The following is a 47,590-nucleotide window of genomic DNA, read 5'->3' as shown; positions in this document are numbered from 1 at the left end:
GTTCGCCTGTTGAATCAAACAAAAGCCGATTCGGGAATCCGCCGCCGAGTCAGTCTCTCGGAGACTTGGTATCAGCCCTCATCCTGAGGAGCGCCTGAAAGGCGCGTCTAGAAGGACGAGGGCGGTCCAAGGCTTTTTCAGCCGCTCAGGCCCTGCCGGCCTGGGGCCGGCGCGCCTCGATTTCGGCGCCCATGGCGCGCACCAGACAGGCGCGGGCGAAAGCGAGCAGTTCGTCCGGGCAGGTTTCGAGATTTTCGAGGACCTGCATCAGCAGGCGGAATTGCGCGGTGGTGAGGTCCGCGCCTTCGCCGCCGAGATAGTCGATCAGCCAGTGCGCCTGCTCCAGGCTTGGGGTCCGGCCGGCGAAATCCTGGAGATACCAGCCGCCGACTTTTTCCGCGAAGAACCTGCCCCAATCGGGACAGGCGGGCAGGCGCGCGCGCGCCAGCGCGCCGAGCGCGTCGATCTCGCTGTCGGTCAGGGCGCTGTCCAGTTTGGGCAGATTGGAGAGCATGCCGACGTCGTCGGCCAGGATTTGGCCGCGCCGGGAGATGGCCGCACAAATCTGCGGCGCGAGGTCGAGAGCAATGAGCGTGCCGGAGGTCATGGTCTATCCTTCCCATCGATGGAAGGACGTTAGGCGGCGGCGCTGTCCAAAGGATTAACGATGATTATGCTTGAGGACATCTTGGATTTTATGCCTAACAGACAGTAAACCCACACCCACGCCCCAAAAAATGTTTGCGCCCACAATAAAGTAGCCCTCATGGTGAGGAGGAGGCGGAGCCTCCGTCTCGAACCACGAGGGCGGGCCACGGCTTTTTCAGCGCCCCCTTCACACGTGAACCGCCTCGGCGGCTTCGTCCAGCGTGAGATCGACCATCAACTCGCCGGCGATGTCTTCGAGCGCCTGGCACAGGTTGACCAAGCTGAGCCCCTCGGGCAGCAGCAGCCGCGCGCGGGCCTTGAACATGGCTTCGCCCGAAAAGGCGCCGCTCGCCAGCTCGCTCTCCAGTTCGATGATGCTGACATGCGCCTCGGCGAGCACATGGGAGATGTCGCGGATGATGCCGGGCCGGTCGAGGCCGATGGTTTCGAGCCGCACCGTGCGCCCGACCACCGGGGGATGGGCGTCGGAGCGCTGCACGATGATGCGCAACCCCTGGGAATCCAGCGCGCGCAGGGAGGCGATCAGCGCGTCGGCTTTTTCGGCGTCGATGGCGACCAGCACCATGCCGGCGAACTGGCCGGAGAGGCTGGCCATGCGGGTGTCGAGCCAATTGCCGCCGCCGTCGGCGATGGTGTCGGAAACCGCGCGCACCAGGCCGGGACGGTCCGGGCCGATCGCGGTCAGAACGAGGTGAATTTGCATGGGCGCGCTCCTGTTGGGGCGCGAAGATAGCGCGCGACGGCGGTCAGGCCAATTTCATAATTAAAAACAGCGCGCGGCCTTTTGACCGCGCGCCGCCCTTTTGAATTACACCCCCTTGTTTTCCAGCGCCGCCATGATCTCGTCCATGATGGCGGGATCGTCGATGGTGGCGGGCATGGTCCAGGGATCGTGGTCGGCGATCTTCTTCATCGTGCCGCGCAGGATTTTGCCCGAACGCGTCTTCGGCAGGCGGTTCACGGTGATGGCGATCTTGAAGGCGGCGACGGGGCCGATCTTGTCGCGCACCAGTTTTACTATCTCCTGCTCGATGTCCATCGGCGAGCGGGAGACGCCCGATTTCAGCACGATGAAGCCGCAGGGCTGCTCGCCCTTGAGTTCATCCTTGACGCCGATCACCGCGCATTCCGCGACATCCGGATGCGAGGCCAAAACTTCCTCCATGCCGCCGGTCGAGAGGCGGTGGCCGGCGACGTTGATGATGTCGTCGGTGCGGCCCATGATGTAGAGATAGCCCTCCTCGTCAATAAATCCGGCGTCCGCGGTCTTGTAGAAGCCGGGGAAGTCGGTGAGGTAGCTTTCCTTCATCCGCTCGTCCTGCTGCCACAGGGTCGGCAGGTTGCCGGGAGGCAGCGGCAGTTTCACGACAATGGAGCCCATCTTGCCGGCGGGCACGGGATGACAGGCCTCGTCGACGATCTGCACGTCATAGCCGGGCATGGCGACGGTCGGCGAGCCATGCTTGACCGGCAGCGCGCCGAGGCCGATGGGGTTGCCGGCGATGGCCCAGCCGGTTTCGGTCTGCCACCAGTGGTCGATGACGGGAACGCCAAGGATTTGCTCGGCCCAGGCCACCGTATCGGGGTCGGCGCGCTCGCCGGCCAAAAACAGGGTGCGCAGGCTTTTCTTCACATTGTAGCGCTTGAGGTGTTCGGCGTTCGGGTCCTCCTTGCGCACGGCGCGGAAGGCCGTGGGCGCGGTGAACAGCGCGGCGATGTTATATTCCTCGATCATGCGCCAGAACGCGCCGGCGTCGGGCGTGCCGATCGGCTTGCCCTCATAGACGACGGTCGTCGCGCCATAGAGCAGCTGGGCGTAGATGATGTAGGAGTGGCCGACCACCCAACCGACGTCGGAAGCCGCCCAAAAGACCTCGCCCGGCTCGATGCCGTAGAGGTTTTTCATCGTCCACATCATGGCGACGGCGTGACCGCCGTTGTCGCGCACCACGCCCTTGGGAATGCCGGTGGTGCCGGAGGTGTAGAGGATGTAAAGTGGGTCGGTCGCCTTCATTTCCACGGGCGCGACGGTGCGGCGCTCCGCCATGGCGGCGACGACGAGATCGGCCCAGTTGAAATCGCGGCCGGGGATCATATCGGCCACGGCCTGCGGGCGCTGCAGCAACAAAACCTTTTCCGGCTTGACGGCGGCGAGGCTGATGGCCTCGTCGAGCAGCGGCTTGTACTTCACCACCCGGTTCGGCTCGATGCCGCAGGAGGCGGTGAGGATCACCTTGGGTTCGGAATCGTTGATGCGGGTCGCGAGCTCCTTGGCCGCGAAACCGCCGAACACGACCGAGTGAATGGCGCCGATACGGGCGCAGGCGAGCACGCCGATCACCGCTTCGGGGATCATCGGCATATAGGCCAGCACGCGGTCGCCCTTGCCGACGCCGAAATCCTTCAGAACCGCGGCGACCGCGTTCACCTCGGCCAGCAGTTCGGCGTAGGTGTAGGTGCGCTTGATGCCGGTGACGGGGCTGTCATAGATCAGCGCCGCCTGCTCGGCGCGGCCGTTGTTCACATGGCGGTCGATGGCGTTGTAGCAGGTGTTGAGCGTGCCGTCCGGAAACCAGCGGCCGTAAACCCCAGCGTTCGGATCGAACACCGTCTGCGGCGCCTTGATCCAGTCCACCGCCTTGGCGGCTTCGCCCCAGAATTCGAACGGCTTGTCTTTCCAGTGGGCATAGACGTCGTGATATTGGCTCGCCATGGGCTCCCTCCCCGTGTTTTTTGGCCGAACGTGTCGCGCGGAAAGTGCGACGCCGCGCCGCGGAAGTCCAGAACGGCCCCCGCTCAACCTTAGGCTAATGGCGGGCGGGTCGAGAGCCCAGGCCGTCATGCCCGGGCGCTCCGCCGGGACATCGCTTCAACAGGTGAAGGACGGAACGAACGCGGCCCGCAAAGCGAAAAGCCGCCGCACGCGGCGGTGTGCGTCCAAATGAAAATCCCCGCCGGAGAGGCGGGGATTTCAGTTGCCGACAACGGAGTTCAATGGACCGTGGCGTCGACCTTTTCACCTTTTAGGCGGGCTATTTCGTCCTTGAGTTGAAGCTTGCGTCGCTTGAGTTCGTGCAATTTAAGATCGTCCGTTCCGGGGAGCGTCTCTTCCTTCTCGATTTCCCGTTGCAGCGCCTGATGCCGGCGCTCGAGTTCGGCGAGATGGGCTTGCATGGACATGCACAACTCCTGTCGATGTTTTGACGACTGAATCATGACACGCCTGTCACCGACTGCAAGTGGTAATTCGCAGCATGGCTCAAGCTATTGGGATGAGCTTGAGCGCGACGCCAAGGCCGCATCATTGATCTTGCCCTTGACGGCGCATGCGCCCATAATCCGCGCCGCAAGGCGGTGGATGGAACGGGCGGCAGATCGGTCGATGACCAAAGACATGAGTGACGAAGAGCAGGCCGAATTCATTGCCGAACTGGAGCGATTGCGGGAAGAACACCGCGATCTCGACGCCGCCATCGAGGCGTTGACCGCCGTTGGCGCCTACGACAGGTTGCAATTGCAACGTTTGAAAAAGCGCAAGCTGGCCCTTCGCGACCGCATCAGCTTCCTTGAAGACGCGCTGACGCCGGATATTATCGCCTAAAACTCATATTTCGCTTTGCCTTCGCGGCGCGGCGCTATAGGAGGACGGCTTCGCTTTTCCGGAACGATTTCCCGTGTCGAATTCCCAACCCCCCGTCGCCATCATCATGGGCAGCCAGTCCGATTGGTCGACCATGCGTCATGCCGCGGAAACCCTCGAAGAGCTCGGCGTTGCCTCGGACGCGCGCATCGTCTCGGCGCATCGCACGCCCGACCGTCTCGTGGCCTTCGCCAAGGGGGCGCGAGACGCCGGCTTCAAGGTGATCATCGCCGGGGCCGGCGGCGCCGCGCATCTGCCGGGCATGACCGCGGCCATGACCTCCCTGCCCGTTTTGGGCGTCCCCGTCGAATCCAAGGCGCTTTCGGGCAAGGACTCGCTGTTGTCCATCGTGCAGATGCCCGCCGGCATCCCCGTGGGCACGCTGGCGATCGGCAAGGCCGGGGCGATCAACGCCGCCCTGCTCGCCGCCTCCATATTGGCGCTGGCCGACCCGGCGCTGGAAAAACGGCTCGACGCTTTTCGCGAGCGCCAGACGGAAAAGGTTGCGGAGCGGCCGCATGACTGAACGGGCGTCGGCCCCCGCGGAGCGCCTCCAATGACCAAGGACAGGGCGCTTGCGCCCGGCGCGAGGATCGGCATCATCGGCGGCGGCCAGCTCGGCCGGATGCTGGCGCTGGCCGCCGCGCGCCTCGGCCTGTCCTGTCACATTTTTTCGCCCGGCGAGGGCGAGCCGGCGTTTGAAGTCGCCGCCCAATTCACCATCGCGCCCTATGACGACGAGCCCGCACTTGCCCGCTTCGCCGCGAGCGTCGACGTCATCACCTACGAATTCGAAAACATTCCCGCCGCGACGGCGGAATTCCTGCAAAAACTGAAGCCGGTGCGCCCCTCGCCGCGCGTGCTGGCGCTGACCCAGGACCGACTGGTCGAAAAGGATTTTATTTCAAAACTCGGCATCGGCGTCGCGCCCTATGCGCAGGTCGACGACGCCGGCGCGCTCGCCCGCGCCGTCGGCCGCATCGGCCGCCCGTCGATCCTGAAGACGCGCCGCTTCGGCTATGACGGCAAGGGCCAGACCACGATCAAGGAGGGCGCGGACCTCGCCGTCGCCTTCCGCTCGCTCGGCAATCAGCCCTCGATCCTCGAAGGTTTTGTCCCCTTCGCCATGGAAGTCTCGGTGGTGGCGGCGCGCGGTCTCGACGGCGAATTTTTGGCCTGGGACGTCGGCGAAAACGTCCATGACAACCACATCCTCGACACGACGACGGTGCCCGCGCGCATGTCGCCCGACCTGCTCCGCCGCGCGGCGGAAAAAGCGCAAAAAATCGCGGAAGCCCTCGACTACGTCGGCGTCCTCGCGGTCGAGATGTTTCTGGTCGGCCAGACCCTTGTCGTCAACGAAATCGCGCCGCGCGTGCACAATTCCGGCCACTGGACCCTCGACGGTTCGGTGACCTCGCAATTCGAGCAGCACATCCGCGCCGTCTGCGGCTTTCCGCTGGGATCAACGCGCGCCCACGGCCCCGTGGTGATGCGCAACCTGATCGGCGACGACATCAACGATTGGCGGGAATTGCTGCGCCAGCCCGGCGCCTGCCTGCATCTCTACGGCAAGAGCGAAGCGCGCCCCGGCAGAAAAATGGGCCATGTCACCTTCCTGAAAGCCTGACATGGCCAACGCCACTTTTTCCCAGGTCCAAACCTCGATCTTCGAGATCATGTCGACGCTGGCGCGGGAAAAAGGAGCGGAAAACCTCGGTCAGGGTTTTCCGGAAGGGCTGGAGCCCCCCGAACTGATCGAGGCGGCGATCAAGGCCCTGCGCGACGGACCGCACCAATACCCGCCGATGATGGGCTTGCCGGCGCTGCGACAAGCGGTGGCCGACAACGCCTGCCGTTTTTTCGGCCTCGACGCCGAAGCCGAGAACGTGATGATCACCTCCGGCGCGACCGAAGCGCTGTCGGATTGTTTTCTCGCCCTGCTCAATCCCGGCGACGAAGTCATCGTGTTCGAGCCGGTTTACGATTCCTACGCGCCGATTATCCGGCGCGGCGGCGCGGTCCCGGTCGCGGTCAAACTGACCCCGCCCGACTGGCGCCTGCCCTTCGAGCAGGTTTCGAAAGCGATCACACCGCGCACCCGCGCGCTGGTCGTCAACACGCCGATGAACCCCATCGGCAAAGTTTTCGACGATTCAGAACTCCGCTTCCTCGCCGATCTCATGCTCAAGCACGACCTGCTCGCCATTTGCGACGAGGTCTACGAGCATCTGGTTTTTGAAGGCGAACACAAAAGCCTGTTCAGCTTCCCCGACGTGCGCGACCGCGTCGCCCGCATCGGTTCGGCGGGCAAGAGCTTTTCCGTCACCGGCTGGAAAGTCGGCTATGTCATGGCGGACGCCAAACTGCTCGGCCCCATCGCCCGCGCCCACCAGTTCGTCACTTTTACCACCGCCCCGGCCCTGCAAGCAGCGGTGGCGGCGGGGCTGAACATGTCGCAAACCTATTTTGACGGCCTGAAGCAGGCGCTGCGAACACGCCGCGATTTTTTGACCGAAGGCTTGAACCAACTCGGCTTCACCGTCCGCCCCGCGCAAGCCACCTATTTCGCCGTGGCCGATGTCACCGCCTTCGACGAAAACGGCGACGATCTCGCCTTCTGCCGCCGCATGGTGGAGGAAGCCGGGGTGGCCGCCATTCCGCTGTCGGCCTTTTACGAAAACCGCGACCTCAGCGGCCACATCCGTTTCTGTTTCGCCAAGCAGCAGGACACGCTTGCGCGCGCGCTGCAAAAACTCTCGCGCTGGCGCAACGCTCAATAAAAAAGGCGCGCCCAAGCGGACGCGCCTGATTGGCGTTATTCCCCAACTGGGGCGCGCCGCCCCCTCGCCCCGCGAGCGGGGAGAGGGTTGGGGTGAGGGGGACTCGCAGCATTGAACTCAATGGTTCAGCGAGCGTCGCCTGTGATACGCCCCGCCTTACGCCTGCCGCGCGATCATCAAATTCTTGATCTGCGCGATGGCCTTGGCCGGGTTCAACGCCTTCGGGCAGGCGCGAGCGCAGTTCATGATGGTGTGGCAGCGATAGAGCCGGAACGGGTCTTCGAGATCGTCGAGGCGTTCGCCCGTGCCTTCGTCGCGCGAATCGATCAGCCAGCGATAGGCCTGCAACAAAGCGGAGGGCCCGAGATAGCGGTCGCCGTTCCACCAATAGGACGGGCACGACGTCGAGCAGCACGCGCACAAAATGCACTCGTAGAGCCCGTCGAGCTTGGCGCGGTCCTCAGGCGATTGCAGCCATTCCTTTTCCGGCGCCGGCGTCTCGGTTTTCAGCCAGGGCTCGATCGAGGCGTGCTGCGCATAGAAATGCGTGAGGTCCGGCACCAGATCCTTGACCACCGGCATATGCGGCAGCGGGAAAATTTTCACCGGCCACTTCACGTCGTCGATGGCTTTTGTACACGCCAAGGTGTTCTGGCCGTCGATGTTCATGGCGCAGGAGCCGCAAATGCCTTCGCGGCAGGAGCGGCGCAGCGTCAGCGTCGGATCGATCTTGTTCTTGATGTAGAGCAGCGCATCGAGAACCATCGGGCCGCAATCGTCGCGATCGACAAAATAGGTGTCGATTTGCGGATTGAGACCGTCGTCCGGATTCCAGCGGTAGATGCGAAATTCGGTGAGGAATTTCGCGTCGGCCGGCGCGGGCCAGACTTTTCCGGGTCCATAGACCGAGTTTTTCGGCAGGGCGAGTTCGACCATTGTAAATCCTCGATCAGTACACGCGAGCCTTGGGCTCGATATACGAAACCTCGTCGGTCATGGTGTAGCTGTGGACCGGGCGGTAATCGATCGACACTTTTTTCGCGGTGTCGTCGATGGTCGCCAGCGTGTGCTTCATCCAGTTCACGTCGTCGCGTTCCGAAAAATCCTCGCGGGCATGGGCGCCGCGCGATTCCTTGCGGTTTTCCGCGCCGACCATGGTGACCACCGCCTGGACGATGAGATTGTCGAATTCCAAGGTTTCGATCAGGTCGGAGTTCCACACCAGCGAGCGGTCGGTCACCTTCAGATCGTCGCGGCCGCCCCACACCTCGTGGATCAGCTTGACGCCTTCCTGCAAAACCTCGCCGGTGCGGTACACCGCGCAATTGTTCTGCATCACCTTCTGCATGTTCAGGCGCAGGTCGGCGGTGGGCGTGCCGCCCTTGGCGTTGCGGTAATGGTCGAGGCGCGACAGCGCCAGATCGGCCGAATTTTCCGGCAGTTCCGGCTGCTTGGCGCCGGCCTTGACCAGCTCGGCGGCGCGCAGTCCGGCGGCGCGGCCGAACACGACGAGATCGATCAGCGAGTTCGAGCCGAGGCGGTTGGCGCCATGGACGGACACGCAGGCGGCTTCGCCGAGCGCCATCAGGCCGGGCACGACCACATCGGGGTCATCGCCCCGCTTGGTGAGCACTTCGCCGTGATAATTGGTCTGGATGCCGCCCATATTGTAGTGGACGGTCGGCAGCACCGGGATCGGCTCGCGGGTCACATCGACGCCGGCGAAAATTTTCGCGCTTTCCGAAATGCCGGGCAGGCGCTCGTGCAGGATCGCGGGATCGAGGTGATCGAGGTGCAGATAGATATGATCCGCGCCCTTGCCGACGCCCCGGCCCTCGCGGATTTCCATGGTCATGGCGCGCGACACCATGTCGCGCGGCGCGAGATCCTTCACGGACGGCGCATAGCGCTCCATGAAGCGCTCGCCCTTGGCGTTGGTGAGATAGCCGCCCTCGCCGCGCGCGCCCTCGGTGATCAGGCAGCCCGCGCCATAGATGCCGGTCGGGTGGAACTGCACGAATTCCAGATCCTGGATCGGCAGGCCGGCGCGCAGAATCATGCCGCCGCCGTCGCCGGTGCAGGTATGCGCCGAGGTCGCGGAGAAATACGCGCGTCCGTAACCACCGGTCGCCAGAATGACCAGTTGCGAGCGGAAGCGATGGATGGTGCCGTCGTCCATCTTCAAACAGACCACGCCGCGGCACTGGCCCTGCGCGTCCATGATCAGGTCGATCGCAAAATATTCGATGAAGAACTCGGTCTCGTTCTTCAGCGCCTGCCCATAGAGGGTGTGCAGCATCGCATGGCCGGTGCGGTCGGCGGCGGCGCAGGTGCGCTGCGCCGGCGGGCCCCGGCCGTAATCGGTGGTCATGCCGCCGAACGGACGCTGGTAAATCTTGCCTTCCGAGGTGCGCGAGAACGGCACGCCCCAATGCTCCAGCTCATAGACGGCCTGGGGCGCGTTGCGGCACAGATATTCGATGGCGTCCTGGTCTCCGAGCCAGTCGGAGCCCTTGACGGTGTCGTACATGTGCCATTTCCAATTGTCCGGCCCCATATTGGCCAGCGAGGCGGCGACGCCGCCCTGCGCCGCCACCGTATGGGAGCGGGTCGGAAACACTTTTGAAATGCACGCGGTGCGCAAGCCCGCTTGGGAGCAGCCGACAGTGGCGCGCAAGCCGGCGCCGCCGGCGCCGACCACCACCACGTCAAACGTGTGGTCGACGATGGGGTAAGCCTTGCCGCCGAGGGCCGGGTTCGCCGGCGCGTCAGAAGAAGCCATGGTTCAAGCCTTTAAATTCGGAAGCGACAGGCGCGTTACTGGATGAAGCTGAGGCGCAGCACCGAATAGGTGCAGACAAATCCCACGCCGGTCGCGAAGCACAGGTTCGCCATCAGCGCCAGTTCGCGCATGTGCTGGTGGCGGACGTAATCGACGATCACCGAGCGCATGCCCACCGCCATGTGCCAGATGCTGGCGAGGACGAACACGATCATGACCATCGCAGGGATCGGGGCGCCAAGCAGGGCGCGCGCCGCCGCGAGATCGGACTTGGACAGCATCGCCACGATCACGACGAAGCCGACGGTCAGCGGCAGCAGCGCGAACGAGGTGAAGCGGATTTCCCAGAGGTCCCGTGTTCCGGCCCTGGCGGTGCCAAGGTGTTTGACGCGGGCGCGGGGGGTTTGCAGGTTGGGGTCGGCCTTGGGCATGTCAAAACCTCAGAGCAGGTAGGCGCCGGCCCAGGCCAGCGCGGTGAGGACGACGGCGCCGATCAGCGAGCCCCAGGCCAGCAGGTTGCGGCTGACGGGATCGAAACCGCGCGCGGCCTCCCAGACGGCATGGCGCAGGCCGCCGCAGACATGCAGCATCAGCGCGAACGTGTAGCCGAACAGGATGGCCAGGCCGAGCGGCGAGCCGAAGAAGCTGGAGACCTGCGCGAAGGCGACGCCGCCGCTGGCCGCCGTGAACAGATAGACGGTGAGCAGCAGCGTGCCAGCGTAGAGGGCGACGCCGGTCACGCGATGGAGGATCGACATCGCCATGGTCGCCGACCAGCGGTAGATCTGGACGTGCGGCGAAAGCGGACGGCGCTGCTCGATCGGCAGCGGGCTGGTTTTGGCCTCGGCCATGGGACGCCTTTCTGTTGGACCGCGGAGCCGGGTGCGACTTTTGGGCGCGGCGCCGGCCTTGAAGTTGAAGTTTCGATAATGGAAAGCCGCCGCCTGTGCAATGCAATGCAAGTCAGCCCTTAGACTGACAAAAGGCTTGCGAACGCCCGAACGGAACGGCATGGATCATGGCTGATTTTCGGGGTTCGCCATGTTTTCGCCCCGGCGCGACGGCAAACTCGACGCGATTTGGAGATGAGCGCTTGATTTCGACATACCTGTTCCGCGCCGGGCGCGCGGCTACCGCGTTAAGCCTCGCCCTCTTCCTGCTGGACGCGGCGCCGGCGGAAGCCGCGGCGCGGCTCACCCTCTCCTCCGGCGGCGTTTCGCGGGCCGCCGTGATCGTCGAACGCGAGCGCCTGAAATTGCGGCGCCGCCCGCTGATCATCGTGCTGCAGCGCTCCGGCGGCGTGGTCACGCGCGGCCGGCGTCACCACGGCCTCGAACAATTCGCCGGCGCCAAGCCGATCTTCGTCTATCCCGAGGCGCTCGGCGGCCGCTGGCCGGTGGCGGCGGGAGCGGAGGCCGATCGCGAGCTGGCCTTTCTGCGCGCGCTCACCGATCACCTGATCAACCAGGGCCGGGCCGACCCCCGGCGCATCTTCGTCGTTGGAACGGGCTCCGGCGGTCCCCTGGCGTTTCGCGCGGCCTGCGCGGGCGTGGGCCGAAATGTCGCCGGCCTCGCCACCATCGCCTCGGCCATGCCGCAGGACCTCACCGCCTGCGAACCCGCCGCGCCGCTCGCCTATATCGCGGTCAACAGCGCGCAGGACGCCAAAATCCCCTTCGCCGGCGGCAAGGCGACGGCGGGCGACGCGGTTTTCGACGCCCTCGGCGCCGAACAGAGCCTGCAAACGTTTGCACGGATCAACGGCTGCGGCGCCCGGCGCGACGTCAAGGATCCCCGGACGCGCGGCTTGATCGTCACCTTCGCCGGCTGCAAGGCCCCGACGGAATTGATCCGCCTGGACCCGAGCAATCACCACCTGCCCGGTCGCGCGCCGGACAGCGGCGAAACCGCCGCCGACTATTTCGACGCCAACCGCGCCGTCTGGGAATTTTTACAGCACAGCGGCGCGTAACCCTCCTCCTTTAGTACAGGCGCACACGCCTCCTTCTTTAGGAGGAGTTTTGAGCGGCTTTCACGGCGAAACCCGTTTCGCAATGCGCGAGGAACAGGCCGGCGCGCCAAGCACATAGCCCGTTTCAGCGCTTCGCAACCGCGCCGCGCTCCCGCCTTTTCGGCAGGTGAGCGACAGGGCTTGCGCTCGCGGCGCGTTTGATCTAGATCAACGGGCGACTTTGATGCAGATCAAAGGTCGCCGCGAGACTCGAACGCTTGCGCATTCGATTCAGAGGGTTGGCGCGGTTTGTCCACCGCCGCGTCAACCCGGTCGGCACACCAAAAACGAGGATGCCATGACCCTGAACATCGATATCGCCAGCCCCTTCGATTTCGTCGAAGCCCAGACCGTTTCCAAATCCGCCGTCTCGACAGCCGCCGTTGCCACCACCTCCGTCTCCACCCCCGCCGTCGTGTCCGAGCCGGCCAACACCGAGCGCCGCGACGCCGTCCTGTTCTTCATCGGCTTTTTCGCCCTGCTCGGCGTCACGCTGCTCACCGCCGCGACCGTCGGCCTCGCCGGCGTCGGCATGATCGCCATCGGCCAAGCCGCCGCGATGATTGTCATCTGCCTCCTCTTGACTGCCGGCTGACCTCCTCCCCGGCCTAATGAGAAGCCCCGCGGACTCTTGGTCCGCGGGGCTTTTTTGCGTCAGAACGGAGTGAAGCAGAGCGGGACGTTTCAGGACTGCGGGCGCGCTGGTCGGCTCCGGGCCGGTCGCCTGCCGTTCATCAGCCGCTTGGGCGCGCGGCATCCAAAGCCAGGAGAAATGGCGGAAAGCTCTTTCATCGCCAGCACAACATATTTGCGCCCCTCCGCTTTGGCGATCCTTGGATTTCCATGCAAGTCGAGTTCGGAAAGGGCGACGATAAGATTGACCATTGCACGGTCGATGGCGTCGTCTTTCTCATTGGGCATGGTACACCACGAAACAAGAAGGCCCGCCCATACGCGGGGGGCGATGGAGCGGGCCAAGGCTGCGACGGCTGTGACCTGATCGCAACTTCAAATTACAACTCACAACTTTTGGTTGCCACCAACTCGCAGGTTGTGCGCGCGCAGGTCTTCCGGATTTTTTCCACCTCGACGGGCGTTCACCAAACGAGTTCCAGCGTCGCAAACGCGACACGGACGCTGGCGCCGTCCTTGCTCCACACCGGTCAAATGTGGAGTCCCGCGATGATCCAACTGACGCCCAGCGCCGTTTCCGCCGCCAAAACAATCGTCGGAACCGCCAAGACGCCCGCTTCAGGGTTGCGCATCATGGTCGAGGCCGGCGGCTGCTCCGGCTTCATGTACAAGATGGAGCTGGCCTGCGAACAGGAGGGCGACGCGGTCGTCGACGCCGACGGCGTGAAAATATTCATCGACGACATGTCGCAGCCGATGGTGGCGGGCATGGTCGTCGATTACGCCAGTTCGCTCGAACATTCCGGCTTCGTCTTCAACAACCCCAACGCGACGGCGTCCTGCGGCTGCGGCAAGAGTTTTGCCTGATGGCGCCTGCCTATCTCGACAACAACGCGACCACGCGGGTCGCGCCGGACGTGGTGGCGGCCATGCTGCCGTTCTTCACCGAAAATTTTGGCAACGCCTCGTCCACGCACGACTATGGCGCGGCCGTCGCCCCCGCCCTGAAGGCGGCGCGGCAGTCCGTGCAAGCGCTGATCGGCGCCGAATTCGATCATGAGCTGATCTTCACCAGCGGCGGCACCGAATCCGACGCCACCGCGCTGCTGTCGGCTCTGGAAACGCAGGCCCCGCGCAACGAAATCGTCACCAGCGCGGTCGAGCATCCCGCCGTCCTGAACTTTTGCCAGCACCTGGAAAAAACCGGGCGCGCAAAAGTCCACATCATCCCGGTCGACGAGGCCGGCGATCTCGATCTCGACGCCTACAAACAAGCGCTGTCGGACAAGACGGCGGTGGTCTCGATCATGTGGGCCAACAACGAGACCGGCAAAATCTTCCCGGTGCCAAAACTGGCGGCGCTGGCGCATGAAGCGGGCGCGCTGTTCCACAGCGACGCCGTGCAGGCCGCCGGCAAGCTGGCGCTCGACGCCAAGGACACGGCGGTCGACATGCTGTCGCTCTCCGGTCACAAATTGCACGGCCCCAAGGGGATCGGCGCGCTCTATGTGAAAAAGGGGACAAAATTCTCGCCCCTGTTCCGTGGCGGCAAGCAGGAGCGCGGCCGCCGCGCCGGCACCGAGAACGCCCCCGGCATCGTCGGCCTCGGCGTCGCGGCAAAGCTCGCGCAGCAAACCGACCTCGCCCGCATCGCCGCCCTGCGCGACCGTCTCGAACAGGGCCTGCTCGCCGCCATTCCGCAGGCGCGGGTGAACGGCGCCGGCGAGCGCCTGCCCAACACGCTCAACATCGCCTTCGCCTGCGCCGACAGCGAGGCGCTGCTGCACAAGCTCGACAAGGCGGGCGTGGCCGCCTCCTCGGGCTCCGCCTGCGCCTCCGGGACGATGGAGCCGAGCCATGTGCTGCGCGCCATGCGCGTCCCGCCGCTCTCTCTGCAAGGCGCCCTGCGCTTTTCGCTGTCGCACGAAACCACCGAGGCCGAGATCGACCTCGTGTTGCAAAACCTTCCCGAAATCGTCGCCTCGGTGCGCGAGAAATCGCCGCTGTGGGGCGAAATGCTCAAAAAGACCGCGTGAGACTGCCATGCTCAAGACCGGCTCGCACATCCAGATCAACGACACCACGCTTCGCGACGGCGAACAGGCGCCGGGCGTCGTCTTCACCCTCGCCGAAAAGGTCGCCATCGCCCGCGAATTGGCCGGCGCCGGCGTTGACGAAATCGAGGCGGGCACGCCCGCTATGGGCGACGAGGAGGTCGAGGGCATCGCCGCCATCGTCGCGGAACGGCTGACCCCGCGCGTCACCGCCTGGTGCCGGCTGAGCGAAACGGACGTCGACGCCGCGCTTCGTGCGGGCGTCAAGCACGTCAACATTTCCGCGCCGATGTCGCGCTTGCAGATGCGGGTCAAGCTCAAGGCCGAACCGGATGAAGTGGCGGCCCGCGTCACCCGCGTCATCGGCTACGCCCGCGACAAGGGCCTTGAGGTTGCGCTCGGCGGCGAGGATTCCTCCCGCGCCGACCTGCGCGACATCGGCCTGATCGCCGGCGCGGCGGCGAAACTCGGCGTGTTCCGCTTCCGCTTCGCCGACACCCTCGGTTTGCTCGATCCGTTCTCGACCTACGAATACATCAAGCGCCTGCGCGACGAGACGGATTTGCCGATCGAATTCCACGGCCACAACGATCTCGGCCTCGCCACCGCCAACACGCTCGCCGCGATCCGCGCCGGGGCGAGCGCGGCCAGCGTCACGGTTTTGGGCCTGGGCGAGCGCGCCGGCAATGCGCCGCTGGAGGAAATCGCCGTCGCCCTGCCCCGCACCGCCGACGCCCGCACCGGCGTCGACCCGACCAAACTGATGCGCCTCTGCGATCTCGTCGCCAAGGCGTCGCGGGACTCGATCCCCCGCGCCAAGCCGATCGTCGGCGCCGACATTTTTACGCATGAATCCGGCATCCACGTCGCCGGCCTCCTCACCGACGTGCGCACCTACCAGGGCCTCGACCCCGCGCTGCTCGGGCGCCGCCACAAGGTGGTGATCGGCAAGCATTCGGGCCTCGCCGCCGTGCGCTCGGTCTGCGCCGCCGTCGGCCTCGACCTCGACGGCCCCGTCGCCGCCCGCGTTCTGGCGCGCGTGAAAGCCATCGCCAAGACCACCAAAACCCTTGTGCCCGACGCTCGGGTGCGGCAGGTCGCACGCCAGGAACTCGACGGGGCCGAGCCCCGGGACATGGCCCCCGCCCGAGCGGAACTAAGGCTGCATCCATGAGCGGTTTTTTTGTCGACTGGAACGGGGACTTGCGTACGACCGACGATCCCGGCGGCGGTTACAGTTGCGAGGTGGATTTGCCGGTGCGCTATGTCGCGGTGAAAAACAAGAACGGCGTCACCATCCACGAAGCCACCCTCTACCGGAACCAGGCCGACCTCGACAAAGCCAGGATCAAGGCCGTACTGGTTCCCGGCTCAAAATCCTGGGGCAGCCCCAAGGAAGGCTTTTAGTTTAGGAGGTCCGCTTGGTTCCGATCACCGTTCTCGTCGATGAAAAACCGAAATGCGTGGTCCGTCCCAACGATCTGAAACATTTGCAGCGTTTCTTGCGCACGGGAAAACCGTGGCTGCTGGCGGGCGCGCCGGAGGGAAAACTCACCCATCGCGAAGCTGATGAAGCCGAGCGCGCGGTCTTTGAAAACGCGCGCGGCCTGCATTGCATCGCCGGCGGCGAAGACGAGGATTTTTTCGGCGCGCCGCTGTAACCGGATCATACGGTTTCCGCAAGATCGCTTCGCGATCCGCGAAAACGAAATCGCGCGGAAATCCTCCAAGCGAAGGGCGGATTTCCGCGCGAGCGGAATACGATTTCCGAACTGATCGTTCGGAAATCGTATCAGGGGGCGACACGGAAGAAGAAACGTCCCTGGGTCTCGTCGCCATCGTCGGCCTTCGCCCACCAGCGCACGGTATAGTCCCCCGCCCCCAGCCGCCTGACTTTGAGCAGCGCGCGCGAAGACTCCTTTTCGACCTTCAACCCGCCGACATCGACGCGCGCGCCCGCGGCGTCGCGGACTTCGCCGGAGGCGCCCTCGGGCGCCTCGGAAAAATTCAGCACGACGCTGTCAGGCGCGGCGGCGACGGTGGAGCCGACGCGCGGCTCGGCGCGGTCGAGTTCAACGGCGGCCGAGGCCGACGCCGGGAGAAAAGCCAGCGCCGCCAACAATCTTGCGGCGCTCATCGCGCGCCTCCAGACCCGATCATGGGCGGCCCCCCGGCGAACAGCGGCCGCGACAGCTCTGGCGGCAGGATTTCGTCGAGCGCGAGATGCAGTTGCGCGCGCACGCCGACATCCCGGCCGCTCAAGCGGTTGATCGGAATCATCGCCTCGACGCCGAATTGCCAGGCTGTGTCGGTATAGATCACGCCGGGGTTCACGGTCCCGACCGTGGCGCGGCCCGAGGTGAAGGTGTTGGCGACCGGCGTCTCGAGCGCCAGTTCGACCAGGGGAACCAGCCTGTTCACGAATCTGGGCAGGTCGAGGTCGACGACGTGCTGGCGCAGATAGGGCATCGAATATTGAAGGGACAGGCCGGTGCTCAGAACCTGAGGATTGCGTTCGACCTCGAACGCGGGCCCCATCGTGCTGGCGCGCGCGGGGATGGAATAGCCGATGTCGCCGGTCAGGGCGAAGGGACGCAGCAGGTTGAGCGAGAACGGCAGATCGCCAAAACCTTTGCCGAACGCCAGACCCGCCGTGTAGATGTGATAGGTGGGCGCGCCAAGGGCCAAAGCGCCGGTGTTTCCCCATTCGACGGAAAACATGGCCGACGCCATGAACTCCTGCTCGGGCAGGGTGACGAACTGGTATTTGACGCCGGTTTCGATCGCGCCGGGACCGAAGGTGGCGCCCTGAGGCGTCCCCAGCCAGCCCCAATGGCGACCGACCTCGATCGCCAGATTTTCGAACACGCGCTTGGAGTAATGGCCTCCGATGTCGAATCCCTGGTCGGCCGGGAGATCGCCTGTGCTGGAGGCGGCGAAATCCGGCAAAGCCAAGGCTTCGTGAACGCAGGGCTCCTCAACGGCGAGCGTGGCCGGAAAGGAGCGTGCGCCAGCGAGACAATGGGCTTCGGCAAGCGCCGGGGCGAAGGCGCAAAGCGCGAAAGTTACGGTGACGGCGCAAGGATATCGCATCGGGCCTCCGGATGAACTGCTATGTTATAACATAACAGCCCTTGCGCCTGTCAACGGCCAAGCCGGCTATTTGGTGTTGCGCATCATGTCGGCGAGCGACCTGATCTTCGCGTGCAATTGTTCGCGGTCGTCGGCGTCGGCGACATGCTCCGTCAGCGCCAGATCCATGCATTCCATCCAGACGTCGGCGGCGTAATTGTCGATGGGAAACGCCTGGTGGCGCTTGAGCATCGGCGGGTGGCCCTTTTCCGACGAATAGAGATCGGGTCCGCCGGTCTGTTCCGTCAGATATTTCTTCAGCACGCTCTTCATGGCGATGAGGCCGTCGCCATGCATCGCGCGAATGGTCTGCGCCTGCGGCAACAGGCTCATCTGCCGATAAAAGCTATCGACCACTTTATTGATCGTCTCGGCGCCGCCGATGCGCTCAAACATGTTGCCCGCAGCCGACTCACTCATGACATCCAAACTCCATCAAGGCCGGATCTTCGTCCGGCAAAAAGGTTTCGGCGCGACGCAGGCGCCCTTTCCAATCGTAGACGCGCGTCAGCGCGATGTCACCATGAACCCTCTCGACGAACCCTCTCGACGCGCGACGGCAGCCCGTTCACTCCGTATTGCGCATCCAGTCGGCGAGCTTTTTCATGTTGTCGCGCAAGCTTTCGCGCGCTTCCGCATCGGTGATGTGCTCCGCCAAAGCCTGGTCCATGCAGGCCATCCAGGCGTCGCGGGCGGCGTTGTCGATGGCGAAGCCCAGGTGACGCTGGCGCATGCGCGGGGGGCCCTTGACCGGCGAATAGAGCGCGGGGCCGCCGGTCCATTCGCTCAGATAGCGTTTCAACACCACTTTCACGCCGACGAGATTGTCGGCGTGCATGGCGCGAATCGTCCGCGCCTGCGGCAATTCGTCCATGGCGCGGTAAAAACTCTCGACCACGCGGTCGATCGTCACCGCGCCGCCAATGCGCTCATAAATGCTCATGCCGGGAAATCCAGCACCATCGGGTCCTCGTCGGGCAGCGCGATCTCGGCGCGGCTCAGCGCGCCCTCCGCGTCATAGGTGTAAACGTGGGTCAGCTCGATGTCGCCATAGACAAGCTTTTCGAACCGCAGCAACCGGCCGTCTCCATCGTAATCGGCGCGGATGTAGGTGTTGCGGTTGGAGAGCGCCTCCGGCTCGATCTCATTGACCATGCGCAGCGGCAATTTGATGCCGCTGGTGGACAGAAAATAGCGTGTCGTCATGCTCAACCCGGCGGAACCGTAATGTCCATGGTGTCGTCGTCGTCCCAGGCGCGGTCGTCCTCCACCAGCGTGACGCCATGGATGCAAACGTCGCCGGTGACCACGGCCACGCCGATTTTTTGCAGGTGCGCGCCCTCGCAGGGGCCGGAAACGCAGGTTCCGTTTTCCAGGTCGAACCGCGAACCGTGCCGGCCGCAACGCAGCGCGCCGGTTTCGTCGAAAAATGTTCCCGAACCGACGTTCAGCCACACGCCCTGGTGCGGGCAGGCGTTGCGATAGGCGAAATGGTCGCCCCTGGCGTTGCGGGCGATGACGATGCGAAACGGCTTTTGGCCCTCGCCGTCGGGTTCGGCGAGGTCGAAGGCGCGCGCGCCGCCGCGCGGAATCTCCTCGACCTCGCAAATGGCGAAATATTCGCGCGGGCTTTCCGCACTGACGCTCATGACGGTCTCATCTGATTGTTAACCGCACGAAATCAATTCGTGTGGCGCACGAATTTTGCAAGAACCACGCCAGTGTCGCTTGGGAAGGGTCAACAAAGGGCTTGTCGGACATGCGACAAAGGGCGAAATAGAGGTCGAAAGGTTTGGGCATGACACTCGACGAAATCATCGAAAGCTTTGAGTTCCTGGACGACTGGGACGACCGCTACCGCTATCTGATCGAGCTCGGCCGCAGCCTCGACCCGCTGCCGGAGGAGGCCCACACCGACGAGAACAAGGTGCGGGGCTGCGCCAGCCAGGTCTGGTTGCAGACCAGCGTCGCGCGCAACGCCGACGGCGTTCCGGTCCTGAACTTTTTGGGGGACAGCGACGCCCATATCGTGCGCGGCCTGGTGGCGCTGACGCTGGCGTTCTTCTCGGGACATACGGCGAAGGAAATCATCGACGCCGACGCGCCGGCTTTGTTCAAGCGATTAGGTTTTGAGCAGCACCTGACGCCGCAGCGCTCCAACGGCCTGCGCTCCATGGTCGAGCGCATCAAGCGCGACGCGGCGGCGGCGCTCGCGGCGGCGTAGAAGGCTTATCAATGCAGTTCCCACCGCTCGCACCATAGAGTGACCGCCGACAGACAAACGACCGACGTTTCGCCTGGACAAGACCCATCAGTGAGACGGCGGTCGGCATGTGGCAGCCACATAAAAATATTGCTTTGGAAACAAAAAAATGAATGAAATCGACGAATTGGCTGGCATTTTGGCTGAGCGATCCACGACCTTTTCCAAGGACAGAGGTGCGGATGCCAGAGAGCTCGCGACAGCCCAACGCGATCGTTGGGCGGGCGTTTTGACGAACTTGGCGCGCCATGTCAGCTGGCCTCGCTGCGACATTCCTGCGGTAAGGCAAGCTCTAGAAACTCTTGCAAAAACAGTAACATCTGGATCAGAATTTTGCGATGTAACCCAAGATAATTCAGAATATGTAGTGACGTCCAGCCTTTCAATATTAAGCCCACAGAAATACAAATTCATAACAGACTTTATGCTTAACAATCCGCTGGACACACTAGGCGGAATTATTGCGGAGAACGGACCCGCATTTGTGCAGATGGAAATATCCCAAAAAACGAACTACGACGAGATAAAAATCCTATTTGAGCCAATCGCTTCTTTTTTCGCTACTATCCACGCCGTTCGCATGAGCCAAGCTCGCGAACGCCAAATGCTTCAAAAGACCTTAAGTGAAACTCTTTCACGAGCCGAACTTAGCCAAGCTGCTATAAACGCGGCTATCGACGACGCCGCCAATGAGTTACTGAAGGCACAGGAACTAATTAAAGTTTCCGAGAAAAATATTGACGAATTTATCGAGACAAGCACTCAGAAGGTCATAGCTATTAAAGCTCTTGCTCACGAAAGTTCTTCGCTCGAGAGCGCAGCAAATATTTGGAAATCTAAGGTAATAAAACATTACTTTGTTTTCATTTTGGGGATAATTGCGCTCAGTGTACTGTCCGTCGGGTTCGCCTGGGCTGTATTGTGGAATATTGACGCCATTATTTCCCATTTACCAAAGAAAACAGACGGGGATATTCCGTATGGGGCATTAGCAATAATGATAATCCCACTGCTCGCATGCTTGTGGGTTCTAAGAATTGCAGGTCTTTGGATAACAAACGCGCAAACTCTCGCTGAGGACAGCGAACAGAGACGAGCCATGTTAGACACATATTTCGCCCTTGTAGCTGATGAGAATGCGAAGATGGAGCAAAGCGACCGTATTCTGATTTTGAACGCCATCTTCAGACCATTGCCAGGGCACCAAACGGAAGATGTTGCTCCTCCGTCGTTGCTTGATCTCGCGTCGGACGCGATGGGCGGCAAAAGAAAAACATGACTGCTTGTCCCGCCGGCATGGCTCGGCGGGACGTTTTCCAGATGCGGGGCCCTTACGCCCCGGCCTCCGTCTTCAGCGCATCGAGATCAGCCGGCGACATGCGGAAGATATGACGCCCGCCCGACAGCGCCGCGCCGGCGTGCGGAACCTTTTGGCAGAGGAAGTTGAACCATTGCTGTCCCGTCATGTTCTCGGGACGCTCGGCGATCTCCTTGATCGTGCCATCGGGATAGTAGCAGGCGTGAACGATAATCTGCGTCATGTTGTGACTCCCTGACGAAAAAAGCCCCCTGCCCGACGCGCTCTCCCGCTTCGCCCGAATCCCGGAGAGCGCACGGGTTCCCCACGCGCGCGAAGATCGGGGGCGGTCCCTCCTCCGCACGCGTCGCCGGCCCGCCAAATCAGCCAGCCGGCTCCCGTCCCGCGCGACACGGCCGCGCAGGCTCTTTTCATCCGATCCTGAAGAAACGGATCAGACGAAGCTCAGAAGTTCGACCTTGATGTCCTCGGCGCCCAGCACCTTGGTCTGACAGGCCAGCCGCGATTTCGATCCCACGCCGATGAGTTCATCGAGCTTGGAATTCTCTTCCCGCGTGGTCTTGGTCAGGCCCTTTCGCCCTTCAAGCACGAAGATGTGGCAGGAGCCGCATTGCGCCTTGCCCTCGCACGTGTGCGAAAATCCAGGGACAGCCTTTAAAATGACGGACAGAAGCGACTCGCCTTCAGCCGCCTCCACCACCTGGCCCGACGGGGCCAAAGTCACAGATGCCATGTTTCCAACTCCAAATATTTAGCGTCGCGGCTCTTTTGGCCGTCGATCGTTTTTCCCGATCGCCTTCGATGCCGAATGCGATCGACCTTCTTGTTTGCGCATATTCTTTTCCGAAAACCGCGAACACTTTTCGGGAATATGCGCTGGCTCCACCGCTCAAAGAGGGGCGGTGCCGGTATTCGCCGAGACCAGCGCGTCCTTCGCGGTGGCCATGATGAATTCGATCTGCTCCGGGCTGAGATGTGAGTGGAACGGCAGGGCCACGGCGCGATCCGCCACCTTTTCGGTGACCAAAAGATCGCCGCGACGCCAGCCGCGCTCGAAATAATGGCGCTGCAAATGCAGCGGCGTGCAGTAGGGCGCGCCCTCCACCTGTTCGAGAACGAGTTCCTCGATGATGGAATCGCGGGTCTTGCGGTCGTAGCGCGTGCCCAGATGCACGACATAGACGAACCAGTGGAGTTCGGTGACCTCAGGCCCGACATAGGGCGGCTTGATGCCCTCGAACGCCTGCACAAACTTGGCGTAGGTCTGCTCGGTCTCGCGGCGCTTTTCCAGAATTTCGTCGATGCGCGACAGTTGCACGAGGCCGAGCGCCGCCGTGATGTCGCTCATTTTCGCCTGCAAGGCCGGGGCGCTGGTCACCGCCACGGAGCCGCGCTCCTCCAGCGCATGGGACCGGCGCCGCCGCACCGCCATGGCCAGATCGACATTGTCGGTGACGATCATGCCGCCCTCGCCGCACACCAAAGGCGACGGCTGCGAAAAATCGAAGAAGCTGGCGTCGCCAAAAGTGCCGACCAGCGCGCCCTGGTAGCGCGACCCGATGGATTCGGAACAATCCTCAATGATCGGCAACCCGGTCTTTTCCGCCAGGGCGCGGAACGCGGTCCAGTTGGCGGGATGGCCGTTGCTGTTGAGCACGACGATGGCGCGGGTCTTTTCGGAAATCTTGGCTTCCGCCTTGGACGCCGCGACGCAGCCCGACCAATAGTCGATATCGATGAAGACAGGCGTGGCGCCGATCGCGGCGATGGCCTGCGCGCATTCGCGGAACGAATAGGACGGCGCGATCACCTCGTCGCCAGGCCCCACCCCCTGCGCCAGCAGGATCAGAGCCAGCCCCAGCGTGCCGCTGGGAACCGCGATGGCATAGCGCCGCCCCAGATATTTCGAAAACGCTTTTTCGAACTCATCGACAACAGGCCCCGCCCCCAAGAAAGGCGAGCGCAGCACCGCCTCCACCGCCTTCAGCTCCTGCGCGGTGAGATCGGGATCGGAGAGCGGAATCGGCTCGTCCGGAATCTCGATATATTGGCCTTCGCCTTCGTCGGAATAGTCGTATTCGGTCATCAGCCGGCCCGCCGCGCGAGAATGAAGCCGGTCGCTTGCGTCGGATCGGGCACCACCTGCGGGCAATGATCGCCGCCAACGAGATGCAGGTCGAACAGACCAACGGTCTTCCACGGGGTTTCCGCGACATCGGACGCGTCGCAGCGCAACCACGCCATCCGCGGATATTTTTGGCGCAATTGCGCCAGCACCGCCGGCGATTGCGTCGCCGCAACTGTCGCCTCGATGTCGCTCAGGACCGCTTCGTCGATACCCATAACAAAACTCCTCAGGCCGGCTCGATTTCCTCTTCGAGGCAGCCGACGACAAATTTCTGTTCGAACTCGACCATATAGACAGGCGTGTTGCTCTCGACATGCGCGCCGACCTGGACGATCTCGCCGAGCGTTCCCTCGGGGGCGAGCACCGCATCCTCGGGCGCGTCGGGGAAGGAGCCGTCATTGACCAGATCGGCCAGGCAGCGCACGCGCATGCCCCACTGATATTTGGGTTGGCGGGGATCGATCATGCGTCAAGCTCCTGAGGCAGGGGAATGTCTTCGTCGTCAGCGCTGGCGTCGGCCCATTCGAGTTCGCGGCGTTTCATGCCGACGCGGTTGCCGCTGTCGAGGAATTCGACGCCGTAGATGTAAAATTGCTGCAGGAAGGTGCCGATGGTGACGACATAGCCAACCTCGCCCTTCTTCACGAGAAGGTCGCCGATCTCCTTGCCGGCATAGGTGCCGTCATTGCGCACCAGACGCTTCGCCCGCACCTTGGCGCCGTAATTGAAATGCGGCTGGCCGACCAGTTCGTTGACCTCGCTGTCGCGAACGATGTTGCTCATGTCTGGTCCCCGTTCAAGCGCGCGCGAACAGTTTCGCGCACCATCTCGTCCTCGTCCTCCGCCAGCTCCGCCAGCAGTTCTTTGTCGATCCGGCTCGCGGCCTCGTAGCGCACACGCCAGTCCTCGTCCCCGCGCATCCGCGCCAATATTTCCGGCGCCAGACGTTTCGCCACCTCGACCCGCACGCGCGGCTCCGGATCGGTCATCATGCGCAGCAGCACGTTTTTTTCGGCGCGCTGCGCGACCATCCGTCGCACTTCCGGCTCGGGATCGCTCACCATCCAGTCCAGCAGGTTTGGCGCCAGTTTTCGCGCAATCACCTGTCGAACATAGTAATCTTCATCCTGCAACATCGGGACCAGATCGGCGTCGTCGAGCAGGGAGACAATGCGAATGCGCACCTCGCGATGCGGGTCGTTGCGCAGCTTCAGAATGTGCTTTTTCGGCAGCCGGCGCGCGGCGTTCCAGCGCACGGTTTCTTCCGCGTCATCAAGCAGCGGAATAAGTCCGAACACCGCCGCGCGCTTGGCGGCGATGGCGCGAATCTCGAAATATTCGTGCTTGAGATAGTCGTTGGAGAGTTCGGGATTCCAGTTGAAAAACCGATCGATGCGCCGGGCGTAGCGGTCATTCACGCAGGCGTGCGAAAGCTTACATTTGCCCAAGGCGAGCATGTCCTGATGCCGACACGCGCGACAATCGATCGGCTCGCCGCGCCAGTCGATGGTTTCGACAATGTCGTCATTCATCGCCGGCCTCCGCGCGCGCGAGCACGTCGAGCAGCAGACGCGCATTGATGCGGTCGGTGGAATCGAGTTCGAGCAGTTTCAGCGCGGCTTCGCGCCCCTCGTCGAGATCGCCGAGACGCATATGCAGATAGGCGTAGCCCTTGAGGCAGAACATGTAGAAGCGCGCCATCACATCGTCATAAGAGCCGAAGGCGGCGTCATCGGCGCGCACGTCGCGCCAGTCGATGGCGAAATTTTTTTCCCGCGCAGTTTTGACGAGACAGCGCTGACCGATGGCGAGCGCCTCGGCCAAACGGCCCTTGTAGAAATAATAGCGGTACCAGCCGATCAGCACCGCAAAATGGTCGGGCGCGGCCGCCTCCGCCGCGCCCAAGAAAACTTCGGCTTTTTCCGCGTCCGCGTAGCTCAGTCCGGCCTGTTCCAGGGCGCGTTCCGCCTCCGCAGGGAGACCGCCGCCGAACAGCGGATGCGACAGAACGCCGTCTTCAGAAAGCACATCGGACGGACGCGACGCGGCCTCGATCATGTCAGTGCGAGGGGGTGCAGCAAGCCGTGGCCTTGGGGTCGTGGAAGACGAGGCCGGTCGATGTGGGGGTATCGGCAAAATCCACGGTCACGCCTTCAAGCAACAAACGGCTTTCCGCCGGCAGAAAGATTTTGAGGCCATCGCGGGTGACCACGGCGTCGCCCTGCTGCGGCTCGGCGAGGACGGAAATGTCGGCGGACAGGCCCGAGCAGCCGCCGGGCGACACGGCGAGACGAAACCCGGCGCCGGGTCCGCCGTCCGTCATCACCATCATGCGCATGAAGCGATGGGCTTTGGGGGTGAGGGTGAAATTGGTCATGGAGGTTTCCTTCATTCTGCGGGAAGGGCCGGAACTCTCCTTCTCCCCTTGCGGGAGAAGGTGGCTCGCGCGAAGCGCGAGACGGATGAGGGGTTTTGCCACAAAGAGCGCCCCCCATCCGGAGCTGCGCGCCACCTTCTCCCCAAGGGGAGAAGGGGTGCGCCTTCGGCGCGCTACAGCTGATAGCGCGGGTAGCTCGTGTCGATGATGCACGTCTTGTCCACCGGGCAGACCGCCACGCATTGCGCGGTGTCGAAATGACCGATGCACTCCGTGCATTTGGCGGGTTCGATGACGAACGTCCCGCCCTTTTCCGAAATGGCCTCGTTCGGGCACTCCGCCTCGCAAGCCGAACAGGACGTGCATTGCGACGCGACGATTTTGTAAGCCATGACGGCCCTCCTATTCCGCGATCAGAGCGCCCTGGCGAATTTCGGCGTCGCCGCGCGCGACATGCGCGATCTCGCCCGACTTCACCTTTTCAAGATACGCCTTGAACCAGGAGATCGCCGATTTCTCGATGAACTCGTGCGCGAATTCATCGACAGGTTCGATGCCCGCCTTGATCAGGTCGTTCTTCGGACAACCGCCGATCTTGGCCACGAACACGGCATGACAGTCGTTGATGGCGCGGATCACCGTTCCCAGCGTGTCCTCCTCGCCAAAACCGCCCTGGCAATACATGTCGACGCGGCGGTGACCGACGAATTTCGAGCCGGAGGTCGAGAGTTCGTAGATCTGGAACTCCTTGGCATGACCGAAATGCTCGTTGATCAGACCGTTGCCCTTGGTGGCGACCGCCGCGAGCACCTTGATGGCGCTGTCCTCGCCGGCGAGCGCCGCCATCTCCTCGTTCTTGGCCTCGACCTTGGCGACGCGCTCCTGCTCGACCGCCGCCTGATACGCCTTGCGCGACTCGAGGTCGTAATTGACCTCCATGTCCATGATCTTGTCGGTGGTGAATTCCGCCGAGCGGTCCTCGCCCAGCAGACCCACGGCGTCGGCGCGGCACTGGCGACAGTGGCGCATCATGTTCATCTCGCCTTCGCAGGCGTCCTGCAACGCCTTCAGCTCCTGCGCGCTCGGGCCACGCTGTCCGGAGAGGCCGAACACGGTGCCATGCTCGGGCGCGGAAATCAGCGGCATGATGTTGTGCAGGAAGGCGCCGCGCGATTTGACGGCCTTGTTGACCTCAACGAGATGCTGGTCGTTGACGCCGGGGATCATCACCGAATTGACCTTGCACAAAATGCCGCGCTCGGTGAGCATTTCCAGCCCGCGCAACTGGTTCTCGGAAAGAATGCGCGCGGCCTCGACGCCCTCGATGCGCTTGTGATTCCAAAAGATCCAGGGATAGATTTTCGCGCCGACTTCCGGGTCCACCATATTGATGGTGATGGTGACGTGATCGACATTGTATTTGGCGATCGTGTCGATGTGCTGCGGCAGCGCCAGCCCATTGGTGGACAGGCACAGCTTGATGTCCGGCGCGGTCTTCGAAATCAGCTCGAAGGTCTTGAAGGTCTTGGCCGGATTGGCGAGCGGATCGCCGGGGCCGGCGATGCCCAAAACCGTCATCTGCGGAATGGTCGCGGCGACCGCCACCACCTTTTTCGCCGCCTGCTCCGGCGTCAGACGCTCGGAGACCACGCCCGGGCGCGATTCATTGGCGCAATCATATTTGCGATTGCAGTAATTGCACTGGATGTTGCAAGCCGGCGCGACAGCGACATGCATGCGGGCGAAGTGGTGATGCGCCTCTTCGGAATAGCAGGGATGGTTTTTGACCTTCTCCCAGATTTCCGCAGGCAGATCGCTCGGGCCGGCGGAGGAGCCGCAGCTCGACTTGCCCGAACCGCCCGACGTGCCGCAGCCCTTGTGTTCGGCCACCTGCTGCATGATCGCTTCCATATCCACGCCCTCGGCGTCCGCTTGATGCGTCAAAGATTCCATTGACCAGCCTCTCCAGCGAATTCAATCCTGCGCTGAAGGCAGCAAGGATCGCGCCAGAGGGTGCCAGAACATGTTATCTCATTAAATCAGTCACTTGCAGCGTTTCGACGCCGGAGATTGTCGCAGAGGGAACAGGGATCAGGGTGCGATCGTCGACCTGTTGTAAAGCTGACAATCGAAACCGTCCGTCATTGCGAGCGGAGCGAAGCAATCCACCTTGCGGCCTGTGCGCGAGGTGGATTGCTTCGTCGCTGACGCTCCTCGCAATGACGGCGGCGGCAATACGACAAAAAAAGGGAGCCCAAGGGCTCCCCGAAGTCGCGCCGCAAGCGTCGCCGACAGGTTCGTTTCAAGCCATGATGATTTCACAGGCGCACGCCAGCGGGATGGCGAGCGGAACGATGTTTTCCGCCGCGAAGAAACGCTTTTCGTTGAGCGTCAGCTCCTGGTCCGGCTCGATCACCGCATAATGCGGCGGCGCCGAACGCTTCGAAACCTGCCGCGCATAGGTGCGCAGCATCTGGTCGTGGAAGCGGCAACCGATGAAGAGAAAGCCGCGATCGCCGCGACGATCCTTCACCGCGTCCGGGATCGGCGTCTGAATATCGATCTCCGTCAAAACCTCGACATAGTCGGCGTCGGAGATCAGGTAATTCTTGGCGGGCGCCACCGAGCCATGCGGCTTGTAGAGCAGCGTCTTCCAGCCGGCCGCGTCAGCCGCCTTGGCCTCGCCGCCGGACGCGTCATAAAAACGGAACCAGCGATCCTCGCCGATGCCGGCGCGGGAAATGCCCTGGACCTCGCCCCAGCTTTCCGCGTCGGAAAGCGCCTTGCGCATGGCCGCGTCGTACCAGATGTCGACGATCAGCGGCAGGTTCAGCCCGGCCAGAAACGCTTGCAGCGGCGCGGGCTTTACGGGAGCCGAAAACGCCTCGGTCATGAACAGGACAACGGTCGGGCGCAGCTTGTAGCCTTCGATATATTGCGCCGCGGACCAGGCGTTTCCGCGCGCGCGGCGCGGCAGCGACACCTTCTTGCCAAAGAATTCGGCGAGACCTTCGGGCGCGAGCGGAATGGCCGATTCGGACATGCCGACCACGGCGGGGCCGAGATAGGGAACGATATCGCCGGCGCGCAGCCGCGCCGAAACCTCACCCAGGATTTTCTCGGCTTCGGGGCCGGACAGAATCGCCTCGTCGGCGAGCGCGTCGGCAAGCAGGGCCGCTGTCGCCATGATCAATCCTCCCCAGCGCGTTTCTTGGCCTCGACCGTGATCGGCAGACGGGTGTCGGCCGGCATGTCAGGAAGTTCGAGCACCCAGCCATTGGCGATCTTGATCCAGCCGCCCCAGAGGGTCTCATGCTCCTTCTCGACGATCGGCTCTTCGAGATCCTTTTTCGGCACGTAGATCGACAGGCCGAAATCGGCGGAGTTGCGGATCATGATTTTCATGGAAACCTCAGGTGGGGAAGAACGTGCGCCGGCGACGGGCGCCGGCGCGAACTTGCGTAAACTTTAGACCTTCACGCAGGTCTTCGGCACGGGGCAGACTTCGTCGCACTTGGCGTGGTCATAATGACCTTCGCATTCCGTGCACTTCTTGGGATCGATGACAAAGCTGTCGCCCTTCATCGAGATCGCCGCATTGGGGCACTCGAACTCGCAGGCCGAGCAACCGGTGCACTGCGAAGCGATGATTTTGTAGACCATAGGACTTCTCTCCTCATTCAGCCGCGTGCGGCTGAGCATTTGACGCAATGAAACGGAGCAAGCGGTGTGCCATGGAATTTCCGTACGAAATCGTGGGAAATCGCACAGTTTTGTCGTCAGCCGACCGTCAGCGACGACAGCGGCACGAACGGCTTTTGCGGCTTCACCTCTTCCTTGGGCGCGACCGCGTCCTTGTGGACCTTGAACAGCCGCTCCTGGATGGGCGAGCTCTCGACGAAATCCTGATAGGCCTGAGCGAGATGTTCCGCGCACAAGGCGTTGATCTCATCGTCGCTTTTGCCGTCGAAGGAGCCGTCGAGTTGCAGGCCCCTCAGGTATTGGCCCATGCGGCGCATGATATGCAGGCGAGACACGCGCACCACGGCCGGGTCGAAGTCGACGCCGAGGTGATTGAAAAAATCTTCCGCCGAGGACAGGCGGCCCAGGTCATCCAGCGCGCTCATCGTCAAACCTTTCTTCTTCGTGTTCGTGTTTGCGAGCCCTGCCCTGCATATGATTGAGCCGGGCCTCCAGAAATTCGACGCGGTCGAGCAGCATCGACAACACTTCGCCGACGGGATCGGGGATCAGGTGATGGTCGAGATTGACCCGGCCATTGCCGAGCGCGCGGCGATCGAGGGCGCGCACGACGCGGGCGGGAATGCCCACGGCGGTCACGCCGGGAGGAACCTCCTCGACCACCACCGAATTGGCGCCGATGCGCGCGCCGGCGCCGATCTTGATCGGCCCCAAAATTTTCGCGCCGGCGCCAACCAAAACCCCGTCTTCCAGGGTGGGGTGGCGCTTTCCCGGCGTCCAGCTCACGCCGCCGAGCGTCACGCCGTGATAGAGCGTGACGCCGTCGCCGATTTCGGCGGTCTCGCCGATCACCACGCCGGCGCCGTGGTCGATGAAAAATTCCTGGCCGATGGCGGCGCCGGGATGGATGTCGACATTGGTGAGCAGTCGCGCGACCCAGGCGAAGAACCGCGCGGGGAATTTGGCGCCCGATGTCCACAGCCGGTGGGAAAACCGGTGCCAGATGATGGCGTGCACGCCCGGATAGGTGAGCAGGATTTCGACGGCGTTGCGCGCGGCGGGATCGCGCGCCTTGACGCAGGCGATATCGTCCCGCCACAGCCGCCAAAGACTGGCGCGCTCCGCCTCCGCGTTGACGGCCGGCATGACCGCGCCCTCGTTCATGGCCGCCTCAGTGCCCCGGGCGCTTAAAACCGGTCGGCGCGGGAACGACGCGCACGAATTCGCCGAGCTTTTCGACGATGCGGGCCTGGATGCCTTCCAGCGTGGCGCTCGCCAGGCTGCAGAAGATGCAGGCGCCCGTCAGCCTGACATTGACCACCTTGCCTTCGATCGACAGCAGCTCGCAGTCGCCGCCGTCGCGCTTCAGCGCCGGGCGGATCTCCTCGATGGCTTCGCGCACGAGCTTTTCACGTTGGTCTTCGACGGTCACGGGCGCCTCGGCGACAATGGTTCCTGTGTGCATGGTCATGATATGTCCCTCTCGTCTCTTAAATTCAGCCAAAACTCTTCCCGCAGGAGCAGGCGTGGCTGGCGTTGGGGTTATCAAACGTGAAGCCGGCGCCCTCGATGGCGACGACGAAATCGATGGTGGTGCCGTAGAGCAGCGGCAGGCTGTCGTGTTCGAGGAAGACTTTCACGCCGTCGCGCTCGACGACTTCGTCATCCTCTTCGGCGGCGCGGACCAGACCCATCAGATATTTGTTGCCGGCGCATCCGCCGCTCTCGACTTTCAAGCGCAGCCCCTGCACCGGCTCCGGCGCCTTGGCGATCGCGTTACGCACCGCGTCGAGCGCGCTGTCGGTGAGATGGATCATGTCGTCCTCCAGTCAGAGAAGCCTTTGACCACAAGAGAAGCAAAAGCCGCGCCAGAGACGCGGCTCGTTTTAACATGATGATTTTGCTTGTCTTTTATTGACGTGTCAGCATCCCGACAGTCAGCAAGGCGACAGGGCGCCCGTTCAAGCGGCGCCGACCTGATCGAGGCCGCGGAACACGGCGCAGCGCTTGAACACGTCGAGATCGGGCGGCGTGTCGCGATGCCGACAATATTTTGAGACCAGTTTCGCCAGCCCCTTTATGTCGCGACCGCTGGTCTGGGGATAGAGCGCCACCAGTTGGCCGATCAGATCGTCGCCGAGGTCCAGCGCAAATTGTTCGGCCATCACGCTCCAGATTTTTTGACGCGCCTCGGCGTCGGGCGCATGAAAGCGGATCAAGGCGATGCAGCGCGAGACAATGGCCTCGTCAATGTCGTCGATGCGGTTCGTCGTCAGAAACAGCAGACCGTTAAAATATTCGAGCACGCGCAGGAAAACCCCGACGACCGCGTTCATGGTCATGTCGTCCTGCCGGCGTTTGATATAGACGTCGGCCTCGTCGATCAGCATCACGGCGCCCCAGCGCTGCGCGCGCAGCAGCGCCTCCTTCAGCGCGGTCTCCATGGCGGCGACATTGAGGCCCAGTTGCCCGGAATGGACGCGATAGAGCGGCCGCCTGACAATCTCGGAATAGACTTCAGCCGTCAGGGTTTTGCCGACGCCGGGCGGTCCCGCGCACAAAACGGTGGTGCCGCCGGATTTGCCGGCGACAATATCGTCCATCAACACATCCATTTCGGCGGTGAGGATGTCGATCAGGTCGGTCTGTTCCTCCGGCAGCACCAGTTTTTGTTTCAGGTCGGGCTGATAGGCGTAGGGGGTCAAATCCTCGACATGCGCCCAGACATAATGGTGCAGGTCGAGGTGGAACATCAGGATGAAGGGATGCACCGGGATTTTTCGAAACAAATCCTTTCCCTTGGCCGCATTGACGGCGGCCACTTCGTCCTCCTCGAAAAAAGCGTTGCTCTTGGCGGCCTTGCGCAGATAGGAGCCGAACAGGTCGCCGGTGAGTTCCAGGGTCAGCGCGCGATTGGCGAGCAGGCTTTCGTCGTTGACCAGACGCGCGGGAGCGCCGCCTGAGGAGAGAATGACGCTGTCTTTTCGCGCCCAATCGGTGTTGCGATGGGTGGAGGCGGGATCGTCGGCGAAATAGCCGAGGCCGACGCCGGAAAATTGCGCGCCGTAATGCGCGCGCCATTCAAAATACTTTTCCGAATTGGCGTCATAAGCGGCGATCAGCTCGGGCGTCTCGTGCAAAAACCCTTTGCCCGCCAGAATCTCGGCCACGGTCTTGCCCTCGACGTCGCCGGCGGAAATGCGCAGTTGCGCCGTCGCCAGCTCGCCCTTGGAATTGGCCTTCAGCTCGATGAAGATGCGGCCGGTCTCGTCATTGTTGGCGGGCGTATAGTCGATGCGCGAGACGACATAGGGCAGCGGACGCCCTCTCGTCGTGAGGGTGAAAAGCCAGCCGCGCTGCGCCTCGTCGATCAGGAACCGCGCCAGCGCGGGCACCACGGCTTCGAGATCGTCGGCGGCGAATTTTTGGCCGTCGCCGGAAAAGGCGCGGCGCAGGGTGGCGATCTGCGCCTGCTGGTTCTGCAGCGCCGGGCCGGCGGCGCCATAGAGCTCGTGCAGCCGCTCCACCTGCGGCGAGGAGAGGTCGAGAAAGGAGACCTCAACCTTGTCGCCGAACAGCAATTGCTGCTTGAGCGTCTCGAGTTCGGGGAAATCCTTGGCCAGAGCCTCGACAAAGGGGCGCGCGATGTGAATTTTGACGCTCATGTCGCCTTCCGTTCACCAGAAACATCCGGTTTTGCGACAAGCAGGGAACAGGCCATACATTTTGTGGCGAAATTTTCGGCAAACCATTTGCATAGCTATTGGCGGCGCGACGATGCGCGAAGATTTCTGACTGCGGAGAAGAAAATGACTTACGAGACGACCGCCCTCGCCGGACTGGAAACGGCGGGCCGCCTGCTCAACGCCGTGTACAAGGGCCCGAGCGACAAGAGCGGTTACCTGGCTTTTCGCGGCGATTTCGCGCTGAAATTCCAGGAAGCGATGGCCGACGAGAAGCGCCCGCCGGAATATTGCCTGGAGCAGAGCCTCGCCATCGTCAAGGACGGCGGAACCACCATCGACGCGCTGGCCGGCTACATTCACGACATCAACAACCTCAAGACTTTCCAGGAACTGGTCGGGCCGCTGCTGTCGTCAACCGGACAATACATCATCTTCGCCGGCAATATCGATTTCCTGGCGAAATACACGGTCACCTTCGGCGACGCGACCCTGACGGTGCTTCCGCTCGAAGAATCCACCGTGTGGAAGGAACTGTCGGACCTCGCCGGCCTCGACAAGAACGATTTTAAGAAACTCGACGGCGGCGGCAAGGTCCAGCTCATCCTCGACAAGGCCAACGAGGCCAAGAGCGCCTACGAGAAGATCAGCTTTGAAGATTTTCTGGCCAAGGCCCTGCCGGTGCGCAACCGCAACGAGAACCGCCCGGTCTGATTTTTTCCGATCGTCGCGCCTTCACCCTTTCGCGGTCCCCGCGAAAGGGTTTTTTTGCTGCCTGAAAAGGAGCCCTCATGCTGAGGAAGCCGCGAAGCGGCTGTCTCGAAGCGCGAGGGCGGGACCACGCATTTGGGGGCCGTTACGCCTCCTCGTCCTCGATCAGCTTCAAGCCCAGCACGCAAATGTCGCCGTCGATCACCTCAAGGCGCACCTTTTCCAGATTTTCGCCCTTGCAAGGTCCGGAGGAGCAGCGCCCCGACCCGATCTCGAACAGCGAGCCATGCTTGCCGCACATCAACCGCTGTCCCGAATCGTCGAGGAAACTGCCGGACTCCCAGTCCAGATGCGAGCCGTGGTGCGGGCACCTGTTGCGATAGCCGAACACCTGCTTGCCCCAGCGCACGACAACGATGGGAAAGGAATCCGGCTCGCCCTTCTCGTTGATGATCCCGAGGTGGAACCCCCTCGCCTTCTGGCTGGGAATGTCGCTCAGCGCGCAAATGACATAGGCTTCTTCAGACATGCGCAACTCCGTCGTCGTTCGCGACAGGAATAGCAAGAATTGCGCTATGCTGGCACGACTTTTGAAATTCCATCGCCAGTTGTCACACAGGAGACGTCATGCCGGTTCTCGTGAAAACCACGCTCGACGGGCGGAAACTGGAAGTGTTCGACCAGGGCCTGACCCTGGGCGGCAAGCTTGAGGCGCGCGATCTCATCGCCGTCGCCGAACACCCCAACCGCGCCAAAATCCTCGAAGCCGCGCCGGACGCCGTCTATATGGCGGGCCGCGTGCCGCTCAACGCCGCCGAGGCCGAAATCGCGCAAAAGGCGCTGGACGAGGCGGAAGCCCGACATCTGACCGACCCGAAACTGATCGAGGAGCGGTTTCGCCGGCTGATGTGGAAGCGCGCGCGCGACCCCGGCCTGGATTGAGGGCGGGGCGCCGGCGGGCTGGTCCTTTCGCCAAACTGCCGTAAACTCGGCCTCATGACGGAAAGACCCCAGCAATTCGCCAGCGACAATTACGCCGGACTCTGCCCCGAAGCCTGGGCCGCCATGGCCAAAGCCAATGCCGGCTCGGCGCCCGCCTATGGCGAAGATGTCTGGACGAAAATGGCCGCGGACGCATTTCGAAACCTGTTCGAGGCGGAATGCGAAGTCTTTTTCGTTTTCAACGGCACCGCCGCGAACGCCCTCGCCTTGTCGTCCGTGTGCCAAAGCTTTCACAGCGTGATCTGCTCGGCGGCGGCCCATGTCGAAACCGACGAATGCGGCGCGCCCGAATTTTTTTCCAACGGCGCCAAGCTGTTGACGGCGGCGAGCGCGGACGGTCGCCTCACGCCCGCGCTGTTGCGCGGGCTGGCGACGAGCCGCAGCGACATCCATTTTCCCAAGCCGAGCGCGGCGTCGATCACGCAGGCGACGGAGACGGGGCTGGTTTATTCCGTCGAGCAGGTTCGCGCCCTTTCCTTCGCCTGCCGCGAACTCGACTTGAAACTGCACATGGACGGCGCGCGCTTCGCCAACGCCTGCGCGGCGCTGGACTGCGCGCCCGCCGACATCACTTGGCGGGCGGGCGTCGACGTGCTGTGTTTCGGCGGCGCCAAGAACGGCCTTGGCCTCGGCGAAGCCGTGATTTTTTTCGACCGGGCGCTCGCCAAGGATTTTGAATATCGCTGCAAGCAGGCGGGACAACTCGCATCCAAAATGCGCTTTTTGGCGGCCCCCTGGCTCGGCCTTCTGGAGAGCGGCGCCTGGCTGCGCAACGCCCGCCACGCCAATTCTTGCGCCCGCAGACTGGCCGACAAAGTCCGGGGGCTGCCCGGCCTGTCGCTGGCCTTTCCGGTCGAAGCCAACGCCGTATTCCTCAACGCGCCCGAAACAGTGCTCGACGCCTTGCGCAAAAAGGGCTGGCGCTTCTACACTTTCATCGGCGGCGCCGCGCTCTTCATGTTCGCCTGGGACGCCGACCCCGCGCAGGTGGATGCGCTCGCAGCCGATCTCGCCGAGATCGCGCAATCCAATATGGCCTTCAACCGCAAGGTCAGGTAAGTCTAGCGCTCGAACCTTTCGTGCGCGAGGGAGATCGGCCGAAATGAGCGCAAGCGTTGAAGAGAAGCGGGAGAACGGGCTCAAAGCCAAAATCTGGAAGGAGCTGAAAAGCTTCTTCTGGATATTTCTCTATCTTTACATTGTCTTCGGCTTCTACACGCTCGCGGTCGGCATTGCGCATCGGCAAGATGGAATGGCCTCGGTTTCGCATGGCTTCGCCGCGATCAACGCGGCGGTGTTCGGCAAGGTCATCCTCATCGCCGAGCAGATGGAGTTCGGGAGCCAAATCCGCAGCGCCCGCCTGGTGACCCTCATCGCCTGGCAAAGTTTCTTGTTCACGCTGCTGCTGATCGCGTCCCATTTCCTCGAGCACGCCATCCTCTCCTACTTCCACACCGGCGCGTTCGAAATCACCCTGGACCTCGGAGGCGGCGGCTGGCTTGGCCTGTTGATGGTCAGCTTGATGATGTTCTTCGCGCTGGTTCCGTTCTTCGCCTACCGCGTGCTGTCGGAGACGATCGGGCCGGACCTGTTTCATGCGCTGCTGTTCAAGAAGCGCCGCCCGAGGTGAAGATGGCGGATGACGCCGAAGCGCCCGATCCGGAAAAAGCCCGCATCCAGAAAGTGTTCATCCGAAGCGCCGCCTATTTCGCGCTTTCGGGCGTGGCGCTGGCGCTGGTGATCTGGTCGTTCGTCGCGACGGTGCGAACCGAGGACGCATGCGGCGCCCACACGATCCGACCGATGTTCCCATGGGGTGTGTCAAAGATTTGGTATTGGGGCCCAAACCGGGCGTGCTGACGGGTTACGCCCGCTGCTCGAAAAAATGCGCGAGCCGCGAAATCCCCTCCTCCGAACCGAAGCATGAGGCGAAATCGTCGCAATCGCTGCACACCGGCGCGGGGCAGAGACTAAACCCCTCGGACGCGCAGACCATTCGGTAAATAAACTTCTTCCATTTCATGTCGGCCGAATTTTTCAGTTTCAGCCGGGCAAAATGGCGGGTCATCAGCTCCGAAAGTTCGCCGCGGTTGCGCAAACCCAAATCCTGCCAAAGGTGGTGCGGCTCCTGGCAGCGCCGCGCGATCATGGTCGCGAGCGGGTTCAAAAAAGCGTAGTCGCCGTTGCCATACATCAGCAGCAAATCGCGCGCGGACTCTTCTTCCGCCGATGGCGCGGGCGCCGCCGCGCCGGCGAGCGCGGCAAGATCGCCGGCGACGCCGGGAAACAGCTGTTTCCCCAGCGCCAGCAAGGCGTCCGCGTCGAGACCGCTGGTGGCGGCCAGACCCAAGCCCTCTTCCCGCGCCTGCGCCAGCGCAAGCGCGAGAATGGACGCGCAAATATGCGCGTCAAAGGACCCGTCGCCCGTCGAGGGCGCAGAGGCCTCCATCAACCAGCGATAGGTCCGTTCGGGGCTCATGCGGCCACCGCTTCGTGTTTCTGGCAGCCCGACGGACAGACGCGGGCGCAGGCGCCGCAGCCGATGCAGGCGCCGCCGTCGGCCATGATCATGACCTTCTTTTCGATCTCGTCGGCGTCCTCGTCATCGTCGTCGATGTACTCGCCTTCGTCGTTGATGCCCTTCAGGGTCATCACGTCGCGTCCGCACACCTTGTAGCAACGGCCGCAGCCGATGCACTTGGCGGGGTCGATCGCTACGAGATATTCCGGCTTCCAATCGCGGCCGTCACGTGTGTTCGCCATTACTCTCTCCTCTCGGGCCGATCAAGCTTCGCTTGTCAGGCCGCGGCTTCCGCCGCTTTCAGCTCCGCGCGCTTCGCCTCCAGAATGGCGAAGGCGTCATGGGTTTTTTGCGCGACCTCCATGACGGTCTCCCAGCCGATGGGGAGTTCTTCCGAGAGATCGTGCAGGTTCATTTTCGCGTTCATGGCGCGAGCGGAGAGTTTTTTGATCTCCGCCTTCAAAGCTTCAACGTCGCTCATGCTTTCCTCGCAGGTCGCCTCTTCCGGGCAAATTCAGTAGCGGGCGGCGTCCGGGAATTTGTCGATCATCTCGACGCCGGCCTTGACCATTTTCTCGCCTTCCTCCGCGAGCTTCGAAAAACTCTCGAAGCCGAAGCGATGGATGTCGCGCAACTGCTTGTTGACGACGATCAGGCGCCCGCCAATCAAGACCATGCGGCCGAAACCTTCATGGCTCATCTTCAGCATGGGCGAGATCATCACCTTGGATTCCGCCTCGATCGACAGGCCGATGGCGTTATAAAAAAGCTCCAGGCGCCAGATCGTGTCCGGGTCGGGATCGGCGATGATCGGAATCTTTTTGCGCTCTTCCTTGGTGACGATGTACTCGCCGAGAAGTTTGGCGTCGCTCTTGCGCTCCCAGCTTCCATGCGCGTCCTGCGCGCGCCAGACTTTTACAAGGGTCTTCAGGAACGGATTGGACGCAACCAGGGCGTCGTCGTCGAGTGCGGCGGCTTCAGTCATTCTCAATCCTCGAAATCGAACACGCGTTCCTTGCCCTTGCCCATCGCCTTGCGGATGAAGGGCGGCGGATTGCCGTTGAGCATCGCTTGCAGCTTTTTCAGCAGCGACTCGATGTCCTCGGGCTCGGGAACCTTGATGGGATGAATGTTGTTCGCCACGACGCGCGCCGCGCCGGAGCCGCCGATGGCCGCGACATAAAGGATGGCGCAATCCTTGATCGCCTCGATCTTCGGCGCGAGCTTGTCCTCGTTGCCATCTTCCTGCAGGTCGCCGGAAAAGGTGACGGTCTCCACAAAGCTGTAGCCGTTTTCGTCGAGATCGTAGATCGAGATCTGCTTGGCCCAGCCGAAATGGGCGTCCACCCTTTTCAGGTCTTGTGTAGCAAACGCGACTTTCATGGCTCGCCCCTTTGCGCCTCGGTCTCAGTGTGAAAAGGACGTTGCAATCGCGGCGCCATTTGCTTCCGCATCCCACGGATTGCGCCAGGTGTCCGGCGTGACATGGGTGTTGGCTTCGCGATGCGCGATGATGAGATTGGCGATCTTGAAGATCAGGTCGCGCGATCCGCGATAACCGATGGAGACTTCGTGCGCGGCGCCGATGCGGTCGAACATCGGGATGCCCATGCGATAGAAGGGGATGTTCAACCGCTCCGCCGCCTGGCGGCCATGCGAATGGGTGACGAGCAGGTCGCAACCCTTCTCCCCCGCCAGCCGCTCCAAATCTTCGAGATCGCCGATGACGACCTCGTCCGTCTCCAGCTTTTGCAGAATCGGCGAGGCGGTGGTGGTCACCGCCGCTTCAATGCGCGCGCCCATGTCGTTCAGGAACGAGCCGATGTCCAGGAGCATGTCGGGCTCGGCGCCGATGGCGAGTTTTCGGCCGCCAATATGGAAATGGCCGTCGAGCATAGCGTCGACAAGTTGCCCGCGCTGCCGCCGATATTTCGCCGGCGCCTCGCGTCCCGAAATCTCCATCAGGAAGGCGATCAGCGCGTCGCTGGCTTCCAGACCGCACAGCTTTTCAAACAGGCGATAGGGCGCGCCGGTCTTCGCCTGAAGCGCTTCGGCGGCCGCGCGCATGTGTTCGCCAACCGCGATGGTCCAACCGGCCTCGCCCATCGCCGCCACTTCATCGACGCCGACGCCGCCAATGGTGGTGGGGGTGAAATCGTCGGGAATGTGACCGTCGAGCGATTGGCCAATGTCCGGCAGGAAGGTGGGCGCCAGGCCGAAATCCTCGATGATGGTGCGCAGTTCCTCGATGTCGCCGGGGGTGAGATGGCTGCCCGGCAGCACGTTCACCGCCCGCATGTTTTTTTGCGCCGCATTCTCCGGCTCGCGCACGAGTTCGTCGACCAGACGCACCACCGCCTTCTCAAAACCGTCCTGAAAGGCGCCGGTAAAATCGGGCGTCGAGACATGGACCAGCGGAAAATCGTTCAGCTCGGGATTCCGCTGCCGGATCAACCGAATAAAACCGTCGACGTCATCCCCCTTGGTCTCGGTGACGCCGGTGGTGGCGATGCCGATGATTTCGGGTTTTGTGCGCTGGATGATGTTCAGCACCGCCTGTTCGACATTTTCGAAGCCGCCCAGAACCGTCGCCACTTCCGACATGGCGGTGGTCTGCATCGGAATGGCTTCCTTGAAGTGGCGCACGAACAGGACCAGCCCGAACGAGGTGCAGCCCTGCGAGCCGTGCAGCAGCGGCATGCAGCCGCGCAGGCCCATGAAGGCCAAAGCCGCGCCGATCGGCTGGCTCATCTTCAGCGGGTTGACCGAACAGCTTTTCTTCGCGTGCGAAACCTTGGCCATGTCCTCACTCCGCCGCGACATTGATGGTTTGTGTCGGCTGTCCGACAATCGCGCCCTGATCCAGGATTTCCTGGATGCGCACGGCGCAGGCGCCACATCCGCCCGACGCGGCGGTCTTCTCCTTCACCGCTTCCGGCGTGGCGGCGCCGTCGCGAATGGCGTCCTCGATGGCGCCCAGCGTCACCCCCTTGCACATGCACACCGGTTTTGCCCGGCGCGCCTCTTCCGCCTTGGCGGGATCGGCGGCAAGCGCCTCCTGCTCCTGCGCGATCTGGGCTAGGGCTCTTTCCTGCCAGCTGTCGCCAACCTTCGCCCAGGGCGCGGGCTTTCGAACCTTTTGCCAAACGGGATTGGACAGGGTGCGGTCGATCTCCTTGACCAGGTTCACCATGCCGAAATAGCCCATATAGCCGTGATGGCGCTCCTGGTTGATGTCGAGCCAGGGCATGGTGGCCTTCAGCGCCACGAATTGCGAGCGCCCGCCCGACAGCATGATGTCGGCCTTCGCATCCCGGAGCATCTTGTACATGTCGCGAGGCTTCATATCCTCGATCATGTGGGCGTCCTGGCCCATCAGCTCCTTGATGCGCTCCTTGTCCTCGCGCGTCGATTTTTTCACCGACGTGCCGACCATCTCGAAGCCCGCCTCCAGCAGTGCCGCCACCACCGACCAGCTCTTGACGCCGCCGGTGATCAGCAAGACCTTCTTGCCTTGGACGCGCGGCTTGAGCGCCGCGATGGCCGCGTAAGCGCGCTTTTCCTCGCGTTCGCAAACCGCATTGACGCGGTCCATCAATTCGGGATCGGCCCCGCGCTCGATCAGCAGGCGGGCGAGTTCCTTCAGCGAATCCGACGTATCCTCGATGCCATAGAACGAGCCCTCGAAGAACGGAATGCCATAGCGTTCCTCCATCTTGCGCGCGACATTGATCATGGCCTTGGAGCAGACCATCATCGTGGCGCGGGCGCGATGCGACGAGGCCACCTCATTGTAGCGGCCGTCACCGGAAATGCAGGAGAGGATGCGGATGCCCAGCTCATCGAGCAGCGGCTTCACCTGCCAGAATTCTCCGGCCAGATTGAATTCGCCGATGATGTTGATGTCGTAGGGCGTGGTGTATTCCGGCTCGACCGTGCCGATCACGTAGTCGAGGAGCGCCTCGCCGGCGAGCTTGTTGCCCAGATTCTTGGGGCCGACGAAGCCGGGGACATTCACCGGAATCACCGGCTTGTTGAACTTTTGCGACGCCGCCTTGCACACCGCGCCGATGTCGTCGCCAATCATGGCGGGCACGCAGGTTTGATAGACAAAAATGGCGGGCGGATCGTATTTCTCGATGATTTCCTTGCAGGCCTTGAACAGCTTCTTCTCGCCGCCGAATACGACATCCTGCTCGGTCATGTCAGTGGTGAAGGAGGTGCGCCACAAGGTCGGGCCGGAGGATGCGGAGCCTCTGTTATCCCAGGAATTGCCTTCGCAGGCGATGGGGCCGTGGACGAGATGGGCGACATCCGCAAAAGGCTGCAAGGCGATCTTGGCGCCGTCAAAAGCGCAGCCGCCGGCGGCGCCGCCGGGCTGCAATTGCTTGGTGCAGCCCTTCTTTTTCTCCTTGGTCGATTTATTGGCGTTCTTGCTGCACCCGGGCTCGTTGAACACGTCCTGAATTTTCGAGGAAACGGACATCTGCCCTCCTGTCGTGTTCGGCGCGCGAAAATTGTCGGGTTTCCGCCGCGCGAAAAACTGTTTGGAGACGAGAGCAGCAAGCGCCGTGCCGAACGATGCCGGCGGCCCCGTACCGCGGCGACCCAGAAACTGGTAAGGATCGCCCACAAGCGCGGCTCCGATGGCGCGGCATCATGGTTTCGAGGTTGGTTCATGACGATTGTCGCCGCTTATCTGTATCGGGACGGCCAGCGCGTTCGCGAGATTTCGATCGATGAAAAGGTCGATTGCGCGCGGGACACATCGGAATTCGTCTGGATAGGCCTCGCCGATCCGTCCCCGGAAGAATTGCGCACGCTCCAGAGGACCTACGATCTGCATCCCCTCGCGGTGGAGGACGCCCTGAAGGCGGGCCAATTGCCCAAGATCGACATCTATGGCGACCAATTGTTCGTCGTCGCGATGACGGCGCACCTGGAGAACGACGTGATCGCCTATGGCGAAACCGCGATGTTCGTCGGCCGCGGCCACATCATCAGCGTGCGAAGCGGATCGGCGCGATCGCACAGCGACCTTCGTCAGATGCTCGAAGCCGCGCCGACCCACCTTCAGCAAGGGGTGGATTACGTGCTTCATGCGATCCTGGACTATATCGTCGATGGCTATCTGCCGATGGTCGAGACGATCGAGGATGAGGTGCTGGCGATGGAGCAGCGCACCATCGACCACTTCCTCGGCCGGGAGGAGATCACCCGCATTTTCACCCTGCGCCGCGAACTGATCCGATTTCAGCGTGTGCTCGTCCCGATGGGCGAGGTCGCCGCCAAATGCGTGCGCACCGACCTGCCGTGCATAGACAGCGACGCGCGTCCCTATTTCAATGATGTTCTCGACCATGTGCGCCGGGTGCGGACGATGGTCGACGATCTGCGCGAGGTGCTGACCTCGGTGTTCGAATTCAGCAACTTGCTGGAACAACAGCGTACCGGCGCGATCACGCGCCAGCTTGCCGCATGGGCCGCGATCCTCGCGGTGCCGACGGCGGTCGCAGGCATTTACGGCATGAATTTCGAGCACATGCCCGAGTTGAAGACGGAATACGGCTATTTCGTCGTTCTCGCGGTGATCATGACGGCTTGCGTCACGCTCTATATCCGGTTCAAGCGGGCGAAATGGCTTTAGAGCGTTTTCAAGCGACCTGTTCGTCATTCATGGATTTTGCTTCGCTGGGAGCGTTTCCTGGTCAGGCGGCGAGAATGTCCGTCTTCGAAAAATCATTGCCCTTGAACAGCAAGGGAACGCGATGAACGCACGCACAGGCGTACGACATGCAATCGGCCAGATTGAGTTGGGCGGGATGGCCGCGCCCTTTCCCGTAAGCGGCAAAAGCGGCGACGGCGGTTGTCGCGATGGCGCCGTCGATCGCAATGACGGCGATATCGGCCTCCTCCAGCAGCGCGCGAATGCGCGCCTCGACGAAGATGGGATCGAGGTCGAGCAGGCTGGAGAGGCGCATCGCCGCTTCCAGAATGACAAGCCCAGACGTGATCGGGTTGGTCGCCGCCGCGACTTTTTCGGCGAATTGGCCGGCGTCCGGTTCGCCCGCGAGCAAGGCGACGATGACGGACGTGTCCACGAACATCAGTCGTGCCCCCACATGGCGTCGATTTCGTCCTTGGTCAGCACGCGGCGATTGGGGCCGGCGTGTCGGGCGAGGTCGGCCGAAATTTTCTGGATTCGGACGGCGAGCGGTTCCGCCGATCGGGCGCGGCGAAGTTCCTCCTGCAACGCCTGCACGACAGCTTCGGTCATGGTCACGCCACGTTGCTGCGCGAGGCGCATGGCGAGGTTCCGCGCGCGGACGTCGCGAATTTGAAGGGTGGTCGGGTTTCGTTCGGGCATCCGGCGCTCCTGTCATTCCATACAACATAGCGCTTTTCGTATGGAAAGACCAGATAAGCCTGTTCGCGCGCCGCCGCCGGCCAAGTTCGCGCGCCGCCGCCGACCAAGACGAAAAAACCCGGGAGACTTGCGTCTCCCGGGTCCTTTGTTCCGTTTCCGACACTCAGCGGATGATGTCGAAGGAATAGTCGGTCTTGCCGGCGATGATCGTGTTGGCGTCCATCGTGTCGAAGATCTTGTCGAGGATCGTCACGAGAACATTCAGGCCGCCCTGGTAGCCCCACACCGGGTAGCGGTGCTTGTGGTGACGGTCGAAGATCGGGAAGCCGATGCGGATCAACGGGGTGTTGGTGTCGCGCTCCAGATACTTGCCGTAGGTGTTGCCGATCAGGAAGTCCACCGGACGGGTGAACAGCAGCGACCGCAGGTGCCACAGATCCTTCTGCGAATAGACTTCGCAGTCCTTGCCGAACGGCGAGGAGGCCAGCAGCGCCTTCATCTTCTCTTCCCAACGCTTGTTGCCATTGGTGGAGAGCACGGTGGTCGGCTCGGCGCCCAGCTCAAGCAGGAATTCCGCCAGGCCGTAGCACAGGTCGGGATCGCCGTAGATGGCGAACTTCTTGCCGTGGATGTGCGCGGCGGAGTCGGCGATGGCGTCCACCAGACGGCCGCGCTCCTTTTCGAGCGACGCCGGGATTTCGACGCCGGCGAGCTTGGCGACGGTCATCAGGAACTTGTCGGTCGCCTTCACCGAGATCGGGTGATTGAAGGCGGCGACCTCGTGGCCGTGGTCGGCGACCATCGGCAGGGTCTTTTCGGTGCAATATTCCTGCATCGAAATGGTGGCCGAAGCATGGACCGCGTTGGTCACTTCTTCGATCGTGGTGCCGCCGTCATACATGCGGAATTCGCCGTCGGTGGGGGTGTCCCACACGTCCGAATTGTCGCCGACGATGGTGTACTTGATGCCCATCTCGTTGAAGATGCGCTTGATTTCGCGCAGGTTGCCAACGGTGTAGCCGTCGAACCCACCCAAGAAATTGATCGAGCCGTTCTTGACGGGGGTGATCTTCTCGACCGTGCCGGCCTTGCCGTCCCAGAAATGCTCCAGCATGCCCTTCATGGCGTTGTCGTAGCCGGTGATGTGGCTGCCGACGAAGGCCGGGGTGTGGGAGAAGGGAACGTCGAAGTCAGCCGGGACCGAGCCCTTTTCCTTCGCGGTCTTGATGAAGGCGTTCAAGTCGTCGCCGATGACTTCCGCCATGCACGTGGTGGAGACGACGATCATCTTCGGCTTGTACATGTTGTAGGTGTTGGCCAGGCCGTCGATCATGTTGTTGAGGCCGCCGAACACCGCCGCGTCTTCGGTCATGGAAGACGACACGCAAGACGTCGGCTCCTTGAAGTGACGCGAGAAATGCGAGCGATAGTAGGCGACGCAGCCCTGCGAGCCGTGGACGAAGGGAATCGCGCCGGCGAAGCCGACCGCGACGAACACCGCGCCGAGCGGCTGGCAGGCCTTGGCCGGGTTAACGGTCAGCGCTTCACGGGCGAAGTTGAGCTTCTGGTATTCTTCGGTCTTGAGCCACTCGCGGACGCGCTCGACTTCGGCCGGATCATGGCCGCCTTCGAACTTGGCCTTCTTGTTGGCCAGCATTTCCTGATATTCGGGACCACGGAAAAGGTCGAAGTGGTCGAGTACGTTGTCGGCGTTCTGCGCCATGGTCATGCCCTCTGCTATCTGAAGGAGCGCGCGCGAGACCGTTCGCCGGTCAGGCGGTCATTGCGTCCGATTGGGGTGTGAGGGGCCGGCTCCGTCGCCAGGGCGCGGAGCCGGCTCCAAATTATTCGGCCGCGACGGCGGTGGCGGCGGCTTCCGCCTTCCAGGGCGCCTTGGTCATTTTCCAGACCGGCGAGTTGATCGCCATGTCCATGTCGCGGGCGAAGATGGCGAAGCCGTCATAGCCATGATACGGGCCGGAATAATCCCAGCTGTGCATCTGGCGGAACGGCACGCCCATCTTCTGGAACACGTACTTTTCCTTGATGCCGGAGCCGACCAGGTCGGGCTGCACCTTCTCGACGAATTTTTCGAATTCGTAGCCGTTGACGTCGTCGTAGATCAGGGTGCCGTCCTTCACATAGTGCTGGGCGGTGCGCTGATAGTCGTCGTTGTGGGCGAATTCGTAGCCGGTGCCGACCACTTCCATGCCGAGGTCTTCATACGCGCCAATGACGTGGCGCGGACGCAGGCCGCCGACATAGAGCATGACCTTCTTGCCTTCGAGGCGCGGACGGTACTTGGCGACGACCGCGTCCATGAGAGGCTGGTACTTGGCGATGACCTTTTCCGCGTTCTCCTTGATGTTGTCGTCGAAGAAGCTGGCGATCTTGCGCAGGGATTCGACGATCTTGGAGGGGCCGAAGAAGTTGTACTCGCACCACGGAATACCGAACTTCTCTTCCATGTGACGCGAAATATAGTTCATGGAACGGTAGCAGTGCAGGACGTTGAGCTTCGCCTTCGGCGTCGCTTCCAGTTCCGCCAGCGTGCCGTCGCCGGACCACTGGGCGATCACGCGCAGGCCCATCTCTTCGAGCAGGATGCGCGAGGCCCAGGCGTCGCCGCCGATGTTGTAGTCGCCGATGATCGCGACGTCATAGGGGGTCGACTCGAAGGCCGCCAGCTTGGCCGGGTCCTGCTTGTCGAAAATGTAGTCGCGCACCGCGTCATTGGCGATGTGGTGGCCCAGCGACTGGGACACGCCGCGGAAGCCTTCGCAACGCACGGGAACGATGGTCTTGCCGCCATATTCCTTCGACTTGGCCTTGGAGACCGCCTCGATGTCGTCGCCGATCAGGCCGATCGGGCATTCCGACTGAACCGTGATGCCCTTGTTCAGCGGGAACAGTTCCTGGATTTCGTCCATCAGCTTCGACAGCTTCTTATCGCCGCCGAACACGATGTCCTTTTCCTGGAAGTCGGAGGTGAACTGCATGGTGCCGTAGCTGTCCACGCCGGTCACGCCGATGAAATAGTTGCGGCGCGAGGACCAGGAATACTGGCCGCAGCCGACGGGGCCGTGGGAAATGTGAACCATGTCCTTGATCGGACCCCACACCACGCCCTTCGATCCCGCATAGGCGCAACCGCGAATGGTCATGACGCCGGGGATGGATTTGATGTTGGACTTCACGCCGCAGTCGGACTTGCCCTGCTCGTGGACGTTCAGATGCTTGGCGCGGCGCTTGGCGGTCTTTTCCGGATAGACGGCCAGCACTTCCTTGATCAGGTCCTTGTTGCGCGCCTTGACGTCAACAGTATCTTCGTTCGCAACGCTCATGTCGCCACCTCTTCAAAATCAGCGCCTTGGGTTAGCGGCGCATGCCCTCTATTCCCCTTGAAGGGGTGTGTCCGGCCGCGCGGCGCGGCCGGACCTTCAGTGTCAGGCTTCGACGGCCTTCTTACCGACCTGGCTCTCGTCGATGGTCGGCATGATGCCGTGTTCCATCAGCAGGTCTTCGAGTTCGTCCATGGTGATCGGGGTCGGGATGGTGCCGTTGCCGGCGTTGTTGTGCACCTTGTTGGCGAGCGTGCGATATTCGCCGGCCTGCTTGCAGTCCGGAGCGTATTCGACGACCGTCATGCGGCGCAGTTCGGCGTGCTGGACGATATTGTCGCGCGGCACGAAGTGGATGAGCTTGGTGCCCAGCTTGCCCGCGAGGGACTCGGCCAACTCGTATTCCTTGTCGGTCTTGCGCTCGTTGCAGACCAGGCCGCCCAGGCGCACGCCGCCGGAATTGGCGTATTTCA

General features: G+C 62.6%; 64 protein-coding genes and 1 pseudogene. 19 read left to right on the top strand and 46 right to left on the bottom strand.

Annotated elements, in window-relative coordinates; genetic code table 11:
• Positions 1-145: 145 nt before the first annotated feature.
• The 4 genes from GJ654_RS19250 to GJ654_RS19235 form a co-directional block, all read right to left on the bottom strand.
• Positions 146-607, bottom strand: a complete 462-nt coding sequence (locus GJ654_RS19250; protein WP_155447803.1) for a hypothetical protein — start codon at positions 605-607, stop codon at positions 146-148.
• Positions 608-835: 228 nt separating this feature from the next.
• On the bottom strand, positions 836-1,372 hold the full coding sequence (locus tag GJ654_RS19245) for a glycine cleavage system protein R (RefSeq protein ID WP_155447802.1): 537 nt from the start codon (positions 1,370-1,372) through the stop codon (positions 836-838).
• Positions 1,373-1,477: 105 nt separating this feature from the next.
• Complete coding sequence (locus GJ654_RS19240) at positions 1,478-3,382, bottom strand: propionyl-CoA synthetase (RefSeq protein ID WP_155447801.1); 1,905 nt, start codon at positions 3,380-3,382, stop codon at positions 1,478-1,480.
• Positions 3,383-3,660: 278 nt separating this feature from the next.
• Entirely contained in the window at positions 3,661-3,849 is a 189-nt protein-coding gene (locus tag GJ654_RS19235) for a YdcH family protein (protein ID WP_155447800.1), read from the bottom strand.
• Between the two features lie 202 nt (positions 3,850-4,051).
• Here GJ654_RS19235 and GJ654_RS19230 point away from each other — a divergent pair, with 202 nt between their 5' ends.
• The 4 genes from GJ654_RS19230 (at position 4,052) to GJ654_RS19215 (ending at position 7,092) form a co-directional block, all read left to right on the top strand.
• A complete protein-coding gene (locus GJ654_RS19230; RefSeq protein ID WP_155447807.1) occupies positions 4,052-4,270 on the top strand; it encodes a YdcH family protein in 219 nt (72 codons plus the stop codon).
• A 106-nt stretch (positions 4,271-4,376) separates the two neighbouring features.
• Positions 4,377-4,835: a 5-(carboxyamino)imidazole ribonucleotide mutase gene (gene purE / locus GJ654_RS19225; RefSeq protein WP_155447806.1), complete on the top strand. Its 459-nt coding sequence runs from the start codon at positions 4,377-4,379 to the stop codon at positions 4,833-4,835.
• 30 nt (positions 4,836-4,865) lie between these two features.
• Positions 4,866-5,939 carry a 5-(carboxyamino)imidazole ribonucleotide synthase gene (locus GJ654_RS19220; RefSeq protein ID WP_155447799.1) on the top strand — a complete coding sequence of 358 codons (1,074 nt, stop codon included), beginning with the start codon at positions 4,866-4,868 and terminating at the stop codon, positions 5,937-5,939.
• A 1-nt stretch (position 5,940) separates the two neighbouring features.
• Complete coding sequence (locus tag GJ654_RS19215; RefSeq protein ID WP_155447798.1) at positions 5,941-7,092, top strand: aminotransferase; 1,152 nt, start codon at positions 5,941-5,943, stop codon at positions 7,090-7,092.
• A gap of 156 nt (positions 7,093-7,248) precedes the next feature.
• Here GJ654_RS19215 and GJ654_RS19210 read toward each other — a convergent pair whose 3' ends face one another.
• From GJ654_RS19210 to sdhC, 4 genes are read right to left on the bottom strand one after another with little or no spacing between them, the layout of a single operon-like run.
• On the bottom strand, positions 7,249-8,028 hold the full coding sequence (locus GJ654_RS19210) for a succinate dehydrogenase iron-sulfur subunit (RefSeq protein ID WP_155447797.1): 780 nt from the start codon (positions 8,026-8,028) through the stop codon (positions 7,249-7,251).
• A gap of 13 nt (positions 8,029-8,041) precedes the next feature.
• Positions 8,042-9,874 carry a succinate dehydrogenase flavoprotein subunit gene (gene sdhA / locus GJ654_RS19205; protein WP_155447796.1) on the bottom strand — a complete coding sequence of 611 codons (1,833 nt, stop codon included), beginning with the start codon at positions 9,872-9,874 and terminating at the stop codon, positions 8,042-8,044.
• 35 nt (positions 9,875-9,909) lie between these two features.
• The gene (gene sdhD, locus GJ654_RS19200) at positions 9,910-10,305 is read right to left on the bottom strand and encodes a succinate dehydrogenase, hydrophobic membrane anchor protein (RefSeq protein ID WP_155447795.1); all 396 of its coding nucleotides are present in this window, start codon (positions 10,303-10,305) and stop codon (positions 9,910-9,912) included.
• Between the two features lie 9 nt (positions 10,306-10,314).
• Positions 10,315-10,725, bottom strand: a complete 411-nt coding sequence (gene sdhC, locus GJ654_RS19195) for a succinate dehydrogenase, cytochrome b556 subunit (RefSeq protein WP_155447794.1) — start codon at positions 10,723-10,725, stop codon at positions 10,315-10,317.
• 242 nt (positions 10,726-10,967) lie between these two features.
• Between sdhC and GJ654_RS19190 the strand changes: the two genes are divergently transcribed.
• From GJ654_RS19190 to GJ654_RS19160, 7 genes are all read left to right on the top strand, one after another.
• Positions 10,968-11,846, top strand: a complete 879-nt coding sequence (locus GJ654_RS19190) for an alpha/beta hydrolase family esterase (RefSeq protein WP_155447793.1) — start codon at positions 10,968-10,970, stop codon at positions 11,844-11,846.
• A 337-nt stretch (positions 11,847-12,183) separates the two neighbouring features.
• Positions 12,184-12,480 carry a hypothetical protein gene (locus tag GJ654_RS19185; protein ID WP_155447792.1) on the top strand — a complete coding sequence of 99 codons (297 nt, stop codon included), beginning with the start codon at positions 12,184-12,186 and terminating at the stop codon, positions 12,478-12,480.
• A gap of 587 nt (positions 12,481-13,067) precedes the next feature.
• Positions 13,068-13,385, top strand: a complete 318-nt coding sequence (locus tag GJ654_RS19180; protein WP_155447805.1) for a HesB/IscA family protein — start codon at positions 13,068-13,070, stop codon at positions 13,383-13,385.
• On the top strand, positions 13,385-14,554 hold the full coding sequence (gene nifS, locus GJ654_RS19175) for a cysteine desulfurase NifS (RefSeq protein WP_155447791.1): 1,170 nt from the start codon (positions 13,385-13,387) through the stop codon (positions 14,552-14,554). Before GJ654_RS19180 ends, nifS begins: the two co-directional genes overlap by 1 nt.
• 7 nt (positions 14,555-14,561) lie before the next feature.
• A complete protein-coding gene (nifV, locus tag GJ654_RS19170) occupies positions 14,562-15,746 on the top strand; it encodes a homocitrate synthase (protein WP_155447790.1) in 1,185 nt (394 codons plus the stop codon).
• The gene (locus GJ654_RS19165) at positions 15,743-15,979 is read left to right on the top strand and encodes a hypothetical protein (RefSeq protein ID WP_155447789.1); all 237 of its coding nucleotides are present in this window, start codon (positions 15,743-15,745) and stop codon (positions 15,977-15,979) included. Before nifV ends, GJ654_RS19165 begins: the two co-directional genes overlap by 4 nt.
• Positions 15,980-15,993: 14 nt before the next feature.
• Positions 15,994-16,233 carry a hypothetical protein gene (locus tag GJ654_RS19160; protein WP_155447788.1) on the top strand — a complete coding sequence of 80 codons (240 nt, stop codon included), beginning with the start codon at positions 15,994-15,996 and terminating at the stop codon, positions 16,231-16,233.
• Positions 16,234-16,364: 131 nt separating this feature from the next.
• On the opposite strand, the gene GJ654_RS20925 is transcribed toward GJ654_RS19160, so the two are convergent.
• From GJ654_RS20925 to GJ654_RS19135, 6 genes are all read right to left on the bottom strand, one after another.
• Positions 16,365-16,709 carry a copper resistance CopC family protein gene (locus tag GJ654_RS20925; RefSeq protein ID WP_196305624.1) on the bottom strand — a complete coding sequence of 115 codons (345 nt, stop codon included), beginning with the start codon at positions 16,707-16,709 and terminating at the stop codon, positions 16,365-16,367.
• Positions 16,706-17,665 (bottom strand): hypothetical protein, encoded by a 960-nt coding sequence (locus GJ654_RS20920; RefSeq protein WP_196305623.1) that lies wholly within the window; start codon positions 17,663-17,665, stop codon positions 16,706-16,708. The genes GJ654_RS20925 and GJ654_RS20920 overlap by 4 nt, the downstream gene beginning before the upstream one ends.
• A gap of 66 nt (positions 17,666-17,731) precedes the next feature.
• The gene (locus tag GJ654_RS19150; protein WP_155447787.1) at positions 17,732-18,124 is read right to left on the bottom strand and encodes a group II truncated hemoglobin; all 393 of its coding nucleotides are present in this window, start codon (positions 18,122-18,124) and stop codon (positions 17,732-17,734) included.
• Between the two features lie 148 nt (positions 18,125-18,272).
• Complete coding sequence (locus tag GJ654_RS19145) at positions 18,273-18,647, bottom strand: group II truncated hemoglobin (protein ID WP_155447786.1); 375 nt, start codon at positions 18,645-18,647, stop codon at positions 18,273-18,275.
• Positions 18,644-18,910 (bottom strand): DUF6156 family protein, encoded by a 267-nt coding sequence (locus tag GJ654_RS19140; RefSeq protein ID WP_155447785.1) that lies wholly within the window; start codon positions 18,908-18,910, stop codon positions 18,644-18,646. The genes GJ654_RS19145 and GJ654_RS19140 overlap by 4 nt, the downstream gene beginning before the upstream one ends.
• 2 nt (positions 18,911-18,912) lie before the next feature.
• Entirely contained in the window at positions 18,913-19,353 is a 441-nt protein-coding gene (locus tag GJ654_RS19135) for a Rieske (2Fe-2S) protein (RefSeq protein ID WP_155447784.1), read from the bottom strand.
• A gap of 149 nt (positions 19,354-19,502) precedes the next feature.
• Here GJ654_RS19135 and GJ654_RS19130 point away from each other — a divergent pair, with 149 nt between their 5' ends.
• On the top strand, positions 19,503-19,928 hold the full coding sequence (locus tag GJ654_RS19130; RefSeq protein ID WP_155447783.1) for a SufE family protein: 426 nt from the start codon (positions 19,503-19,505) through the stop codon (positions 19,926-19,928).
• Between the two features lie 148 nt (positions 19,929-20,076).
• Positions 20,077-21,246, top strand: coding sequence for a DUF6161 domain-containing protein (locus GJ654_RS19125; RefSeq protein ID WP_155447782.1), 1,170 nt, complete (start codon positions 20,077-20,079; stop codon positions 21,244-21,246).
• Between the two features lie 52 nt (positions 21,247-21,298).
• Here the strand turns inward: GJ654_RS19125 and GJ654_RS19120 are convergent, their stop codons facing one another.
• The 19 genes from GJ654_RS19120 to GJ654_RS19030 form a co-directional block, all read right to left on the bottom strand.
• Positions 21,299-21,508, bottom strand: coding sequence for a hypothetical protein (locus GJ654_RS19120; RefSeq protein ID WP_155447781.1), 210 nt, complete (start codon positions 21,506-21,508; stop codon positions 21,299-21,301).
• Positions 21,509-21,718: 210 nt separating this feature from the next.
• A complete protein-coding gene (locus tag GJ654_RS19115; protein ID WP_155447780.1) occupies positions 21,719-22,018 on the bottom strand; it encodes a 2Fe-2S iron-sulfur cluster-binding protein in 300 nt (99 codons plus the stop codon).
• A 156-nt stretch (positions 22,019-22,174) separates the two neighbouring features.
• Entirely contained in the window at positions 22,175-23,371 is a 1,197-nt protein-coding gene (locus GJ654_RS19110; RefSeq protein ID WP_155447779.1) for a DegT/DnrJ/EryC1/StrS family aminotransferase, read from the bottom strand.
• A complete protein-coding gene (locus GJ654_RS19105) occupies positions 23,371-23,628 on the bottom strand; it encodes a hypothetical protein (protein WP_155447778.1) in 258 nt (85 codons plus the stop codon). Before GJ654_RS19105 ends, GJ654_RS19110 begins: the two co-directional genes overlap by 1 nt.
• 11 nt (positions 23,629-23,639) lie before the next feature.
• Positions 23,640-23,879 (bottom strand): nitrogen fixation protein NifZ, encoded by a 240-nt coding sequence (locus tag GJ654_RS19100; RefSeq protein ID WP_155447777.1) that lies wholly within the window; start codon positions 23,877-23,879, stop codon positions 23,640-23,642.
• Positions 23,876-24,196: a nitrogen fixation protein NifZ gene (locus tag GJ654_RS19095; RefSeq protein ID WP_155447776.1), complete on the bottom strand. Its 321-nt coding sequence runs from the start codon at positions 24,194-24,196 to the stop codon at positions 23,876-23,878. Before GJ654_RS19095 ends, GJ654_RS19100 begins: the two co-directional genes overlap by 4 nt.
• Positions 24,193-24,945, bottom strand: coding sequence for a 4Fe4S-binding leucine-rich repeat protein (locus GJ654_RS19090; RefSeq protein WP_155447775.1), 753 nt, complete (start codon positions 24,943-24,945; stop codon positions 24,193-24,195). Before GJ654_RS19090 ends, GJ654_RS19095 begins: the two co-directional genes overlap by 4 nt.
• A complete protein-coding gene (locus tag GJ654_RS19085) occupies positions 24,938-25,471 on the bottom strand; it encodes a hypothetical protein (RefSeq protein WP_155447774.1) in 534 nt (177 codons plus the stop codon). The genes GJ654_RS19090 and GJ654_RS19085 overlap by 8 nt, the downstream gene beginning before the upstream one ends.
• A gap of 1 nt (position 25,472) precedes the next feature.
• A complete protein-coding gene (locus tag GJ654_RS19080; protein ID WP_155447773.1) occupies positions 25,473-25,790 on the bottom strand; it encodes a HesB/IscA family protein in 318 nt (105 codons plus the stop codon).
• A gap of 173 nt (positions 25,791-25,963) precedes the next feature.
• Positions 25,964-26,182 carry a 4Fe-4S dicluster domain-containing protein gene (locus tag GJ654_RS19075; protein WP_155447772.1) on the bottom strand — a complete coding sequence of 73 codons (219 nt, stop codon included), beginning with the start codon at positions 26,180-26,182 and terminating at the stop codon, positions 25,964-25,966.
• Positions 26,183-26,192: 10 nt separating this feature from the next.
• Positions 26,193-27,743 carry a nitrogenase cofactor biosynthesis protein NifB gene (gene nifB / locus GJ654_RS19070; RefSeq protein ID WP_155447771.1) on the bottom strand — a complete coding sequence of 517 codons (1,551 nt, stop codon included), beginning with the start codon at positions 27,741-27,743 and terminating at the stop codon, positions 26,193-26,195.
• Positions 27,744-28,092: 349 nt separating this feature from the next.
• Positions 28,093-28,977: an SIR2 family NAD-dependent protein deacylase gene (locus tag GJ654_RS19065; RefSeq protein WP_155447770.1), complete on the bottom strand. Its 885-nt coding sequence runs from the start codon at positions 28,975-28,977 to the stop codon at positions 28,093-28,095.
• A gap of 2 nt (positions 28,978-28,979) precedes the next feature.
• On the bottom strand, positions 28,980-29,195 hold the full coding sequence (nifT, locus tag GJ654_RS19060) for a putative nitrogen fixation protein NifT (protein ID WP_155447769.1): 216 nt from the start codon (positions 29,193-29,195) through the stop codon (positions 28,980-28,982).
• Positions 29,196-29,258: 63 nt separating this feature from the next.
• On the bottom strand, positions 29,259-29,453 hold the full coding sequence (locus tag GJ654_RS19055) for a 4Fe-4S dicluster domain-containing protein (RefSeq protein ID WP_155447768.1): 195 nt from the start codon (positions 29,451-29,453) through the stop codon (positions 29,259-29,261).
• A 116-nt stretch (positions 29,454-29,569) separates the two neighbouring features.
• Positions 29,570-29,917 carry a nitrogenase stabilizing/protective protein NifW gene (gene nifW, locus GJ654_RS19050; RefSeq protein WP_155447767.1) on the bottom strand — a complete coding sequence of 116 codons (348 nt, stop codon included), beginning with the start codon at positions 29,915-29,917 and terminating at the stop codon, positions 29,570-29,572.
• Positions 29,901-30,656 carry a serine O-acetyltransferase gene (cysE, locus tag GJ654_RS19045; protein ID WP_155447766.1) on the bottom strand — a complete coding sequence of 252 codons (756 nt, stop codon included), beginning with the start codon at positions 30,654-30,656 and terminating at the stop codon, positions 29,901-29,903. The genes nifW and cysE overlap by 17 nt, the downstream gene beginning before the upstream one ends.
• A 7-nt stretch (positions 30,657-30,663) precedes the next feature.
• Positions 30,664-30,963 (bottom strand): NifU family protein, encoded by a 300-nt coding sequence (locus tag GJ654_RS19040; protein ID WP_155447765.1) that lies wholly within the window; start codon positions 30,961-30,963, stop codon positions 30,664-30,666.
• A gap of 25 nt (positions 30,964-30,988) precedes the next feature.
• Positions 30,989-31,309 (bottom strand): HesB/IscA family protein, encoded by a 321-nt coding sequence (locus tag GJ654_RS19035; protein WP_155447764.1) that lies wholly within the window; start codon positions 31,307-31,309, stop codon positions 30,989-30,991.
• Positions 31,310-31,453: 144 nt separating this feature from the next.
• Complete coding sequence (locus GJ654_RS19030; RefSeq protein ID WP_155447763.1) at positions 31,454-33,157, bottom strand: AAA family ATPase; 1,704 nt, start codon at positions 33,155-33,157, stop codon at positions 31,454-31,456.
• Between the two features lie 144 nt (positions 33,158-33,301).
• Between GJ654_RS19030 and GJ654_RS19025 the strand changes: the two genes are divergently transcribed.
• Complete coding sequence (locus tag GJ654_RS19025) at positions 33,302-33,889, top strand: hypothetical protein (protein ID WP_155447762.1); 588 nt, start codon at positions 33,302-33,304, stop codon at positions 33,887-33,889.
• Positions 33,890-34,031: 142 nt separating this feature from the next.
• On the opposite strand, the gene GJ654_RS19020 is transcribed toward GJ654_RS19025, so the two are convergent.
• A complete protein-coding gene (locus tag GJ654_RS19020; RefSeq protein ID WP_155447761.1) occupies positions 34,032-34,415 on the bottom strand; it encodes a Rieske (2Fe-2S) protein in 384 nt (127 codons plus the stop codon).
• Between the two features lie 98 nt (positions 34,416-34,513).
• Here GJ654_RS19020 and GJ654_RS19015 point away from each other — a divergent pair, with 98 nt between their 5' ends.
• From GJ654_RS19015 to GJ654_RS19000, 4 genes are read left to right on the top strand one after another with little or no spacing between them, the layout of a single operon-like run.
• Positions 34,514-34,828: a hypothetical protein gene (locus tag GJ654_RS19015; protein WP_155447760.1), complete on the top strand. Its 315-nt coding sequence runs from the start codon at positions 34,514-34,516 to the stop codon at positions 34,826-34,828.
• A 54-nt stretch (positions 34,829-34,882) separates the two neighbouring features.
• Complete coding sequence (locus GJ654_RS19010; protein WP_155447759.1) at positions 34,883-35,947, top strand: threonine aldolase family protein; 1,065 nt, start codon at positions 34,883-34,885, stop codon at positions 35,945-35,947.
• A 43-nt stretch (positions 35,948-35,990) separates the two neighbouring features.
• Entirely contained in the window at positions 35,991-36,518 is a 528-nt protein-coding gene (locus tag GJ654_RS19005) for a hypothetical protein (RefSeq protein ID WP_155447758.1), read from the top strand.
• A gap of 2 nt (positions 36,519-36,520) precedes the next feature.
• Positions 36,521-36,748, top strand: coding sequence for a hypothetical protein (locus tag GJ654_RS19000; protein ID WP_155447757.1), 228 nt, complete (start codon positions 36,521-36,523; stop codon positions 36,746-36,748).
• 4 nt (positions 36,749-36,752) lie between these two features.
• Here GJ654_RS19000 and GJ654_RS18995 read toward each other — a convergent pair whose 3' ends face one another.
• From GJ654_RS18995 to nifE, 7 genes are read right to left on the bottom strand one after another with little or no spacing between them, the layout of a single operon-like run.
• Positions 36,753-37,367, bottom strand: coding sequence for a nitrogen fixation protein NifQ (locus tag GJ654_RS18995; protein WP_155447756.1), 615 nt, complete (start codon positions 37,365-37,367; stop codon positions 36,753-36,755).
• Entirely contained in the window at positions 37,364-37,651 is a 288-nt protein-coding gene (gene fdxB / locus GJ654_RS18990) for a ferredoxin III, nif-specific (RefSeq protein ID WP_155447755.1), read from the bottom strand. Before fdxB ends, GJ654_RS18995 begins: the two co-directional genes overlap by 4 nt.
• A gap of 35 nt (positions 37,652-37,686) precedes the next feature.
• On the bottom strand, positions 37,687-37,890 hold the full coding sequence (locus tag GJ654_RS18985) for a CCE_0567 family metalloprotein (RefSeq protein ID WP_155447754.1): 204 nt from the start codon (positions 37,888-37,890) through the stop codon (positions 37,687-37,689).
• 33 nt (positions 37,891-37,923) lie between these two features.
• Positions 37,924-38,394 (bottom strand): NifX-associated nitrogen fixation protein, encoded by a 471-nt coding sequence (locus GJ654_RS18980; RefSeq protein WP_155447753.1) that lies wholly within the window; start codon positions 38,392-38,394, stop codon positions 37,924-37,926.
• Positions 38,395-38,396: 2 nt separating this feature from the next.
• Positions 38,397-38,792 carry a nitrogen fixation protein NifX gene (gene nifX, locus GJ654_RS18975; protein ID WP_155447752.1) on the bottom strand — a complete coding sequence of 132 codons (396 nt, stop codon included), beginning with the start codon at positions 38,790-38,792 and terminating at the stop codon, positions 38,397-38,399.
• A gap of 24 nt (positions 38,793-38,816) precedes the next feature.
• Positions 38,817-40,211 (bottom strand): nitrogenase iron-molybdenum cofactor biosynthesis protein NifN, encoded by a 1,395-nt coding sequence (gene nifN / locus GJ654_RS18970; RefSeq protein WP_155447751.1) that lies wholly within the window; start codon positions 40,209-40,211, stop codon positions 38,817-38,819.
• Positions 40,212-40,215: 4 nt separating this feature from the next.
• Positions 40,216-41,895, bottom strand: a complete 1,680-nt coding sequence (gene nifE, locus GJ654_RS18965; RefSeq protein WP_155447750.1) for a nitrogenase iron-molybdenum cofactor biosynthesis protein NifE — start codon at positions 41,893-41,895, stop codon at positions 40,216-40,218.
• 192 nt (positions 41,896-42,087) lie between these two features.
• Between nifE and GJ654_RS18960 the strand changes: the two genes are divergently transcribed.
• Positions 42,088-43,056: a magnesium and cobalt transport protein CorA gene (locus GJ654_RS18960; protein WP_155447749.1), complete on the top strand. Its 969-nt coding sequence runs from the start codon at positions 42,088-42,090 to the stop codon at positions 43,054-43,056.
• A gap of 61 nt (positions 43,057-43,117) precedes the next feature.
• Here GJ654_RS18960 and GJ654_RS18955 read toward each other — a convergent pair whose 3' ends face one another.
• From GJ654_RS18955 to nifH, 5 genes and pseudogenes are all read right to left on the bottom strand, one after another.
• Complete coding sequence (locus tag GJ654_RS18955; RefSeq protein ID WP_155447748.1) at positions 43,118-43,516, bottom strand: type II toxin-antitoxin system VapC family toxin; 399 nt, start codon at positions 43,514-43,516, stop codon at positions 43,118-43,120.
• Positions 43,516-43,776, bottom strand: a complete 261-nt coding sequence (locus GJ654_RS18950) for a type II toxin-antitoxin system VapB family antitoxin (RefSeq protein ID WP_155447747.1) — start codon at positions 43,774-43,776, stop codon at positions 43,516-43,518. The genes GJ654_RS18955 and GJ654_RS18950 overlap by 1 nt, the downstream gene beginning before the upstream one ends.
• A 163-nt stretch (positions 43,777-43,939) precedes the next feature.
• On the bottom strand, positions 43,940-45,499 hold the full coding sequence (nifK, locus tag GJ654_RS18945) for a nitrogenase molybdenum-iron protein subunit beta (protein WP_155447746.1): 1,560 nt from the start codon (positions 45,497-45,499) through the stop codon (positions 43,940-43,942).
• Positions 45,500-45,620: 121 nt separating this feature from the next.
• The gene (gene nifD / locus GJ654_RS18940) at positions 45,621-47,120 is read right to left on the bottom strand and encodes a nitrogenase molybdenum-iron protein alpha chain (RefSeq protein ID WP_155447745.1); all 1,500 of its coding nucleotides are present in this window, start codon (positions 47,118-47,120) and stop codon (positions 45,621-45,623) included.
• Between the two features lie 102 nt (positions 47,121-47,222).
• Positions 47,223-47,590, bottom strand: a pseudogene (nifH, locus tag GJ654_RS18935) (nitrogenase reductase); the annotation flags it as partial.

The organism is Rhodoblastus acidophilus (assembly GCF_009720655.1).
Taxonomy (GTDB): Bacteria; Pseudomonadota; Alphaproteobacteria; order Rhizobiales; family Beijerinckiaceae; genus Rhodoblastus; species Rhodoblastus acidophilus_A.
The sequence above is the reverse complement of the archived record's forward strand: the minus strand, read 5'-3'. Positions and strand labels throughout refer to the sequence as shown.

Coding starts and splice junctions, on each gene's coding strand:
- GJ654_RS19250 (WP_155447803.1), bottom strand. CDS start 607: ATGACCTCCGGCACGCTCATTGCTCTCGACCTCGCGCCGCAGATTTGT.
- GJ654_RS19245 (WP_155447802.1), bottom strand. CDS start 1,372: ATGCAAATTCACCTCGTTCTGACCGCGATCGGCCCGGACCGTCCCGGC.
- GJ654_RS19240 (WP_155447801.1), bottom strand. CDS start 3,382: ATGGCGAGCCAATATCACGACGTCTATGCCCACTGGAAAGACAAGCCG.
- GJ654_RS19235 (WP_155447800.1), bottom strand. CDS start 3,849: ATGTCCATGCAAGCCCATCTCGCCGAACTCGAGCGCCGGCATCAGGCG.
- GJ654_RS19230 (WP_155447807.1), top strand. CDS start 4,052: ATGACCAAAGACATGAGTGACGAAGAGCAGGCCGAATTCATTGCCGAA.
- purE (WP_155447806.1), top strand. CDS start 4,377: ATGGGCAGCCAGTCCGATTGGTCGACCATGCGTCATGCCGCGGAAACC.
- GJ654_RS19220 (WP_155447799.1), top strand. CDS start 4,866: ATGACCAAGGACAGGGCGCTTGCGCCCGGCGCGAGGATCGGCATCATC.
- GJ654_RS19215 (WP_155447798.1), top strand. CDS start 5,941: ATGGCCAACGCCACTTTTTCCCAGGTCCAAACCTCGATCTTCGAGATC.
- GJ654_RS19210 (WP_155447797.1), bottom strand. CDS start 8,028: ATGGTCGAACTCGCCCTGCCGAAAAACTCGGTCTATGGACCCGGAAAA.
- sdhA (WP_155447796.1), bottom strand. CDS start 9,874: ATGGCTTCTTCTGACGCGCCGGCGAACCCGGCCCTCGGCGGCAAGGCT.
- sdhD (WP_155447795.1), bottom strand. CDS start 10,305: ATGCCCAAGGCCGACCCCAACCTGCAAACCCCCCGCGCCCGCGTCAAA.
- sdhC (WP_155447794.1), bottom strand. CDS start 10,725: ATGGCCGAGGCCAAAACCAGCCCGCTGCCGATCGAGCAGCGCCGTCCG.
- GJ654_RS19185 (WP_155447792.1), top strand. CDS start 12,184: ATGACCCTGAACATCGATATCGCCAGCCCCTTCGATTTCGTCGAAGCC.
- GJ654_RS19180 (WP_155447805.1), top strand. CDS start 13,068: ATGATCCAACTGACGCCCAGCGCCGTTTCCGCCGCCAAAACAATCGTC.
- nifS (WP_155447791.1), top strand. CDS start 13,385: ATGGCGCCTGCCTATCTCGACAACAACGCGACCACGCGGGTCGCGCCG.
- nifV (WP_155447790.1), top strand. CDS start 14,562: ATGCTCAAGACCGGCTCGCACATCCAGATCAACGACACCACGCTTCGC.
- GJ654_RS19165 (WP_155447789.1), top strand. CDS start 15,743: ATGAGCGGTTTTTTTGTCGACTGGAACGGGGACTTGCGTACGACCGAC.
- GJ654_RS20925 (WP_196305624.1), bottom strand. CDS start 16,709: ATGAGCGCCGCAAGATTGTTGGCGGCGCTGGCTTTTCTCCCGGCGTCG.
- GJ654_RS20920 (WP_196305623.1), bottom strand. CDS start 17,665: ATGCGATATCCTTGCGCCGTCACCGTAACTTTCGCGCTTTGCGCCTTC.
- GJ654_RS19150 (WP_155447787.1), bottom strand. CDS start 18,124: ATGAGTGAGTCGGCTGCGGGCAACATGTTTGAGCGCATCGGCGGCGCC.
- GJ654_RS19145 (WP_155447786.1), bottom strand. CDS start 18,647: ATGAGCATTTATGAGCGCATTGGCGGCGCGGTGACGATCGACCGCGTG.
- GJ654_RS19140 (WP_155447785.1), bottom strand. CDS start 18,910: ATGACGACACGCTATTTTCTGTCCACCAGCGGCATCAAATTGCCGCTG.
- GJ654_RS19135 (WP_155447784.1), bottom strand. CDS start 19,353: ATGAGCGTCAGTGCGGAAAGCCCGCGCGAATATTTCGCCATTTGCGAG.
- GJ654_RS19130 (WP_155447783.1), top strand. CDS start 19,503: ATGACACTCGACGAAATCATCGAAAGCTTTGAGTTCCTGGACGACTGG.
- GJ654_RS19125 (WP_155447782.1), top strand. CDS start 20,077: ATGAATGAAATCGACGAATTGGCTGGCATTTTGGCTGAGCGATCCACG.
- GJ654_RS19120 (WP_155447781.1), bottom strand. CDS start 21,508: ATGACGCAGATTATCGTTCACGCCTGCTACTATCCCGATGGCACGATC.
- GJ654_RS19115 (WP_155447780.1), bottom strand. CDS start 22,018: ATGGCATCTGTGACTTTGGCCCCGTCGGGCCAGGTGGTGGAGGCGGCT.
- GJ654_RS19110 (WP_155447779.1), bottom strand. CDS start 23,371: ATGACCGAATACGACTATTCCGACGAAGGCGAAGGCCAATATATCGAG.
- GJ654_RS19105 (WP_155447778.1), bottom strand. CDS start 23,628: ATGGGTATCGACGAAGCGGTCCTGAGCGACATCGAGGCGACAGTTGCG.
- GJ654_RS19100 (WP_155447777.1), bottom strand. CDS start 23,879: ATGATCGATCCCCGCCAACCCAAATATCAGTGGGGCATGCGCGTGCGC.
- GJ654_RS19095 (WP_155447776.1), bottom strand. CDS start 24,196: ATGAGCAACATCGTTCGCGACAGCGAGGTCAACGAACTGGTCGGCCAG.
- GJ654_RS19090 (WP_155447775.1), bottom strand. CDS start 24,945: ATGAATGACGACATTGTCGAAACCATCGACTGGCGCGGCGAGCCGATC.
- GJ654_RS19085 (WP_155447774.1), bottom strand. CDS start 25,471: ATGATCGAGGCCGCGTCGCGTCCGTCCGATGTGCTTTCTGAAGACGGC.
- GJ654_RS19080 (WP_155447773.1), bottom strand. CDS start 25,790: ATGACCAATTTCACCCTCACCCCCAAAGCCCATCGCTTCATGCGCATG.
- GJ654_RS19075 (WP_155447772.1), bottom strand. CDS start 26,182: ATGGCTTACAAAATCGTCGCGTCGCAATGCACGTCCTGTTCGGCTTGC.
- nifB (WP_155447771.1), bottom strand. CDS start 27,743: ATGGAATCTTTGACGCATCAAGCGGACGCCGAGGGCGTGGATATGGAA.
- GJ654_RS19065 (WP_155447770.1), bottom strand. CDS start 28,977: ATGGCGACAGCGGCCCTGCTTGCCGACGCGCTCGCCGACGAGGCGATT.
- nifT (WP_155447769.1), bottom strand. CDS start 29,195: ATGAAAATCATGATCCGCAACTCCGCCGATTTCGGCCTGTCGATCTAC.
- GJ654_RS19055 (WP_155447768.1), bottom strand. CDS start 29,453: ATGGTCTACAAAATCATCGCTTCGCAGTGCACCGGTTGCTCGGCCTGC.
- nifW (WP_155447767.1), bottom strand. CDS start 29,917: ATGAGCGCGCTGGATGACCTGGGCCGCCTGTCCTCGGCGGAAGATTTT.
- cysE (WP_155447766.1), bottom strand. CDS start 30,656: ATGAACGAGGGCGCGGTCATGCCGGCCGTCAACGCGGAGGCGGAGCGC.
- GJ654_RS19040 (WP_155447765.1), bottom strand. CDS start 30,963: ATGACCATGCACACAGGAACCATTGTCGCCGAGGCGCCCGTGACCGTC.
- GJ654_RS19035 (WP_155447764.1), bottom strand. CDS start 31,309: ATGATCCATCTCACCGACAGCGCGCTCGACGCGGTGCGTAACGCGATC.
- GJ654_RS19030 (WP_155447763.1), bottom strand. CDS start 33,157: ATGAGCGTCAAAATTCACATCGCGCGCCCCTTTGTCGAGGCTCTGGCC.
- GJ654_RS19025 (WP_155447762.1), top strand. CDS start 33,302: ATGACTTACGAGACGACCGCCCTCGCCGGACTGGAAACGGCGGGCCGC.
- GJ654_RS19020 (WP_155447761.1), bottom strand. CDS start 34,415: ATGTCTGAAGAAGCCTATGTCATTTGCGCGCTGAGCGACATTCCCAGC.
- GJ654_RS19015 (WP_155447760.1), top strand. CDS start 34,514: ATGCCGGTTCTCGTGAAAACCACGCTCGACGGGCGGAAACTGGAAGTG.
- GJ654_RS19010 (WP_155447759.1), top strand. CDS start 34,883: ATGACGGAAAGACCCCAGCAATTCGCCAGCGACAATTACGCCGGACTC.
- GJ654_RS19005 (WP_155447758.1), top strand. CDS start 35,991: ATGAGCGCAAGCGTTGAAGAGAAGCGGGAGAACGGGCTCAAAGCCAAA.
- GJ654_RS19000 (WP_155447757.1), top strand. CDS start 36,521: ATGGCGGATGACGCCGAAGCGCCCGATCCGGAAAAAGCCCGCATCCAG.
- GJ654_RS18995 (WP_155447756.1), bottom strand. CDS start 37,367: ATGAGCCCCGAACGGACCTATCGCTGGTTGATGGAGGCCTCTGCGCCC.
- fdxB (WP_155447755.1), bottom strand. CDS start 37,651: ATGGCGAACACACGTGACGGCCGCGATTGGAAGCCGGAATATCTCGTA.
- GJ654_RS18985 (WP_155447754.1), bottom strand. CDS start 37,890: ATGAGCGACGTTGAAGCTTTGAAGGCGGAGATCAAAAAACTCTCCGCT.
- GJ654_RS18980 (WP_155447753.1), bottom strand. CDS start 38,394: ATGACTGAAGCCGCCGCACTCGACGACGACGCCCTGGTTGCGTCCAAT.
- nifX (WP_155447752.1), bottom strand. CDS start 38,792: ATGAAAGTCGCGTTTGCTACACAAGACCTGAAAAGGGTGGACGCCCAT.
- nifN (WP_155447751.1), bottom strand. CDS start 40,211: ATGGCCAAGGTTTCGCACGCGAAGAAAAGCTGTTCGGTCAACCCGCTG.
- nifE (WP_155447750.1), bottom strand. CDS start 41,895: ATGTCCGTTTCCTCGAAAATTCAGGACGTGTTCAACGAGCCCGGGTGC.
- GJ654_RS18960 (WP_155447749.1), top strand. CDS start 42,088: ATGACGATTGTCGCCGCTTATCTGTATCGGGACGGCCAGCGCGTTCGC.
- GJ654_RS18955 (WP_155447748.1), bottom strand. CDS start 43,516: ATGTTCGTGGACACGTCCGTCATCGTCGCCTTGCTCGCGGGCGAACCG.
- GJ654_RS18950 (WP_155447747.1), bottom strand. CDS start 43,776: ATGCCCGAACGAAACCCGACCACCCTTCAAATTCGCGACGTCCGCGCG.
- nifK (WP_155447746.1), bottom strand. CDS start 45,499: ATGGCGCAGAACGCCGACAACGTACTCGACCACTTCGACCTTTTCCGT.
- nifD (WP_155447745.1), bottom strand. CDS start 47,120: ATGAGCGTTGCGAACGAAGATACTGTTGACGTCAAGGCGCGCAACAAG.